Genomic DNA, 42,387 nt, shown 5'->3' with positions numbered 1-42,387 from the left:
GGGACCTTCGGCGGGAACCCGGGGGACCTTCGGCGGGAACCCGGGGGACCTTCGGCGGGAACCCGGGGGACCTTCGGCGGGAACCCGGGGGACCTTCGGCGGGAACCCGGGGACCTTCGGCCGGGAACCCGGGGACCTTCGGCGGGAACCCGGGGGACCTGCGGACGGGAACCCGGGGGGACCTTCGGACGGGAATCCGGGGACCTTTGGGACGGGTTTGGGACCGCGCACCGGGGCGCAGGGCTGGGGCGCAGGACCGGGGCGCCGGTGCCCCGGCAACCCACGATCCGCGACCCGGCACCCCGCGGACCCACGATCCGGGATCCACGCCGAACCCCGTCCGGGGACGCGGATTCACCCGCGCCGCGGAACGCAAATGTCGGAAACACGCGGCGTAAGCGTCCGTCCTCCAATCATTTGCCCGCAAACGGCCTGTTTTTTGCCTGCCACGCACCCTCCGGTGGGGCGGACGGGGGCACCAACGCAAGGGGAATGGCCGTGGACGGCTCGGACGGCAAGACCACCATCCTGGTGGTGGACGACAACAGCGACAACGTAGAGATCCTGCGCGCCTTTCTGGAGTCGCGCGGCTTTACGGTGGCCGAGGCGCGCGACGGGCGCGCCGCGCTGGCACGCATGGAAGAGGTGCGGCCGGACCTGGTGCTGCTGGACGTGATGATGCCCGGGATGGACGGCTGGGAAGTGTGCCGCGTCATCAAGCAGCACCCCCAGCTGGGCCACACCAAGGTGGTGATGGTGACGGCCAAGGGCGGCTTCGAGGACAAGATGGAAGGGCTGCGCTCCCGCGCCGACGACTACGTCGTCAAGCCGGTAGACTTCAAGGACCTCATGGAAAAGGTCAACCGCAACCTGGCAGCCCGGGGAAGCCAGGCGTGAGGATCGTTGGATACGCCGCCGACGAGGGGTTCCGCGCGCGGCTCGAGGGGGCCGCGGCCACGTCCGGCTCGGAGCTCACCCTGGTGCAGCCGGCGGAGGGCGGCTCCGCGGCCAACGACGACCAGTTCTTCGCGCTCCTGCGCACCCATCCCGACGCGGCGCTGCTGGAGATGCGTCCCGGGCTGCTGGAGCGCACCCGCGAAGAGGCGGTCGCGCGCGGCATCGCCGTGGTGGTGGCCTGCCGCAGCGACGACGAGGCGCGCCGGGCCATTCGCGAGGGCGCCGAGGAGTGGCTGCTGGTCGACGCCACCGAGACCGAGATCGCGTCGCGCATCGAGGGCGCCTGCGAGCGCCTGCGCCGCACCGCGAAGCCCAGCGCCGCCCGCGCCGCCGCCGACCACCTGCGCTACGAAGAGCTGCTGTATGACCGCTTCACCGGCTTTCCCACCCTGCCGGTGATGATCGAGCGCGGCCGCGAGATGCTGGACACGCGCGGCCGGCTTACGCTTCTGTACATCGAGTTCGTCCGGTATTCCAAGCTCGAAGAGATCTACGGCTGGGAAAAGCTGGACGAGGTGCTGCAGACCACGGCGTCGGCGGTGCGCGACTTCTACGCGCGCTACGACGGCGACAGCGCCATGATGGTCTCGCACACCGGCGACGACGACTTCATCTTCTTCGCCGACATCGCGCAGGAAGAGGCCGAGAAGCGCATCAACGAGATGACGGTGTCGCTGGAGACCGACGTGCGCGCCCGGCTGGAGACGGAGCACGGCGAGGACATCGCGGGATTGTTCGAGATCTACGTGGGCTCGGTCACGCTGTTCCGCAATCCCAAGATCCGCACCGAGCGCATCATCTACCGCGGCATCCGCGAGGCGGCGCAGGCGGCCCGCAGCGTGGAAAGCCGCGAGCGGGCGCGCAAGGTGGCGGACCTCAAGGACACGCTGCGCGAGGGCGCCGTCTACATCGTCTACCACCCCATCGTGGTGACGGAGACGCGCGAGGTGTTTGGCTACGAGGCGCTGGCCCGCGGCGTTCACCGCGCCCTCCGCTCACCCGAAGTGATGTTCGGGGTGGCCGAGGAGGCCAACCTGATCTGGGAGCTGTCGCGGCTGTGCCGGCGCAAGGCCATCGAGGGGATGGAGGAGCAGCTGAAGCCGGAGCACCTGCTGTTCATCAACATCGACCCGCACGACTTTCGCGACCCCACCTTTCGCTACCTTGACCTGGACGACCTGGGCGTGGACGAGCCCGGGCGCATCGTGCTCGAGATCACCGAGCGCACGGCCATCACCGACTATCCCACCTTCCAGGGGTACCTCAAGGAGTTCCGCGACCGCGGCTTCCGCTTCGCGGTGGACGACGCGGGAAGCGGGTACGCGGGGCTGGGGAGCATCGCCAACCTGGAGCCCGACTTCATCAAGCTCGACATCTCGCTCATCAGCGGGATCGACGCCAACTTCATGAAGCAGAACCTGGTGGAGACGATGGTGCAGTTCGCCAACGACCACAACATCAAGGTGATCGCGGAAGGCGTGGAGCGCGAGGAGGAGTGGGAGACGGTGAAGCGGCTGGGGGTGCACTTTACCCAGGGCTTCCTGTTCCACAACGTGGCCGCCCAGGCCGCGCAGACCAACGCGGCGCTCAAGGCCATGGCGGCGGAGTAGGGGGGCGCCGCGACGAATCCATCGCGAGCTGCCGGCGCCCCCTCCGGCTCGCTTAGGCTCGCCACCTCCCCCAAAACTGCTGGGGGAGGTTTTTCGTTCGGCTGATTTCCAGGATCGGCGGAGGGGATCACGCTGCGTCGGCGGGGTGCCCCTCCCCCGGCCCCTCCCCGTTCGTTCCTCACGGAGAGGGGAGAATTCGATGGCGCTGCGACGGGCTTCGGCGCGAGCGGCCGGCGGCCCCCCTCTCCTGGCCTCTCCCCCCTGAACTGCATGGGGGAGAGGAGAATTCGATCCCGCTTCGACAGCCGGTGGGTCGCGTCACCCTCCCCCGCCTGTTTGCGGGGGAGGGCCGGGGAGGGGGGCGGCACATCATCCCGCGCCAGCCCTGCCGAAGCGCCCCACCGCCAGCCCCACCCCAACCTCCCCCAGCAGTTTTGGGGGAGGTGGGCGAGTAATGCGAGCCCGGAGGGGGCGCCCGCCGTTCGCGCCCAGCCCTGCCGAAGCGCCACGCGGGCCGTGCTGGACTTCGGCGTCGCTCCCCACCGCCAGCCCCACCCCAACCTCCCCCAGCAGTTTTGGGGGAGGTGGGCGAGTGGTGCGAGCCCGGAGGGGGCGCCGCTGGTACGCCTCCTGCCTCCCCCACGGCCACACCCAAACCGCCGCGCCGGTGATCATCGACTGCCACACGCACCTGAACCGCTACACCCCCGACCTGCCGCCCACCCTGGCCCAGCGCCACGCGGCGCTGCGGGCGCAGATGGACGCGCACGGCATCGACCACGCCATGGTCCTTACCTCGTACACGGTAAACGACGACCGGCCGTCCATCGAGGACACGCTGGCGCAGGTGGCGGACGACCCGCGCCTGCACGTGGTGGCGGGGATCGACGTCACGCGGCTGGACGGGGCGCTGGTGGACGAGCTCCGCACGCTGCTGCAGGCGGGACGCATCCGCGGGCTCAAGCTGTATCCCGGCTACCAGCCGTTCGAGCTCAACAACCCGATGATGCACCCGGTCTACCGGCTGGCGGGGGAGTTCGGCGTGCCGGTGATGATCCACACCGGCGACACGTACGCCAACATGGCCCGCATCCGCTACTCGCACCCGCTGGCGGTGGACGACCTTGCGGTGGACTTTCGCGACACCACCTTCGTCATCTGCCACCTGGGCAACCCGTGGATGCCCGACGCCATGCAGGTCATCTACAAGAACGAGAACGTGCTGGGCGACATCTGCGGCCTTACCCTGGGCGAGTTCCAGCCGCGCTACGAGCGGCTGGCGCTGCGGATGGTGAACGACGTCATCGCCTTCATCAACGACCCCACCCGGCTGATGTTCGGAACCGACTGGCCCATCAGCGACGTGGCGAGCTACCTGAAGTTCGTGGAAAAGCTGGAGATGACGGACGAGGAGCGCGAAGGGCTGCTGTGGCGCAACGCCGCGCGGGTGTTCGGGTTGCCGGCGGGGGAGGGCGGGGCGTGATGGAGGAGGCGGAGCTGCGGGTGGTGATGGTGGAGGACGAGCGCACGCCGCTGGCCACCGAGGCGCTGGAGCTGATCTCCACGGCCATCGGCGACGTGCAGCCGGTGAACGACCTGCTTTCGGAGGTGGAGGAGCGGCGGACGGGAATGCCCAGCGGCGGCGACTACCACCTGCTGGCGATGGTGGACGCGGACGGACGCGCGGCGGCCGCGGCGGCGGGGATCTACCTGGAGGGGGTGAACGCGGGGTTCGTCACCTACCTGGCGGTGCGGCCGGACCTGCGCGGCAAGCTGCTGGGGCGCGGCCTGCGCGGGCACCTGCTGGAAAGCATCCGCGCCGAGGCGCAGCGCAAGAACGGCGCGGACCCGGCGTGGCTGGTGGGCGAGGTGCACAGCGGCTCGCCCTGGCTGCAGACGCTGGTGGGCGCCGGCAAGGTGATCCCGTTCGACCTGCCCTACTTTCACCCGTGGATGTCGCGCCGCAGCGAGGGGCGCTACGTGCTGTACCGCGAGCCCATCGCCGACGCGCGCGCGGAGCTGCCGGCCCACGAGGTGGTGCGGCTGGTGTACGCCATCTGGCGCCGCGCCTACCGCATCCGCTTTCCCCTGCAGAGCGAGACGTTCTGCTACATGCTCGAGCGGCTGAGGGCGACCGGCACCATCGGCGTGCACCCGGACTTCAGGGCGCTCGCCGTGGAGTAGCGGCTTCTGCATCTCCCCGAAAACCAGAAGACGGGTCTCATGCCGAATCCGGGAAAACAACACCTTGATGGGTACAGAGGAACAGAGTCAGACAGAGGAGCCAAGCTGATATTTCAACTCGCTTTCTCTGTCTGACTCTGTTCCTCTGTACGATCATTCTTTTCAGGATTCGGTATCACGCAGAGGAAATGAAGGACGCAGAGTCGTCTTCTCCGCTTCCTCCGCTTCTCTGCGTGATCATCGTCTTTGGGCGGAGCCGGGATCAGACGGCGGATTCACCCACTCACCCGCTCACCCGCTCACCCCAGCGCGCCGCCGATCTCCGTCCGCCGCGGCTCCAGCCAGGCGGGAAGCTGCAGCACCGTACCCAGCCGCGACGGGTCCTCGTCCACCGAAAAGCCGGGGCCGTCGGTGGCGATCTCCAGCAGCAGGCCGTCCGGCGCCTTGAAGTACAGGCTGCGGAAGTAGGTGCGGTCCATCACCTGGCTCACGGCGACGTCCAGCGACCGCAGGTGGTCCAGCCACGCGCGCTGCTCGTCCGCGTCCTTCGCGCGGAAGGCCACGTGGTGCGTCTGCCCCACGCCGCCGCGCGACGGGTTCCACTCCGGCGGCCAGCCGAACAGCGTGAACGAGCTGTGCGGCGCGACCGTCTGCCCGTCGTACCCGGCCCAGAAGTAGTGCAGCGTGGTGCCGTCGTCGCGGTTGGTGGTCTGCTTTACCAGCCGCAGCCCCAGCGCCGCCTCGTAGAACTCGCCCGCGCGCACCAGGTCGTCGGTGATGCCGCTGACGTGGTGGATGCCGTCCAGCGCCATGTCGGGGGTGATGACGGGCACCGGCTCCGGGTGGTTCAGCGCGGCGATGGCGGCCTCGTCGCGGTGGCCGCGCACGATGCGCTGCGGCGGCAGCACCAGCTGGCGTCCCAGCGCGTCCGCGGGCTCGTCGATGGCGTAGCCGGGCCCCGCCGTGGCGATCTCCATGATCTGCCCGTCGGGGTCGCGAAAGTACAGGCTGGTGAAGTAGCCGCGGTCGTACGGGCCGCTGGTGTGGACGCCGTGGTCCGTCAGCCGCCGCTTCCACTTGAGCAGCGCCTCCTCCGTCTCCACCCCCAGCGCCGTGTGATGGATGCCGCCGATCCCCGGCCGGCCCCGCGGCGCGCGCGGCCACTCGAAGAAGGTCAGCAGCGTCCCCGGCCGCCCCTCGGCGTCGCCAAAGTACAGGTGGTACGCGCCCGGATCATCGTAATCCACCGTCTGCTTCACGAGCCCGAGGCCCAGGATATCGCGGTAGAACGCCAGCGTCCGCCGCGCATCCGCCGAGACCATGGTGACGTGGTGAAGGCCCTGCGTCGTGAGCTGCATCCCGCCCTCCCTTTCTTCATCCGATTTGAAAACGCCCCTCCCCGCTCGTGCGGAGAGGGGCGCCCTGCCGTCCGATCCGAGAAGGTCAGGCCGCCTTCACGGCCTGCACTTCGAGCGTGATCTTGATGTCGTTGCCCACCACCACGCCGCCGGTCTCCAGCGCCTGGTTCCAGGTGAGCCCGAACTCGCGCCGGTCGATCTTGGTCGTGGCGCTGAACGCGGCGCGCTGGCCGCCCCACGGGTCGCCCCCGCGGCCCTCGTCGCTGGTGTGCAGCACCACCTCACGGGTCACGTCGCGGATGGTCAGGTTGCCGTACACGTCGAAGTGGTCGCCGTCACGCTCGATGCGCGTGCTGGTGAACTTGATGGACGGGAACGTCTCGACGTCGAAGAAGTCGGCGGAGCGCAGGTGCGCGTCGCGCTGCTCCTGGCGCGTGTCGATGCTGGTGACGTCGATCTCGGCCTCTACCGTCGACGCGGCCGGGTTGGCCTCGTCCAGCACGATGGTGCCCGTCACGGCGCCAAAGCGGCCGCGCACGGTGCTGATCATCAGGTGCTTGAGCGAGAACTCGACCGACGTGTGCGCCGGGTCGATGGTCCAGGTGGTGGTGCCGGTGGTGGTCTCGGTGATGCTCATGGTCCGTTCTCCGTTCATCGGTTTTCGGCTGGCCCGTCCCTCGTGTTGCGGCCGGCATGGGCCGGAATCGCCGCCGCAGTTGCTACACCTCAGAGATTCACAGTTCTAAGATAAATATCCACAAGAAAGCTTCACCCGCCGCCCTTCGCGTCCGTCTCGGCCGCGTGCCTGCCCAGCGTGCGCAGCAGGCGGATGGCGGCATCCTTTTCCTGCTCGTCCAGCCCCGCCAGCGCGTTGCGCATGGCCTGGGCGTGGGCGGGAAAGATCTCGCCGATCAGCGCATCGCCCGCCGGCGTGAGGGCGGCGTAGTAGGCGCGCCGGTCGCGGTCGCAGCGCCGCCGCTCCACCAGCCCCCTGGCCGCCAGCCGGTCCACCAGGTAGGTGACGCCGCCGCTGGTGACCAGGATCTTCTTCTGCACCTCGCCCAGAAGCAGCGGGCCCTTGTGGTGCAGCGCCTCGAGCACGCCGAACTCCGCGGGGGTGAGCCCGTGGCGGGCGATGTCGGCCTGGGAGTGCGCGGCCACGGCGGCGTGCGCCCGCGACAGCACCACCCACAGCTTCAGCGCCCGTTCCGTCTGCTCCGCATCGTGCACATCGCTCATCGTCTCCCCCGCTCGTCATTTACTACAGCACTAAGATAACTGTCTCCGCCAACCCCGTCAACCCTCCGCATCCATCCGATCGAAGGACGACGGCGGGTTGGGGTACAGAGGAACAGAGCAGACAGGGGAAAAAGCGGGAAGGCCGTCCCTCGTCTTTCTCTGTTCCTCTGTTCCTCTGTACCCCAACAGTTCCTTGATCTGCCGTCGCGCAAAGGCTGGATGGGCGCTAGAATGCCGCCGCAACCATAACCGGATCCGCACGACAGGAACGACGATGACGACGCAGCCCATCCTTCACCACACCCGCGTAATCGCAAAGGACGCCGAGCCAAAGCTGTGGCTGCTGATGCTGCACGGCATCTACGGCAGCGGCCGCAACTGGGGCACCATTGCGCGGCGGCTGGTAGAAGCGCGGCCGGAGTGGGGCGTGCTGCTGGTGGACCTGCGCAACCACGGCCAGTCGCACGGCTTTGGCGGCCCGCACACGCTGATGGCCAGCGCCGCGGACGTGGACCGGCTGGTGGCGCACCTGGACTTTCACGCCGCGGCCGTCATGGGCCACTCGTTCGGCGGCAAGGTGGCGCTGGTCTACGCGCGGCACCACGGCCAGGGGCTGCGGCAGGTGTGGGTGATGGACTCCACCCTGGCGGTGCGCGAGCCGGAGGGGAGCGCGTGGCGGATCATCGAGTCCATGCGCGCCCTGCCGCCCGAGTTCCCGTCGCGCGCGGAGGCGGTGGCCGCCATCCAGGGCGCGGGATACGAGGCGGGACTGGCGCAGTGGCTGGCCATCAACCTGGAGCCGGTGGAGGGGCGCTACCGCTGGCGCATCGACTGGGACGTGATGGAAGAGATGCTGCGCGACTACTTTCGCACCGACCTGTGGGAAACGCTGGTGAGCCCGCCCGGGGAGGCGGAGATCCACATCGTCAAGGCGACGGAAAGCAACGCGCTGGACGAGGAGGCCGAGCGGCGGGTGCAGATGGCGGGGACGGCCAACGGGCGCGTGTTCCTGCACCGGCTGGAGGGTGGCCACTGGATCAACACCGACAACCCCGAGGGCGTGCTGGAGCTGCTGCGCTCGCACCTGCCGTAGAGCCCCTTCCTTCCACCCTCCTTCCGCGCAGGGCGATCGGAGGAGGGTGGCCTCATCCATCCGTGCTCCGGCTGATCAAATCGCAGAGCGACTGCTTGTAACGGCGATTCTTTTGCGCCTTGCTGGGTTTACCATGCGCGCCTGGATGCCCCTTCCATGCGGAAGTGTTTGTATGTAGGTTTGCGGGTCTCGTTCGTCGTGCCCAGAACTTTCCGGCCCCCCCCCCCGACGGCCCCGGCTTCATCCACGACCTGCTTTCGCCGCGCGCTCCCTCTCCCTGCCGGCCCGCGCCGCGTCCTGCCTGGAGGCCCCCGATGGTGGGCGGCCCTCCTTCGCCTTTCCCTGGCGACCCCGGAGCGGGCCTTCCGTCCCGGCCCCTCCACCGCAATCTTTCAACAAGACGCAAGGCCGCAATGCCCCATCTTCAACCTTCCAGAAGCCGCATGCTCGCATCCATCGCCCTTGGTCTGGCGTGCATGGGCTGCGTGGACAGGTCCCCCACGCTTGCCACTCCCCCGCCCGGCATTCCCATGCTGGTGGGTACGGTGGAATGCACCGTGGACAAGCGCAGCGCCAGCGTGGTGTGCACCGAGCCCGCGCGCGCCGGGAACGGCGGGGCGTCGCTCGCGCTGCTGGGGGGCAGCGCCATCAAGATGCGCTCGGCCAACTTCGTCAGCGACACCATGGCCGAGATCTGGGCCATGGACGCCACCGCGCAGAACCTGCTGACGTACGCCATCGGCACCCCGGACGGGCAGGGCACCACCGGGCTGAAGGTGTTCTTCGAGACGGGTCCCACGGCCACCGCGTACGCCGCGCCGGGAGACACCGGCACCGTGACGGTGCGCAATCCCGACGGGTACCAGAACTTCACGGGGCCCAACCAGCCGTACCACCTGTACGACACCATCCTTCCGCCGCAGGGAATCACCGATCCCAAGCGCTGGGAGTACAACGTTCCCCGCGCCGTGCAGCGCTTCAGCTTCACGGTACGCATCTTTACGACGACGCCCCGCGAGCGCCGCGTGCCCATGCAGGCGCCGGAGGGCCGCCCCAGCTGGTTCTACGCACCCGCGAACAGCAGGCCGTGCACCGGCATGCTCACCGGGCCCTGCCTGACCAACGTGGTCACCATCCAGTTCACCCCTTCGGCCTCGCAGGAGGAGCGCCAATCCGCGATCGACCACATCGGCGGAACCGTGGTGGGGGGAACCACGGGAGCCTACCACGTGCAGATTGCGCAGGACACCACCCTGGCGCGCCTGCGGACGGCCATCACGAACCTTCGCAAGCTGCCGCAGACCGAGTATGCGGGCCCTTTCTCGACCGCGGCGGGCACGGTGGACTACCTGCACGCACACGACGGCGCCGGCTGGACCGACTGGCAGATGAACCCCGACTCGGCCGACGGGAGCAACTGGGCGCTGGAGCAGATCGCCGCGCCGCAGGCGTGGGGCTGCTCGGTCGGTGACACCACCACCCGCGTGGGAGTGGTGGACGACGGGTTCTTCGCGGTCCAGGACCTCAGCCGCCAGACGCGGACGGCGACGCGCGGCTATCCCAGCGCGGGATCCACCCTGAACGACCACGGCACGCGGGTGGCGACGGTCGCCGCGGGGTTCGGCAACGACTCGGCGCTCGTGTCGGGGGTGATGTGGCGCGCCAACCTGGTCCTGCGCGACGCCGCCGTGGACTCGCTGGGCGTGCGGCACATGGCGGTCGGGTTTCCGATCAACGAGCTGTGGCCGCAGATCCGGGCGGCCGGGCGAAACGGCGCACGGGTCATCAACCTGTCGCTGGGCTTTCGCTGGCCCAGCAACCCGGCGACGGAAACGGATTCGCTGGTCAGGCTGGGCAACGAGGCCCTGGTGGCCAGCTGGTACCGTGGCTTCAAGCTCAGCATGGACTCGCTCGCCGCCGAGGGGTTCCGGCCGCTGATCGTCTTTTCGGCGGGCAACCAGGGCGACATCGGCCTGGACGCGCGCTGGAACGTTGCCCGCGTGGCGGTCGACAGCGTGGACCACACCGGCCGGCCCTACAACATCATGATCGTGGGCGCGAGCACGCGCGCCCAGACGCTGGCCCCGTTCACCAACCGGGGCACCCTGGTGAACATCGCGGCGCCGGGGGCAAGCGTGGCGGTGGTGCACGGCAACTCGGTGGTGGACAGCGTGTCCCTGGGCCGGACTGCGCCGCACTCCCCGCTGACGGGGACGGGCACGTCGTTCGCCGCGCCCCACGTTTCCGGGGTGGCGGGGCTGCTGTTTGCGTTCGATCCCCGCCTGACGGCCGACACGGTGAAGCAGCTGCTGCTGGAAGGCGCACGCCGCGGCGGGCGCACCGCGGGGGGCATTCCGATCCTGAACGCGCACGAAAGCCTGGTGATGGCGGCGCGCAGGGCCGGCGCGCCGCTGTGCGGAAACCGGCTGTGGATGACCCTGGGAACGCTGTACGCGCAGCGCGACACCGCCTCGCCGGCGGGCGAGCCCCTGTTCACGCTGCCCACCACGCCCAACAGCACGCTGTACTCGTTCAACGCGCTGCACGGCGGCAAGCTGGTGAACGCGTGGGGAGGCACCGGCGACGTGATGCGGCAGTGGACGCCCACGGGGTGGGCGGACGCGGCGCTGCCCCCCGAGTCGTACCCGCCGGGAAGCAATGCGTCGCTGTTCTCGCGCTTTCGCTGGTCGCACGACGGGGACACCACGCTGACCATTCTTTCGGTGCGCACGTCGCCGACGGTGACGTTTACGCTGCGGCTGGACGACAACGTGGCGGGAACGCGGCGAACGCTGGGCAACCTTCCCGTCGCCGTGTACAACCAGGGGACCAGCGTGTGCCTGCGGGAGCTGTTCAAGGTGCCCGATGCCACGCACGAGTACCTGACGACGACGGACAACGACTCGCTGCGCCAGGCGTACACGGAGTTCCGGCAGCGGATCGCGGCGCATCCGTGCCAGAGCACCGGCGACGGCGACAGCTTCAGGTACGCCACGGCGCGGGGCGTGTACTCGCCGCGTGGAGACCGCGCCTACGTGTTCGTGACGGAGCGCGCGGGGACCACCACGCCGGGTGCGTGGACCAACTGCATCACGCACGAACGGCTGTGGTACGGGAACAACTACTACAACGCCGAGGTCGAAGGCCGGTGCCGGGGCTCGCAGACGGTGAACGAATCGGCGGGAACCCGGATCTACCGCGTAAGCATTCCCTCCGGCGCCATCACGCTCGTCGGCTGGGGCGAGACGCAGGCGGAGCTGCTGAACCCGGCGCTGCGCGAGAACGGCCTGGAGTGGGTGGTGGATCGCCAGCTGGCGACCAGCCGCTCGCAGACCTCGTGGGCGCCCGGCGCGGACTTCCCCACGCTGACCGACCAGCCCCAGGTGCGCACCTGCACGGCGCAGTACCGCACCGTGGCCGACGGAACCGTGCTGCTGGCGCCGCCCGGGGCGGCGTGCCAGCGTGACGGCGGCGAAGGCGGGTTCAGCGCCGTGCGGAGCCAGACGGCCCGCAGGTAGCGGCGGCGCGCCCGGCGCGGAGCCAGCGAAGGACGCGGAGAGTGCCGGAAGGCCTCCGCGTCCTTTTCTTTTCTCCCTGCGTCCGCTGCGTGACGCGAAAGCTGGAGACGAACAACGATTCATACCGAATCCCGCAGTTCATTGTGCACCCGAACTTCTACTGCCGTCTCACGGAAGGCACGGAGAGCACGGAGGAGAAACCTGTCCTCTTGTCTTCCCCGTGTCCTCGGTGTGACGCCGAATCCGGGAAAACAACAACTGCATGCGTACAGAGGAACAGAGTCAGACAGAGGACGAAGATGATATTTCAACTCGCTTCTCTGTCTGACTCTGTTCCTCTGTACGATCATTCTTTTTCAGGATCTAGTGGCCTGTGGTGAATGAAGTTCGTAAAAAGATTCGTTCTCACACAGAGGCCCCAGAGGCCACAGCGGCACGAGAAAGCTCGGTCTGCTGGCTTTGCGTGAGGCTTGTTCTTTCGTGGGGCGTGCTGGAACTGCTGCGCTCGCACTTGCCGTAGGGCGTAGGGGTCAGGGTGGGGGATCGGTGTCAGGATAATAGGGGACAGGTTACAGGGGACAGCCAGCCCGCGACGTGGCAGGCACTCGACTGTACCGCGGAGTCCTCCAGCCCGCGAAGGCGGACTTCGTGTGGTCGTTGCAGCGAATTCATGCGCCGTGCAGGTCACAAACACGGCGTGCGCGGCGTTGCACTGCGGCGTCCGGGCAGAAACGCCCGTGTGCGCGTGGCAAGAGTTTTGACAGACCCTTCGCGCGGCTTTGCAGTCCCGTACATCAGACCGGGAGAATCACCGTTGTCCATCCATTCGATCAAGCGCGCGGCCCTGCTGGCCGCGCTGGTCCTGGGCGCGTGCGCCCCCAACGGCGAGCCGATCATCGCGCCGCTGCCGCAGGGGGCCGCGCTCGACACCGCCGGGCGGCCGTACCTGCGCCCCGTGGTGGCCGAAGAGGGGTACGCGGCCGCCCTCGCCGGCGGCACCCGCAGCCCGACGGGCGCCCCGGGCTCCCGCTACTGGCAGCAGCGTGTGCGCTACTCCATCCAGGCCACCCTGGACCCCGAGTCGCGCCGTGTCACCGGCACCGAGCGCATCGTCTACCACAACCGCTCGCCCAACGAGCTGCGGCAGGTGGTGTTCAACCTTTATCAGAACCTGTTCACCGAAGAGTTCACCGGGCGCAACAGCCCGCTGAACACGGGCGGGCTGACGCTTACGCGCTTCGTCTACAACGGCGCCGCGGTGGGGCCGCTGACGCAGCAGCAGTTCGAGGCCAACCAGCGCGAGAACCGCCCGTCCGTGGGCTACCGCACCACGGGCACCCTGTCGCGCGTGCTGCTGCCCACCCCCATCGCCGTGGGGGACAGCGCGGTGTTCGAGGTGGACTGGAACTTCCGCGTTCCGCCCGGCACGCAGGCGCCGCGCACCGGTTTCGAGGACGCGCTGGGCGGGCGGGTGTTCCAGGTGGCCCAGTGGTATCCGCAGATCGCCGTGTACGACGACGTCACGGGGCTGGATGCCACCCCGTACAGCGGCCAGGGCGAGTTCTACCTGGAGTACGGCGACTTCGACGTGGCCCTCACCCTTCCCGCCGGGTGGACGGTGGGCGCCACCGGCAGCCTGGTGAACGCGGACGAGATCCTGCGCCCCGAAGTGCGCCAGCGGCTGGCGTCGGCGGCGGGGAGCGACGAGACGGTCGCCGTGCTCCCCAGCGGCGAGCTGGGGACGGGGGCGACGACGGGCGGCACCAGCGGCAGCGTGACCTGGCGCTTCGCCGCGCGGGACGTGCGCGACTTTGCCTTCGCCACCAGCAACCGCTACGTGTGGGACGCGCGCCGCGCGCAGATCCCCGCGGCCAGCGGCGCCGGCACGCAGACGGTGATGGTGCACTCGCTGTACCGCCCCGGCGCGCCCAACTGGACCGAGTCGGCCATGTTCGGCGAGCACGCGACGGAGTTCCACAGCCGCTCGGTGGTTCCGTACGCGTACCCGCAAATCACCGTCAGCGAGGGGCCCATCTACGGGATGGAGTACCCCATGCTGGTCTTCATCGGCCGGCCCGCGCCGCGGCTGGAGCTGTACCAGGTGATCTCGCACGAGATCGCGCACGAGTGGTTTCCCATGATGGTGGGGCAGGACGAGGCGGCGTTCGCGTGGATGGACGAGGGCTTTACCACCTACAACGAAAGCCGGTCGGTGGAGGACCTGTTTCCCGACTTCGATCCGTGGGACGAGCCGCGCGCGGGGTACCTGAGCATCGCGGGGAACAAGGGCGAGGTGCCGCTGACGCGCAACATCGACCTGGTGTTCGGCGACCCGTCCACCGTGTCGGCCTACTACAAGCCGGGAACGCTGCTGCGCTCGCTGCAGCGCATCGTGGGCGACAGCGTGATGTCGCGGATCCTGCGGACGTACGCGAACGAGTGGATGTTCAAGCACCCGTACCCGCTGGACTTCTTCAACACGGCCGAGCGGGTGTCGGGGCGCGACCTGGACTGGTTCTTCTATCCGTTCTGGTACCGCACCGTCACGATGGACCAGTCCATCGGCGGCGTGGCGCCCACGGCGGGCGGCGTGCAGGTGACGGTGCGCGACGTGGGCCAGGTGCCGGCGCCCACGGACATCGTGGTCACCACCACGGCCGGCCAGCGCGTGACGCACACCATCCCCATCGAGCGGTGGCTGAGCCCGTCCACGCGCTCGGTCACGGTGACGGTGCCCGTGACCGGCCCCGTGGCCCGCGTGGAGCTGGACCCGGAAGAGTGGTTCCCCGACGCCAACCGGCGGAACAACGTCTGGACGCCTTGAGGAGAGTGCGTGAGTGCGGAAGTGCGGAAGTGCGTGAGTGCGGAAGCACGAACGTCCGGCTGAGGGGATGATGAACGGGGCGGCCTTCCACGGTGGGGGGCCGCCCCGTTCGTCGTGTAGAGCCCGTAAGAGATGGGCCTGACAGGGAATAGGTAATAGGTAATAGGGAATAGCCTGCAACTGCAGGGCCGGATGCCGCTAGTGCTGACCCAAGGTTCCGTGAGCAAGGGCGCAGCAGGTACGGAGTCAACGGAGTTTTCTCGTGCCGTTTCCTCCTCGCTTGCGATCCGAACGCTGATCCGTAGTGAGCGGAGGCATGGCGCGGTGGTCGACGAGGCACGAGCCGGCGTGGGATTTCGGGAACGGGAGAGGGGTGGAATGCGGCAGGGGGCCATGAGAATTTTTTGGGGAGGGATGCAGATCGCCCGATGATGTCCGCGGCGCGCGGGAACAAGGGGTGCGCACCACCTGATGCGCGATCTTGAGAACCATCCGCTCGCTCCACGATTGGAGGTGAGCGGGAGGCTCCCCGGCAGAAAACACGAAAGCCGGCCCCGCGGATGGGAGCCGGCTTCGTGTAAGCCGATCGGGCGAGGGCCCGCGGATCAGCTGCGCGTGCGGGCGGTGCGGGGCGCGGCGGGGGTGCCCTGCCGGGGCGCGGGCGCGCGCTGGGCCACGGTCGCCGCGGTGCTGTCGATGTCCGCGCCGATCACGCGGCGCACGCCCATCCACGCGCGCACCAGGTTGGACTGCGGCCGGTCCAGGTTGCTTTCGGTGATCTGGCCGCGGCCGCTGCTGGCGTGCACGTACCGCCCGTCGCCCACGTAGACGCCGATATGCGTAACCCGCCCGCCGCGGCCAAAGGTAAGCAGGTCGCCGGGACGGAGCAGCGAGCGGTCGCGGGGGACTTCCTGGCCCACACGGGCCTGCTGGGCGGCGGTGCGGGGAAGGTTCACGCCAAAGGCGCGGGCCAGGTACTGCGTGAACCCGCTGCAGTCGAAGCCGCGGGTGGGGCTGGTGCCGCCGAACACGTAGCGGCGGCCGATCTGCTGGCGGGCAAAGGCGACGACGGAGTCGCGGCGGGCCTCGATGCCGAAGCGCGGTGCGTCGATGCGGCGGACGGGCGTGCCCTCCTGCGCGGCGGCGGCGGCCGGGATCAGGAAAACGGAAAACAATAGCGCACGCAGCGCGGGGCCGTGGGTCCGGGACATTCGTTCTCGGGGTTTCGGGTCCGCGTTCCCGGCGCCGGGAACCAGCTTGCCGGGTGGCGTCCCTCCCCCATGCAAGGGGAAAACAGGACGACCGCGGCGGCGCCGGACGGATGCAGCAGCACTGCTGTTGGATGGGGCGGCAACCTAGGCCCGCGTCCGGACCCCGTCAACACCTTCGGTCTGGACGAATCCGTATCCCGTTGCGCCGCATCCGCTTGGGATTCCATCTTCGGGCGCCGCGCGGGTGCGGATTGGACAGCGTACCCGCCGCGCCGCATCTTCATCCCCGCATCCACCGCACGCACGCTCCTTTCGCCCCCGTCCGGCCCATGATCCACCGAATCGCGCTCTCCCTGCTGCTCGCCGCGGCCACCCTTCTTCCCGCGCCCACGCTCGCGCAGGCGCGCCCCGCGGCGGCGGACACGGCGGGGCTGCGCCGGTCCATCGAGCAGATGACGCGCGGCTACGAGGGCGTGGTGGGCGTCAGCGTGCGCAGCCTGGCGACGGGGGAGGGGCTGTCGATTCGCGGGGACGAGACGTTCCCCACGGCGTCGCTCATCAAGGTGGCGGTGCTGGTGGCGCTGCTGGACGAGGTGCGAAAGGGGACGATCCGGCTGGACGACCCGCTGACGATGATCGCGCGGGACCGGGTGGGCGGCAGCGGCGTGCTGCAGCACCTGCACTCGGGGCTGGAGCTGACGGTGGAGGACGCGGCGCGGCTGATGATCGTCATCAGCGACAACACCGCCACCAACCTGCTGCTGGACAAGGTGCCCATGCGCACCGTGTGGGCCAAGATGGACTCGCTGGGGCTGCCCCACACGCGCATCCATTCCAAGACCTTCCTGCGCTCCACCTCGGTGGCGATGGACAGCTCGGTGAAGTACGGGCTGGGCGTCACCACGCCCGACGAGACGGTGCGGCTGTTCGCGCTGCTGCACGAGGGGCGCGCCGTGTCGCCGGCGCTGGACTCGCTGGCGATCTCGATCCTGCGCGGCAACGAGGACTGGAACAAGCTGGTGCGGTGGCTCCCCGACGGCGCCACGGCCGCGCACAAGAGCGGCGACGTGGACCAGTCGCGCAACGACTGCGGCATCCTGTACGGCCCCGACGCGCCCGTCGCCGTCTGCGTAATGACGCGCGAGAACCGCGACACCTCGTACGCCACCGACAACCCCGCCAACCGCCTGATCGCGCGCATCGGCGCCGAGGTCTACCGCGTCTTCAACCCCTCCGCCCCGCCCCCGCCCGTCCCGCGCTGACCCGAGGAACGTTTCCGTCCGCCGGGTCTGGCGCTGCCGCGCATCCCCCAGGCAGGTGCCGGTGCCGCCCTATGCCTCGGGCTCGGGCGGTCGCAGGTCATGGAGCCAGGGCGGCGCGCCCGCACCGAACGCCGCGTGCAGCGCGGCGATCCTCTCCAGCAGCTCGGCCCGCGCACTCGCACGTTCAGCCTCGGGGATCCCCGCCAGCAGGATGTCGAGCGCCGCCGAATATCCTTCGTCGGCCACCCGGCTCTCCTCGATCTCCTTTTCGCGCAGGTACCACAACGCGAGCAGGCGCCTTACCCGTGGGTGGGGCGTGGTGTCGGCGGAGATGAAGTTGTGGAGAGTCGTTCGCCCGAGTCCCACTTCCGCCGCGACCTGGCGCACCGAGCTCAGCTCGGCCCGGTCCCGGGCGAACTCTCGTAACGTGTGTACGGGAATCGACCTGTGATCCATCACCCCCCGCCCCCTTTCCGGCGACGCAGCCCGGGGCCCGATTGCCCCGGGCGCACCCTGTTGCCCGAACGACCCACATGCCCCTATTGTGGATGTCGTCTACTTTGTCTATACTTCGGTTGTTCTACGGAATTTTACAATCAGGACACGATGTAGACAAGTGTGACAAAGCAGATAAAGTTGACAAAACGGGACAGCGTTCACTAGGATTACAGGCGTCTGGTACTTGGCCCGTCGAAGGTGCATGCCCGCGGGTCTGCGGAGAGCTTAGAAAGGGACACAGGAGAGATGACGCTTCCCGTCAACCCCAACGATACCGAAGCCACTCCTGACCCGGGCGGCAACTCCGCGGCGGGGATCGTGAAGGCGGCGGTAAGCCCGCTGGCCGCGATCCTGACCGCATGGGGCAAGATGCCCCGCGTGCGAACGTTGCTGGAATACCTCGCGCGGAAGATCGTGGGCTGGACCATCGTCTGTAGCGTCGGACTTTACGCCGGAGGCAGGCTGGGAACTGTCGCGGTGTACGGCGCGGTGGGAGGCTTGCTACTGGAAACAGGCGTGGCGGCGTGGAACGAGCGTCGACGCCTTCAGGCAGAGTCCGGGAAAGACGCGGGACCGAAGAGATCCGTCCGGCGAGGCGGCGGGAAGGTGCTCATGGGTACGCCCGACGTGGGATCTGGCGAACCGGACGCGTAAAGAATGCGGAATCGGCCCGGTAGCCTGCCGGACCGATTCGCTGCCTCCCCTGATCTGTGTTCGTTGTAGTTGGGGCTTCGTCAGAAGCGATTTGCGAGACGGCACCGGCGCGACCGCGGCCTTGTCGCTCTTCGCGGGTCAGGCCTTGTCCGGCGCCGCTTCCGACAACCTGCCGATGTATTGCCGATAAACTTCCGACAACCCGTACCGGCGCCCCCGGTTCGAGGGATCCAGCACCACCAGGAAGCCGTCGGCGACCCACTGCGCGAGGTGGTTCCGGACCGCGCGGTCGGAGACGGGGAGAATCTTCAGCACGTCGCCGGCCGTGATGGAATCCGCCTTCGTGAACAGCGCGAGCACCCGTCGCGCGCGTGCATCCAGTTCGCGAACCGGATCCGGCTCGGCGGGAACCCGCCGCCCCAAGGCGCGGATCGCTTCTTCTCCGGCAATCGAGAACACCCGCGCAACCGCGCCCGTGAAGTACTCTACCCAGGGGGTGAGGTCCACGTGCTCGCGCCCCTCGTAATCGTTGTGATGCTCGTGGGTGCTCAGCTGGTCGTAGTACGTTTCGATGTCGCGCGCGTGGTACTCTTCCAGCGAGTAGAAGCCGCGGAGCCCCAGTCCCCCGCGATGGAGAATGAGGGTCGCGAGCAGGCGCGCGGTTCGCCCGTTGCCGTCCATGAAGGGATGGATGGTGACGAGCTGGTAATGCGCCAGGCCCGCGACGACCGCCGAGGGAGCCTGGGCCTTCTCCGACTCTCGTATCCACTCGACCAGCTCGGCCATCAGCCCGGGTACGTCCCTGGCTTCCGGGGGCAGGTAGACGATCCTGCCGGAAGCGGAATCCTTTACGACGTTCTGCTGGGTCCGGTACTCGGATGGCCTTCGCCTGGGACCCTTCTCGACGATCGCGTGGAGCTTCCGGATCATCTCCTCCGTGAGCGGTGCCCCGGTCCGGGCCCACTCTTCCACCTGGATCATCGCGTGCCAGTAGTGGTCTACCTCCCGGACGTCCCGCTGGCGCCCGGCGAACTGAACGCGACGGCCACGCACGACCTGCTCCGCCTCGGCCAGGGTGAGGCGGTTGCCCTCGATCCGGGTGGAGAAGTGGGTGGAGCGCAGCCGGGCGCGGAACCGGATCTCCTCCTCGATAACGGGCGACCACGCGTGCTGCTCGACCGCGGCACGCGCTGCCGCGATCTCCGTAAGCGCCTGGACGATGCGGTCGTTGTAGTTCCAGCGCGGGCGCCACGCAGATCCGCTCATCATGCCTGCCGTGAGAGACTGGAGTCGTCGGTCATCCGTAGAATGATACTTCCGATAACCTGCCGATGAAATGCCGATAAACTTCCGATAACTGGCTGGGGCGCGGACGTCGACGGAGAAAAACAGAATCGGCCCGGCGATGCGCCGGGCCGATTCTGCTTCGTTCTGCAATCAGCCGAACAGGTCCAGCTCGTCGGCTGCCTTCTTCCTGCCGCGCTTTCCCGTGTCCGCGGGGGGCGGAGGCTCCGGCTCGGGCGGGGGCGGCGCGGCGGCTTTCGAGGCTCTGCCGCGCTTCGGGGCCGGTGCCGGTTCGGGAAGAGGCGCGGGGGCCGGCGCAGGTGCTTCCGCGGCGGGGGCCTTCCGCTGGCGCTTGGCCGCGGGCGCGGGCTCGGCGGCGGGGGCCGGCTCCGGCGGCGGCGCGGCGGGTGCGGCGGGCTTGCGGCCACGCTTTGGCGCGGCTGCGGGGGCGGGCGGCGGCGCGGGTGCAGGCGGAGGCGCAGGCGCTGCCGCCACGGGCTCGCGCGCGGGCTTGCGATTGCGCTTGGGAGCGGTGATCGGCTCTTCGATGATGGCGTCGTCGTCGTCCTCGCCGGATTGGGCGGTGTCGGCGAACAGGCCGGGGTCCTCGGCGGCGGCGATCTCCGCGGCGGGCGGTGCGGCGCCGTCCGCATCACCCGCGGCGTCATCCGCAGGGGAGAGTGCCGCGCCGCCACCGCCGCCGCCGTTTCCATCGTCATCGCCGCCGGATCCGCCGCTGCGGCCGGCCGATCCACCGCCTCCATCGTCATCGCCACCCGCCGATCCGCCATCACCATTGGCCGATCCGCCGTTGTCATCATCGCGGACGTCGCCATCCGCAGATCCACCGTCACCATCAGCGGATCCGCCCGCGCCATCAGCCGATCCCGCGTCCGCATCCACCGAGGCGTCGCCGCCGTCCAGGGCCGGGTCCGCAAGCAGTTCGTCGGCGGTGGTGACGGGGGTGGCGGCATCGCGCTCGGCGAGGGCGGTGACGGCGTCGATGCGCTCCGTCTTCGCCAGCTCCAGCACGGGCTCGGGACGGGACTCGCGGGGGAGCACGGGGATGTCGGCGCGGCGGATGCGCATCATCCCCCCCGCCGTGATCGCGGCCAGGTCCATGGCGCCCATCTGCATCAGCGCCACCAGGTCGCCGAACTCCTTGCCGCCCGGCGCCAGCACGGTGCCCTTGCCGTCGCGCTTCTGCAGCGGCAGGTCGTCCATCAAAAAGCGCTTGGCCTGCCCGCGCGCGGTCACCGCCACCAGCGCCGCGTCGGGCTTGCCGGCGGCCAGGCCGGTAAGCCGCTCCTTTGCGTCCAGCTTCATCCCGCGCACACCCTGGGTGGCGCGGCCCATCAGCGGAATGTCGCCCTCGCCAAAGCGGATGGCGCGCCCGCCGGACGCCGCCAGCACCACCTCCGACTCGCCGTCGGTGATGGCCACGAAGGCCAGCCGGTCGCCCGCGCGCAGCGAGATGGCCTCCACGCCGCCGGCGCGCGGCCGGGTGAACTGGTCCAGCGAGGTGCGCTTGACGGTGCCGCCGGCCGTGGCGAACAGCACCGCGCGCGACTCCCTGAACTCGTCCACCAGGTGCACGGACGCGATCTCGGCGTTCCTGGGCAGCTCCATCAGCTGGTGCAGGCGCTTGCCGCGGGTGCCCAGCCCCGGGTCGGGCAGGTCGCGCACCGACACGCCGTACGCGCGGCCGTCGGCGGTAAACGCCATCAGCCAGTCCTCGGTGCTGGCCACCAGCACGCGCTCCAGGTAGTCCGCCTCGTACTCCGCGCCGATCAGCGTGCCGCCGCGCCCCACGGTGCGCTGGTACACCTGCATGGGCACCTGCTTTACGAAGCCCTCGCGCGTGACCGTGACCACCACCTGCTCGGCGGCCAGCAGGTCCTCGATCCGCACCGCTTTTTCGTTCTCGAAGATGGTGGTGCGCCGCGGGTCGCCGTACTTCTCGGCCAGCTCCGCCAGCTCGCGGCGGATGACGGCCACCTGCTGCTCCGGCGAGGCCAGCAGCGCCTCCAGCTCCGCCATCCGCGCCGCCAGCTCCGCCAGCCGGTCGCGCAGCTCCCTGGCCTCCAGTTGCGTCAGCCGCGAGAGGCGCATGTTCAGGATGGCCTCGGACTGGCGCTCGGTAAGCTTGAGCTCCTTCTCCAGCTTGCGCGCCGCCGTCTCGCGGTTGCGGGAGCCGCGGATGATGGCGATCACCTGGTCGATCTTCCGCAGGGCGGCGATCAGCCCCTCCAGCACGTGCGCCTCGTCGCGCGCCCGGTCCAGCTCCCAGCGGCTGCGGCGGACGACGACCTGGAGCCGGTGGTCGCGGTAGCGCTCCAGGATCGTCTTCAATCCCAGCTCGCGCGGCACGCCGTTGTCCAGCGCCAGGGCGATCACGCCGAAGGTGGTCTGCAGCGCGGTCCACTTGAAGAGCCCGGTGAGCACCTTGGCCGCGTCGGCGCCGCGCTTGAGCTCGATGACCACGCGGATGCCGTCGCGGTCGCTCTCGTCGCGCAGGTCGGCGACGTCGGTCAGCTTGCCGGCGCGGGTGAGCTCGGCGATCTGCTCGATGATGCGCGACTTGTTGGTGCCGTACGGGATCTCGGTAACGACCAGCTGCTCCTTGCCGCTGCGCCGCGACTCCTTGTAGACGCGCGCCCGCATCACCACCCGGCCGCGCCCCCTGGCGTACGCGTCGCGGATGCCCTGCGTGCCCACGATGATGCCGCCCGTGGGAAAGTCGGGCCCCGGGACGTGCTCCATCAGCTGCTCGACGGTGCACTCGGGGTTGTCGAGCAGCAGGATGGCGGCGCGGACCACCTCGGCCAGGTTGTGGGGCGGCACGTTGGTGCTCATCCCCACCGCGATGCCGCTGGAGCCGTTGACGAGAAGGTTGGGGACGCGGGCGGGGAGCACGCGCGGCTCCGTGAGCCGGTCGTCGTAGTTGGGGGCGAAGTCGACGGTGTCCTTGTCGATGTCGGCCAGCAGCTCGGTGGCGATGGCCGCCAGCCGCGCCTCGGTGTAGCGGTACGCCGCCGCCGCGTCGCCGTCGATGGAGCCGAAGTTTCCCTGCCCGTCCACCAGCGGGTAGCGCAGGGAGAACTCCTGCACCATGCGCACGAGGGCGTCGTACACCGACTGGTCACCGTGCGGGTGGTACTTGCCCAGCACGTCGCCCACCACCGTCGCGCTCTTCTTGTACGGACGCGTGGGGACCAGCCCGGCCTCCTGCATGGCGTACAGGATGCGGCGGTGCACCGGCTTCAGCCCGTCGCGCACGTCCGGCAGGGCGCGCTGCACGATGACGCTCATCGAATAGTCGATGAACGACTCGCGCATCTCGGTTTCGATGAGCCGCGGGACGATGCGGTCGCGCTGCGTGGAGGTGAGGATGGCCATCAACCGCAGGGAATAGGGAACAGGGAATAGGGAATAGCGGGCGCGGCGTGGGCAGGCTCCCGCGGATACACCGCATTCCCGGTCCGGTTCGGAAAATCTTCGGAATCTTGCATGCAGCGGGTTCGGCCCGCAACCTGCCCTGCGGCGGGGCCGTCCGTCAACCGTCCCCCATCCCCTCGATCCCGACGAACGCGGAGAACGCCGTGCCGGATACGCTGCCGCCCGCGCTGGTCATCGAGCGCGTGGTGCTGCTGGGCTACATGACGTCGGGAAAGAGCACCGTGGGGCAGGCGCTGGCCCGGCGGCTGGGCTGGGAGTTCCTGGACTTCGACGTGGAGATAGAACACCGCGAGGGGCGCACCGTCAAGGAGGTGATCGCCGCCGCGGGCGAAGAGGGGTTCCGGGGGATGGAGGCCGCGCTGACGGCCGAGGTGGCGGCGCGGCCGGGGCTGGTGCTGGCGCCCGGGGGCGGATGGATCACGCGGCCGGAGCTGCTGGACGTGCTGGGCTCGCGCACGCTTTCCGTCTGGCTGCGCGTGTCGGTGGACGAGACGGTGCGGCGGCTGCGGTCCGACACCATCGACCGCCCCTTTCGCGACCACCCCGACCCGCGCGGGATGATCGCGCAGATGCTGGCCGAGCGCGAGCCGCTGTACCGCCTGGCCGACGTCTCGGTGCCGGCGGAGGGCCGCTCGGCGGAGGACATCGCCTTCGAGATCGAGACCATCATCCGCACCCGCCGCGAGGTGCTGCTGCCGTTTACGCCCGGGGATGAGCCGCCGCCGCCGGAGCCGCCGCGGGAGCGTCGCCGGAGTGAAGGGGTGAAGGGGTGAACGGGTGAACGGGTGAACGGGTGAAGGGGTGAACGGGTGGGAGCGCGTCAGCGTCGCCGCCCGCAGGTCATGGGCAGATCGTCCGGGTGCGTGGAAACGCCCCACTCCCACGGAGAGTGGGAAGTGCCCAGGGGGACGATGGTCCCGGTGCAGCGGGAGCGCACCGTGCGAACGGGCCTGCCGTCCTCGTCGGTGAGCGTTTCGGTGAGGCGGAACGAGCACCGGTCCGCGTATTGTGATACCTGGGTGCAGACGAGGCGCTCCACCCGCAGCACGAGTCCCGGTGGCTCCTGACCGCAGCGCAGGAGCCGGAACGGGCACTCGTCCGGATGCCCGTACCGCAGCGTCTGGCGAAGCGCGCGCTCCGCCTCCTCCACGGATGGCGATACGCCGAGCGGGCGCCAAGGGTCCAGCCGTTCGTCGCGCGTCCAGGTCACCTCGGGGGCCCCGCCGGCGCTGGCCCTGCTCGCGACGCACCCGCTCGTTCCCACAGTAGCCAGGGTCGCGCAGATCACCAGCAGTCGCAGCGAGCTCATCGAAGGATCCTCCGTTCAAGGACACGTGCGGCATCAACCTTCCGTGCGCTGAAGATTCCCGGAAGAAGCGGGCCTGAGCGGCTGAAGCCGCCGGAAAATCCCGCAAACTGCGCGGGGCTTCAACAACCCGGACGGTCGCGAAACACTCGTCCGCGAAGGCGGACGTTCGCGTTTTCCAGCCGCGAATTCATTCGCCCGGCAGGCTCCAGCCCGCCTCCATCCACCGCCGCCGCACATCACGATGACCGCACCTGACCCGGCCTTCAGCTACGATGCCATCGCGGACGCGTACGCGGAGGGGATCGACAGCCGGCCGTACAACGCGCTGTACGAGCGCCCGGCCATGCTGTCGCTGCTGCCGGAGGTGGATGGCGCGCGGGTGCTGGATGCGGGGTGCGGGGCCGGCTGGTACGCGCAGCAGCTGATCGCGCGCGGCGCGCGGGTCACGGCCATCGACGGGAGCGCGGAGATGGTCAGCCACGCCCGCCAGCGCATGGGCGGCGCCGCGGACGTGCGCGTGGCGGACCTGGGCCAGCCGCTGGCGTTTGCGGAGGACGTCAGCTACGACGGCGTCCTGAGCGCGCTGGTCGTGCACTATGTACGCGACCTCCGTCCGGTGTTCTCGGAGTTCCGCCGCGTCCTGAAGCCGGGTGGATGGCTGCTGTTCTCCACGCACCATCCGGCGGCCGAGGCGGCGCGGATGCAGCCCGCGCGCTACCTGGACGTGGAGGCGGTCGAGGAGGAGTGGGACTGGGTGGGCACCGTCCGCTTTTTCCGCCGCCCGATCTCCGACATCGTCAACTCGCTGGCGGACGCGGGGTTCGGCATCGAGCGGATGGTGGAGCCGGTGCCCACGGACGCCTTTCGCCAGCTGAAGCCGGACGCGTACGAGCAGCAGCTGCGCCAGCCGAACTTCCTGCTCGTCCTGGCGCGCCCCTGGATCCGCTGACGGTTTGGCGTCGAGCGATCAGCCGCCCCACTCGTCCAGGATGTCCTCGAACTCGCCGACCATGGTGGGATGGTTGTGGCGCGTGGCGGCGGCGATGCCCATGCGGTACGCCTCTCGCGCCTCGTCGTCGCGGCCCAGGACGCGCAGCGCCGAGCCCAGCCGCCCCCACGCGTTCCCCTCGTCGTCGGCGATGGCCAGGTAGTCGCGCAGGGCCCCCACCGCGTCCTCCCACCGCTCCGCCTTTTCGTACTCCAGCGCCAGTCCAAAGCGCGGACGCGCATCGTCCGGGTGCGCCGCCGCCATCTTTCGCAGTGCCTCGATCCGCTCTTCCGACACGTCATCCTCCCGGTGATGTGATCCGCCCCGTCTGTGCGGTCCCCGCGCCTCCGGAAAAAACGGACCGGATGCCGGAGGAGGGGGAATAGATCATCCAACCCATTGGGATGCCGCCCCTCCCCCCGTCTGTCATTCCGAAGGAGGCGCCACACGGAACCGGCCCTATCCGGATGCCATGGCGCCGACTGAGGAATCTACTTTCGGCGTGCTGGTGGCCCGTCGGCGAGCCCCGGCGCCGCGGCCCGTGAGTGTGGAGCGCCGGAGCAGGCCTCCAGGTTCGGAAAGTAGATTCCTCGGTCGCGCACAGGCGCCGAAGCAGTGGGCGGGTGCCGGGTGTGCGCTCCCTCGGAATGACAGAGGGGTGCGTCGAGGGCGAGTTTGCTGGATTGAACGAGGTCCCAATCTGTCATTCCGAAGGAGGCGCCACACGAAACCGTCCGTATCTGGAAGCCGGGGCGCCGACTGAGGAGTCTACTTTCGGCGTGCTCGTGGCCCGTCGGCGAGCCCCGGCGTCGCGGCCCGCGGGTGTGGAGCGCCGGAGCAAACCTCCAGGTTCGGAGAGTAGATTCCTCGGTCGCGCACAGGCGCCGAAGCGTGGGCGGGTGCCGGGTGGGCGCTCCCTCGGAATGACAGAGGGGTGCGTCGAGGGCGAGTTTGCTGGATTGAACGAGGTCCGGGTCTGTCATTCCGAAGGAGGCGCCACACGGAACCATCCTTATCTGGAAGCCGGGGCGCCGACTGAGGAATCTACTTTCGGCGTGCTGGTGGCCCGTCGGCGAGCCCCGGCGCCGCGGCCCGCGGGTGCGGAGCGCCGAAGCAAACCTCCAGGTTCGGAGAGTAGATTCCTCGGTCGCGCACAGGCGCCGAAGCGTGGGCGGGTGCCGGGTGTGCGCTCCCTCGGAATGACAGATGGGTGCGTCGGGGGCGAGTTTGCTGGATTGGACGGGGTCCCGGTCTGTCATTCCGAAGGAGGCGCCACACGGAACCGGTCCTATCCGGATGCCATGGCGCCGACTGAGGAATCTACTTTCGGCGTGCTGGTGGTCCGTCGGCGAGCCCCGGCGCCGCGGCCCGTGAGTGTGGAGCGCCGGAGCAGGCCTCCAGGTTCGGAAAGTAGATTCCTCGGTCGCGCACAGGCGCCGAAGCGTGGGCGGGTGCCGGGTGGGCGCTTCCTCGGAATGACAGACGGGTGCGTCGGGGGCGAGTTTGCTGGATTGGATCGGCACCCGGCGAAACGATTCCGCCGAAGTGACTTGGGTGCGTTGTCAGGGAGCGGCGGGGGCGGTAGATTGTGGCCCCCGCATCCACCGAGTCCACGTTGGGAAGGCCGAGCGCGTGCTGCGTCCGCGAGAGCACATCCTGGGCAACCTGGAGACCCTGTACCGCGAGGCGTTTGCCCGCGCGCAGGCCTCCGGCGACCACGCCGAGCAGGCGCGGCTGGACTTCGAGTTCCGGCGGGACCAGCTGTACCTGGAGTCGGTGCTGGACGTGCGCGACCTGCTGCGCCCGCCCCCGCCGCCTCCCGAAACCCGGCCCGAGGACAAGTCGGTCATTGCACAGATCAGCGAGCTCCGCAGCCTCACCCGCCTTCCGTTCGGCCGCTGAGCGGCCGCGCCCGGCGCGCACCCAGCCCACCGCCCGCGGCCGCTCGCCGCTGGCGGTGGTGTTCGTTACCGTGTTCCTGGACCTGGTGGGGTTCGGGATCGTGATCCCCCTGCTGCCCCTGTACGCACAGCGGTTTGGCGCGGGGCCGGTGGCGGCCGCGTGGCTGCTGTCCATCTACTCCCTGATGCAGTTCCTGTTCGCCCCCTGGTGGGGCCGCCTGTCGGACCGGGTGGGGCGACGGCCGGTGCTGCTGGTGGGCATCGCGGGCGCGGCGCTCTCGTACTTGGCGTTCGGGATGGCGGGGTCGCTCACCTGGCTGTTCGTGGCGCGCGCCGCCAACGGCCTGATGGGCGCCAACATCGGCGTGGCGCAGGCGTACATCGCCGACGTCACGCCGCCGGAAGACCGCGCCAAGGGGATGGGGATGATCGGCGCGGCCTTCGGGCTGGGCTTCATCTTCGGCCCGGCCATCGGCGGATTCCTCTCCCGCTGGGGCCCCGCCGCGCCCTTTTTGGGCGCCGCCGCCCTGGCCGCGGCCAACTTCGTCCTGGCCTGGTACCGCCTCCCCGAATCGCTTCCCGCGGAGGTGCGCGGCGCGCTGCCCCCGCGCCACGCCGGCCTGCGCGCGCGCCTGGCCACGCTGGCCGATGCGCCCGGGCGGCTGCGCGGCCTGTACGCCACCACCTTCGCCGTGACCATGGGGATCGCGGGGATGGAAGCCACGCTGGCGCTGTGGGCCGGCCGCCGCTGGGGGCTGGGCTTCGAATCCGTGGGATACGGGTTCGCGATGGTGGGGCTGGTGGCCGCCGCCGCGCAGGGGCTGATGGTGGGGCCGCTGGTCAAGCGCATCGGCGAGCGGCGCTCCGGGCTGCTGGGGCTGGCGCTGGTGGCGGCGGGGATGGTGCTCATCCCCCTGGCGCCTTCGCTGCCGCTGGTGGTCCTGGCCGCCGCCGTCTTCGCGCTGGGGCAGGCCGCCACCACGCCCTCGGTGATGGCGATGATCTCGCACCAGGGCGGCGTGGCGGACCAGGGGCGCATCCTGGCCGCGTCGCAGTCGCTTTCCGCGCTGGCCCGCGTGCTGGGGCCGTGGATGGCGGGCGCGGCGTTCGCCTACGTGGGCATCGCCGCGCCGTACGCCGGCGGGGCCGCGCTGGCGGGGATCGCGCTGCTGATCCTGGCCCTGAGCGTCCGCGAGATCCGGGTGGTGCGATGACGACGATGATCCGCCCTCCCGCACTCCGCCCCGGCACCCGCGTGGCGCTGGTCGCCGCCGCCGGCCCCATGCCCGAAGGCGGCGTGGACCGCGCCATCGACCGGGTGGAATCCCTCGGCTGGGAGGCGGTGCCGGGCGACTACTGCCGCTGCCGGCACGGCTACCTGGCGGGGACGGACGTGGAGCGCGCGGCGGACTTCAACCGCGCGCTCCGCGATCCCTCCATCGGCGCCGTCTGGTTCCTGCGCGGCGGGTACGGCACCATGCGCATCCTGGACGAGATCGACTGGCGCGCGCTGGCCGAGAATCCGAAAGCACTCATCGGCTTCAGCGACAACACCGCCGTGCACCTGGCGGCGCAGCGCGCGGGCGTCGTGGGCTTCCACGGCCCGCATCCGCACGCCCCCGAGTTCCCCCGCTTCGCCCGCGACGAGCTGCTGCGCGTGCTGACGGTGGCGGAGCCCGCGGGCGTGCTGCCGCTGGCGCCGGACGGTCCGCCGCGCGCGGAAACGCTGGCGGGCGGCGTGGCCGAGGGGCCGCTGCTGGGCGGCAACCTGTCGCTCCTTTCCGCCACCCTCGGAACGCCGTACGCCATCCGGCCGGAGGGCGCCATCCTCTTCCTGGAGGAAGTCGGCGAGCACCCGTACCGCCTGGACCGGCTGCTCTCGCACCTCAAGCTGGCGGGCGTGCTCTCCGCCGTCGCGGGGATCGCCGTCGGCGGGATCACCGAGACGCCGGTGATCGAGGGGATCCCAAGCGGGATGGAGGTGATCCGCGACCGGCTGGGCGATCTGGGGATTCCCGTCGCCACGGGCTTTCCCTTCGGCCACATCGACGACAACTGGACGCTGCCGATGGGCGTGCGCGCGCGGCTGGACGCGGACGCCGGCACGCTGGCCCTGCTGGAGCCGGCGGTGGCGTGATGGGGCCGATGGATGGGGATGACCTGACGCACGTCCGCGTGGGGCTGGAGGAGGGCGCGGACGGCGCGGTGATGGCGTACGCGCTGAACCTTCCCGGCTGCGCCGCGGCCGGCGGATCGCCGGAATCCGCCATCGCCGCCTTCGAGCGCACGCTGGCCGGCTGGTTTCGCTTTCTTGCCGCCGCCGGCGAGCCCGTCCCCCCGCGCGACGCGGAGATCGAGGTCGCGGTGGACGAGTGGTTGCGCACCGACGCCCGCATCGCCGCCGGCGAGACCGTCGCCCTCTTCGCCGAGGACCTGCGCGCGCTCTCCCAGGCAGACGCCGAGGCCGGGGTGCGGCGCCTGGGCGACCTGCGTAGCCGGTTGCTCGCGCGCGTCCGCCGCCGCCCCGAGGCGCTGCTGGATGCCGAGACGCCCGGCGGGATGACGGCGCGCCAGGTGCTGGAGGAACTGGCGCGCGCGCAGTGGTGGACGCTCAGCCGCCTGGGCGCCACGCCGATGGCGGAAGTGCCCGAAAAGACGCTGGCGCGCCTGGACACCGCCATGGCGCTCGTCGTGGACCGGCTGACCACGCTGCCCGACGACGCGCGCGCCCAGCACCTTGAGCTGGACGGCGAGGAGTGGACCGCCCGCAAGGTCCTCCGCCGCCTCCTCTGGCTGGAGTGGACCCTCGGCGGCGCCGCGCTCACCGCCCTCACCGCCGTAGACGCTCCCGCGTAGCCGTCGTAGCTGCGGAAGCACCTATTGGGATCGCACCCCCCCTGCCGAATTAGGATTAGGCAGAGACTGTCATTCCGAGGCCCGGCCGCACTGCCGCCGGACGAATACCCCGCAGGTTGCAGGGCCGAGGAATCTACCGTCGGCCCGCGCGAGGCCGGACGCGGCAGCCCGCGCCATCGTCGCGGCGGCGAAACGGCCAGACAGGGCAAGTCCGGGGCGCCGCGACATGTCACGAGGAAACGGAAAGTAGATTCCTCGGTCGCGCGCCGGGTTCTGTGATGGGACAAGGTGCCGGGTGGGCGCTCCCTCGGAATGACAGATTGGGGTAGGCCAGGGGGGCATTCGGGAAGGCGCCGCACTGGATTCCCGCGAACGGTGGAGTCAGGGCGCCGACCGAAGGACCTCGCCGGCAGAACCGGGGGCTGGCCCCGCGGCATGGAGCCGGCCCCGCCTCGCCGGAGAGCAGGTCCTTCGGTCGCGCGCAGGCGGTTGTGTGGAATCGGGTTACACGTGGTGCGCTCCCTCAGGAAGTCAGTGCGCGAGGGTGCGACATCACCCTCTACGTCCTCCCCTACGTCCTCCTCTACGTCCTCGCCGCCTGCGGTTCCCGCGGCAACGCGAGCGGCAGCAGCAGCGCGGCGGTCAACGCCAGCGCGGCGCCCATGGCGAAGGCCCAGCGCGGGTCGAACGCCTGCCAGACGATGCCGAAGATCACGCTCGCCGGAAGCGCGGCGATGCCGATGGCGGCGTGGTACGCGCCGAACGCGCTGCCGCGCAGCCCCGCCGGCGCCAGCCCCGCCACCAGCGCCTTCTCCGGCCCCTCCGTGAGCCCGAAGAACAGGCCGTAGACCAGGAACAGCGCCCACACCTGCCACGCCGCCTCCACGAACGCGAACCCCGCGTACACCGCGGCGTAGACCAGCCACCCGGCCACGATGGCGCGCCGTGCGCCCACGCGGTCGCTCCACCGCCCGCCCAGCACGCTCCACACCGCCTTGCTCACGTGCAGCGCGCCCCACAGCAGCGGAATGGCGGCCGTGGGCACGCCGACGTCGTGCGCGCGCAGCAGCAGAAAGGCGTCCGACGCGTTGCCCAGCGTGAACAGCACCAGCACGCCCAGGTAGCGCGGCAGCACAGGCCCCAGCTCGCGCAGTCGCGGTAGCGGCGGGGCGGGGGCGCCGGTGGGGCGCGCGGCGGGGGCGGTTTCGCGCACCTTGCCCGCGACCACCGCCACCGTCAGCAGCCCGGGGATCAGGGCCAGCGCGAACACCGTCCGCAGGTCGCCGTCCAGCGCCAGCAGCAGCGCCGACGCGATCAGCGGCCCCGCCACCGCGCCGCTGTGGTCCGCCGCGCGATGGAGCCCGAACGCGGCGCCGCGCCGGTCCTCGGGAACGGACTCGGCCAGCAGCGCGTCGCGGGGGGCGGTGCGAATGCCCTTGCCCACGCGGTCCAGCAGCCGCACGGCCAGCACGTGCCATCCCACGGCCGCCACGGAGATCAGCGGCCGGCCCAGCGCGGCGATGCCGTAGCCCAGCACCGTGGGCAGCTTGCGGCGGCCGCTGCGGTCCGCCACCCAGCCGCTGGCCAGCTTCAGCAGGCTCGACGCGCTCTCCGCCGCGCCCTCCACGATCCCCACGAACGCCGCGCCCGCGCCCAGCGTGCCGGCCAGGAACAGCGGCAGCAGGGGGTAGATCATCTCGCTGGCCGCGTCGTTCAGGAACGACGCGGCGCTCAGCCACAGCACGTTGCCGCGCATCAGCCCCGGCGCGCGCGTCTTTGGCCCGGTCAGAGCGGCCCCCGTGTGCTGGCGTTCATCCGTCCCCGGAAACTTGTGGCTCCCGGCATCCGTTCCCTACGTTGCCGGTATGCGCATCATCCCACCAGAACGTGTGAGAGGCAAGATGGCGGTACTTCGCAGGTGGATCGTCGCGGCCGCGATCCTGGTCGCCGCGCCGCTGCAGGCACAGGCGGCGGACTCGGCGCAGCTGGAGCCGGGCCGGCGCTACGTGCAGTGGCTGTACGAAGGGCAGACGGACAGCCTGTGGGCGCGCTTTTCCCCCGAGATGCGCGCGGCCATCCCCACGGCCGAGGCGCTGGCGACCATGAACGAGCAGATCAAGGCGCAGGTGGGCACCGAGACCGAGGTGCTGCAGGAGCGGATCATGGATCCCTCGCCGGAGCCGGGGATGACGGTGTACGTGCGCTCGGCCCGCTTCTCCGCGGCGCCCATGACCATCGACGTGATGGTGGTCACGGATGCGGCGGGGACGATCCAGGGGCTGTCGATTCGCCCGCAGCGCCAGCCGGACCCGAGTTGAGGGTGAAGGGGTGAACGGGTGAACGGGTGAAGGGGTGAAGGGGTGAAGGGGTGAAGGGGTGAACGGCGGGATTCTCGCGACCCGCGGGGCCCTCTCCCCCGACCGGCCTTTCGCTCGTTCCTCGCGACGGCGGTCGACCCCTCCCCCGGGGTTGGGGGAGGGGTCGCCGCGAGCCGCGAGGAACGAGCGGCGAAGTCGGCGGGGGAGAGGGCCCCCGCGGAAACGCGCCACCCTTCACCCCTTCACCCCTTCACCCCCTCACCCCTTCACCCCTTCACCCCTTCACCCCTTCACCCCTTCACCCCTTCACCCCTTCACCCGCTCACCAAAGACAAAGCCCCGCCGCGAACAGATCGCGGCGGGGCTCCGTAGTGTGTCGTCTCGTCTCGAGGCGTGGCTCAGTCCGCCAGCAGCAGCGCGACCAGCACGCCCAGCGCGATGGCGGCCACAAGGTACCAGAAGCTCTGGTTCATCATCTGGCTCTCGCCGTTGCGCTCGGCCTCGAGGGCCGCGACGCGCTGCTGGATCTGCTCCCGGCTTACGAAGATGGAGGGCGCGGCGGCCTCCTGCTGCACGTCCTGCTGCGCGGTGACGACCTGCTGCACGAGAGGCTGATCGCCCGCCGGCGACTCCACCTGCTGCGCGGCGGCGGGGGCGGCGGCCAGCAGCGCGGCGGCCGCCAGTACCAGGAGCTTCTTCATCTGCACCTCCAAAACCGGGTTGGTGAGCACGTCCATCCTCGATGGATGGACGGCGGCGCCCCGGTGCAAGCTTCGTGCGTGTCAGTCCGCAGGCGGGCCGTCCGCCGCCTGCGCCAGCTCGCGCACCACCCGCAGCAGCCGCGGCCGGTCGCCCTCGAAATGGTGCCCGCCCTTCAGCTCCACCACCCGCATGGGTGCCGTCGCCATCGCGGGGCAGGCGGCCTTGTCGTCGCCCCGCCCCCACACGCAGACCACGGGGAGCCCCGCCAGCTTCTCCACCTCGGGCCGCGTGGCGAAGCGCGGTGCGCTGCTGGTGCGCCACCACTGCTCGATGCGGAACTCGAACACCGCGTCGTGCGCCAGCGCCAGCAGCGCCACCCCGCCAATGCGCGCCCGCGTGTCGTCCGGCAGCCGGTTGACCAGGAACGGCAGCACGTCCGCGCCCATCGAATACCCCACCAGCACCACCTTCTCCTTCCCCCACCGCTCCCCGTACTGGCGGATCACGCCGTCCAGGTCGCGCGCGGCCTGCTCCGGCGTCTTGGGGCTCCAGTAGTAGCGCAGCGAGTGCCAGATGACGGAGGGAATGCCGTGCGCCGCCAGGTCCGCCGCGACCCGCTTGCCCGTCCCCCCGGTGGGCCCGTCGCCGGTCAGCACCACGGCGAAGACGCGGCCGGTGTCACGCGCCGCCGGCAGCTCGCGAATCGGCAGCGACCGCATCCGTCCATCCTTTACGCCCGGGGTCTCGGGAATGCGGACGCGGCTGCACCCCGTGCACGCACCCGCCGCCAGCAGCACCAGCATCCATCCCGCGATACGGACGATCAACCGCCCCTGCCGCGGCGAAAGATGCCGCGGTACCCGCCCGCGATGAGCGCCGACACGTCCGCGGTGATGATGGGAAGCGCCAGGCCGCCGGGGTACGCCAGGTAGCGCGGCTCCCACGAGGGGTGGAACTTGTCCTTGTAGGTGCGCAGCCCCTGGAAGTTGTACAGCGACTCGCCGCGCTGGAACAGAAAGCTGCCGATGCGGGTCCACACCGGCGCCACGGGCGAGGGCTCCAGCCCCGAGAGCGGCGCCATCCCCAGGTTGAACCGGGCGTACCCCTCCGCGCGCCCCCACAGCATCAGGTTCAGCAGCAGCGCCTCCATCACGTTGCGCGGCGCGTCCGGCAGGTAGCGCATCAGATCCACCGAAAGCTCCGCGTTCCGCGGCCCCGGCCACACCGTGGCGAACGCGACGATGCGCCCCTCCTCTTCCACCAGCGCCACGGGAAAGCGCCGCACGTAGTCCTCGGCGAAGAAGCCCAGGGAAAAGCTCTTTTCCGAGGTGCGCTTTTCCAGCAGCCACGCGTCCGACACCTCCCGCAGCCGCGGCAGCAGCGCCGGCACCTCGTCCACCGGGGCCACGCGAAAGGTCATCCCGCTGCGGCCAAAGCGGTTCAGCACCAGGCGGAACGGCTTGTTCTCGGCGCCGTCCAGCGAAAAGGAGTGCAGGTCCACGCACGCCTCCTCGCCCAGCTTGGCGAACGCCAGCCCGAAGTCCGCGTACTGGTGCAGCTTCTCCTTCCCCACCTGGTAAAAGACGGGGACGCCGCCGTAGTCGTCGCACCGCTCGAAGAAGCGGCGGATGAGTCCCGTCACCGCGCGCGGATCGCCCACGGGGTCGCCCATGGCCACCCAGGTGCGGCCGTGCACCGCGTACATCAAAAACGCGTCGCGCTCTTCGCTGAACAGCAGCGTCTTGTCGCGCAGGTGGACCAGGTACGGCACCGTCGAGGTCTGCCCGGCGATCAGCCCCTCCGCCACGGCGATCTCTTCGTCCGTGGGCGGCATCAGCGTGGGCGGGGCGGGGCGCAGCAGGCGAAGGACGCCGAAGGCCAGCATCAGCACCACAGCCAGCATGGTGGCCCGCAGCGCGCGGGGGGCGTCCTGCCGCAGCGCGAACCGCCACCACAGCTCGTCGCTGTACTCCACGTGCTTGAAGGCAAAAAAGCCCAGCCACACCGCCGCGCCCACCACCGCCACCACGCCGAACGTCCACCCGGGGGAGAAGCGCGCGGCCCAGAAGTCGGCCTTGCGGTCGAACGCCGGCCGGCTGGCGACCAGCGCGGCGAGCAGCGCCGCCAGCAGCGCCGCCTCCTCGTAGTCCGCGCCCTTCAGCAGCGACACGGCGATCCCCAGCGACAGCCAGGTGGCGGCCACGATGAACGCCATGTCCAGCCGCCGCGCCACGCCGTGCGAAACGATCAGCAGCCCCACCCCCGCCACGCTGCCGATCAGGTACCCCGCCTCGACCAGCACCAGGGGCACGTTGCGGTCGATCCACGCCAGCCGGTGCGCCTCGGTGGGGGTGGCGCCGGAGACCAGCAGCAGCGCACCGGCCATGAAGATGAACATCGCCAGCACGCGCGGGGCGATCTGCAGCGACATCGTGCCGAACCAGCTCCCCCAGCGCGCGAAGTGGTGCCGGCGCAGGCGCACCTCGTCGATCACCAGGATGGCCAGCGCGGCGGCCAGCGGCAGCACATAGTAGATCAGCCGGTACAGGAAGAGCGACGAGAAGATCTGCCCGGGCGTAAGGTATCCGTCCAGCAGCACCACCATCGTGCCCTCGAACACCCCCACACCGCCGGGGACGTGGCTCACCAGCCCCAGCAGTTGCGCGGCCAGGAACGCGCTCAGGAACTCCCAGAAGGTCAGCTCCGTGCGCGGCAGCAGCGCGTACAGAACCCCGGCGGCGAGCGCCCAGTCCAGCGTGGAGAGCGCGTACTGCCACGCCACGATGCGCAGCCGGGGGACGGGGATGGTCCACCGCCCCATCCGCACCGGCGCCGGGCGCACCGCGGCCACCACCCCGTACGCCAGCGCGCTCCCCAGCAGCGCCCAGCCGCCCACGGCCAGGGTGGTGGGGCCCACCAGCTTCCGCAGCCCCGGGTGCGGGTCCACCGCCATGCTCCACCCGGCCAGCACCAGGAACCCCAGCCAGAAGGTGCCCGAGTAGAAGACCACGATGCGCGAGATCTCCTGCGCGCTCAGCCCCCACCGCGAGTAGAAGCGGTAGCGCACGGAGGTGCCGGAGATGATGGCGAACCCCACGTTGTTGGCGACCGCGTACCCGATGAACGACGTGGCCGCCACCTTCCAGTCCGTCAGCCGCCGGCCCACGTAGCGAAAGGCCAGCAGGTCGAAGCAGCAGAGGATGGCGTAGTTGGCCGCGGTGTAGAGGATGGAGAGGAGCACGGCCGAGGGCGGCAGCCCGCGCACGGACTGCTGGACCTCCTGGTAGCTCACTTTTTCAAGCTCGCCGCGCAGCACCAGCACGGCCGCCACGAACAGGGCCACGCCGATGGCGGGCGACACCCAGCGCAGCGCCCAGTGCATGGGCGCGCGGGGCGTTACCTGGGGCTCGGCGGATTCGGCGGGTGCGGCGGGAACGGTCAAGTTTTTCGGCGAATGGCTGTTGGGGGCCGCCAATGTAGGTGCGGCGCCCCGCTGGGAACAGGACGGAGCCGTCGTATCGGAAGTTCCGCGCCGGGCGGGTGGGGGGGGCGGGGTGAACGGGTGTGATGGTGTGATGGTGTGGGCCGCCGGAGTGTTGCGTGGCCTGCGGTGCACGAGCGGGTGAAGCCCCGCCGGGCGAGCTCTGCGAGCCCAGGGCGGGGCTTATGGCCGTACTAGCCCCGGGCTTTAGCCAGGGGCGGCAGGGTGGGGGTGATTGGTCGTGGGTTGGCGGGTGAATGCAACGGATATGAAGTGCGGGGTGGCTGGCGCCACCCCGCGTCTTGTTCATACGTTGCCGGGCGTCACCATCAGCACGCGCCCACCTCGGCCTGCACGCGCGTGGTCTGGCTGCCGTCCGGGTAAACGGCGGTGATGTCGTAGTAGTACTCCGACGAAGACGTCGTGTACATCCCGCTGCTCCAGATGCAGCTGGCGCTCCCCGTGAAGGTTCGCCCGCCGCTGTCTGTGATGCTGGTGCCGTACGCGTACCCCAGCCAGTCGCCGCTCTGGGACACGGTGTAGATGTTGGAGGCCACGTCCTCGTAGATGTCCAGCGCAACGAAGTCTACCGAGTAGTACTGCGCGTTCGCCAGCGATCCCCATGAGATGGTGGGGACGTTCGAGGGGTAGGAGACGGACACCACCGGGTACGGCAGCGGGATGGCCGCGAAGAGCAGCCGGTTGGGCGAACCCGTGCCGGCGTTGGAGACGTAGCCCGTGGACGCGATGCCGGTGATGTGGGAGGCCACGGTCGCCGGCGTCGCCGTCGGGTAGTACTGCAGGTACCGCGCGGCCGCACCCGCCACGTGCGGGCTGGCCATGGAGGTGCCGCTCATGACGCCTGTGTCCGTGGTGCTGCCGATGGAGTCGGAGACGATCCCGGTCCCTGGGGCGAACAGGTCCAGGCAGCTGCCGAAATTGGAGGACTGAAAGCTGTTCCACACGGCGCGCGCGTCATTGGACGACGTGGCGCCCACCGTGATCGCCGCCGGCACGCGCGCGGGAGTAATGTTGCACGCGTTGATGCCGTCGTTCCCTGCCGAGACCACCACCGAAACCCCGGCGCTGATCATCGCGTTGGTGGCGGTATCGACCGTGGCGCTGGTTCCGGCGCTCAGGGAGGCGTTCACCACCGCGGGCAGAACGCGGTTCGCAGTGACCCAGTTCATCGCGCTCACGATCTGCGACGCCGAAAGGCCGCCGGAGCAGCTGGCCACGCGCACCGCAACGAGCGACACGCCCTTTGCCACACCGTACGTGGCGCCGCCGATGGTCCCCGCCACGTGCGTGCCGTGGCCATGGCAGTCGATGCCGTTCTGCCCGTCGTTCACGAAGTCCGCGCCCACCGAGGCGCGCCCGCCAAAGTCCGTGTGGCTGGTCAGGATCCCGCTGTCGATGACGTACGCACGCACGCCGGCGCCGTCCGATTCGTACGTGAAGGTGCCGTTCACCGGCCGCGCGCGCTGGTCGATGCGGTCCAGTCCCCAGGGCGCGCTGTACTGCGTGCCGTCGAGCTGGAATTGCTGGTCCTCTTCGATGTACCTCACCTTGGGATGGTGCTGCAGCGCCCGTACCTGCCCCTGGTTCAGCTCGGCCGCGAACCCGTGGAGGGCCGCGGTCCAGGCAAAGCGGGGATTGGCGCCTACGGATGCAGCCACGGACCGGGGCTCAGTTCCTTTCTCCAGGATCACGAGGTACGATCCTGCGATGCCGTGTCCCGGTGCCGCCGACATCAGTGGGGCGGCCTCCCGCGGGGCGCCGGCGGTGAGGGGTTCCGGCGTCTGCTGGTCGCAGGCTGCGACCAGCACCAGCAGTGCAGCCAATGCAAAGGATCTGGGGGTGTGCATGGAGCTTTTTCCTGGGGAGTGGATGGTGCGGGACCGCGATGCAGGCGTGCGCCGGGTCCCGGTGCTGCAGGAGAGCATGTAGCAGGGTGTCCGCGCTCTCCGGTGCCTGCAGCATAACATGGTTTAATGTGAAATAAAAGGTCGGGATATGTATTTATTGTAACAAGTGCCGATTGGCGCGCTGATCCTCTCTGCTACACTCGTCTTCCACCTCCTGCCGGACACGCGAAGCCTCGTCCAAACATCGCTGCCCTCACTTCGGACCGCGCCGCGACACTCCCGCTCCGGCGGACCTTCGAGGATGCGTGAGCCCCGGTTCGCACCCGGGGCCCGCCCCGGTCTGGTTCGGGCGCACCATTCTGGTGCAGCGAAGGCACTTGCGGTGTTTCGTCTGCTCGTGGGATAAGATGAAGAATCGCAAGCAGTTAGGAAGAATCGGCCAATTGGGCCCCGCGCTTGCTAAAATCTTCCCCACCTCCCGCGGACCGCCACGCCATGCTCGCCCCCAAGCCGGGAGCCTGCGTGGGGCCGCACCGTCCTCCACAACCGAGGAGAGATCGTCATGCGTCGCAGCTTCCCCCTCACGGCACTCGTCGCCGCAATGAGCCTGGCCGCCTGCCAGGACGGCCCCGTCGCCACCCCCGGCGACGCGTCCATGGCCGCGAACGGCAACGCGCCCATCTACATCGTCACCTTCAAGGACGGCGTGGACGTGAACGCGGCGGCCAATGACCTGGCGCGTGGCAACGGCTTCGCCCTTCGCTCGGTGCGCCAGCACGCCGCCCGGGGCTTCTCGGCGGCGATCCCGGAGGCGCGCATGTCGCGCATCCTGGCCGACCCGCGGGTGGAGATCGTGGAGAAGGACGGCCCGGTTTCGCTCATCGCCCCCGTGGAAGGCTACGCACGGCCCGGCGGCGGCGGTGGCGGCGGCACGCAGACCACGCCGTGGGGGATCACGCGCATCGGCGGCGCCGGTGACGGCACGGGCCGCACGGCGTGGATCATCGACTCGGGCATCGACCTGGCCCACACCGACCTGAACACCAGCCGCAACTGCCACGCGGCCTTTGGCTTCAACACGCCGGCGGACGGCAACGGCCACGGCACGCACGTGGCGGGCACCGTCGCCGCCAAGAACAACAGCCAGGACGTCGTGGGCGTCGCCGCCAACGCGTACGTCTGCGCGGTCCGCGTGCTGGGCAACAGCGGCAGCGGCAGCTGGGAAGGCGTGATCAACGGCATCAACTACGTGGCGGCCAACGGCGGAAGCGGCGACGTGGCCAACATGAGCCTGGGCGGCAGCGGCACCAACGCCACGCTCGAGAAGGCCGTGAGCGACGCCGCCGGGCGCGGCATCAAGTTCGTGATCGCCGCCGGCAACGAAGGCCAGCACGCCAACAACTCCACGCCCGCGCGCGTGAACGGCTCCAACATCTACACCATCTCGGCCATCGCCAGCAACGGCTGCATGGCGTCGTGGTCCAACTACGGCAACCCGCCGGTCGACTACGCCGCGCCGGGCGTGAGCATCCTTTCCACCCGCAAGGGCGGCGGCACCACCACCATGAGCGGAACGTCGATGGCGGCGCCGCACGTGGCCGGCATCCTTCTGCTGGGCGGCGTTCGCGGCGACGGCAACGCCACCTGCGACCCCGACGGCAACCCGGACCCGATCGCCCACCGCTAACCGCGGCGGCCCCGGTCCGCGAGCAATCGCGGACCGGCGGATCGGAGGACTGGATGATGAAGGCCGGAGCTCCCGCACGGGGCTCCGGCCTTTCTTCGCGGGGGCGCCCCGCACCGCCACGGGCTAAAGCCCGCGGCTAGAAATGCCATAAGCCCCGTCTCGGCTCGCTACGCTCGCCGAACGGGGCTTCAACCACTCGCGCAGGCAATGCCCGGCGTGCGCCGGATGCATCGATGTGCGCGAAAACGACTGCCGCACCCTGCCTCCCGGAGCGCCGCGTGGCACGCCGGCACGAGCAGGTGAAGCCCCGCACGGACGCGCGAGCGGCCGGGGCGGGGCTTATGGCCGTTCCAGCCGCGGGCTTTAGCCCGTGGCGGCGGCCCGTGGCGGGGGGCGAGCGCGCGATGTCGGCGTGCGCCTCAATCCGCCGCGGGCGCGGCGGCGGGCGTTGCGGTTGCCGGGGTGCCGCCGCGGGCCGCGCCGCGGTCGATGCCGAAGGTGAGGAACAGGCTCGCCAGCACCAGCGCCGCGCTGGTCCAGAAGGGAAATCCGGTGCCCAGCGCGTCGAACATCCACCCCGCCAGCAGCGGCGCCATCACGCGTGCCGCGCCGCCAAAGCTCTGCTGCACCCCCATTACCACCCCGCGCTCCCGCGGGTCGATCACCTTGGAGAGCAGCGCCGTCACGCAGGGAAAGGTGAACGCCGTCCCCAGCGGCACCGTGGTGATGACGACCGCCAGGGCCACGTAGCGAAACTCCAGCGCAAAGCGGTCCGCCATCCCCAGCGACAGCGGCGCCGGCGCGCGCCAGACCACCGCCGCCACCGCCAGCGCCGCGATGGTGCCCACCATCGCCAGCATCCGCCCCCGCTCCTGCTTTTCCATGGGCCGGGTGACGCGCAGCAGCAGGGCCAGCAGCCCCAGCGCCACCGCGGCGGCCGCGATCCGCGCATCCACCCGCGTGCTCCACGCCCCGCCGGGCAGGTCGACCGTGGTTCCGCCGCCCACGCGCCAGGTAAAGGGCATCATCATCAGCCCCACCCCCAGCAGCGTCTGCCCCAACTGCGCCAGCCGCACCTCGCCTAGCGCGTCCACCAGCCGCCCCAGCACCAGCGCCCGCACCAGCACCGACACGCTCCCCGTCCACATGAAGACGTAGCCGATGGTCTGCGCCGTCACGCTGAAGCGCGCCGCCAGGAACAGCGCCAGCGTGCTGGTGAACCCGGCGAACGCCCCCATGGCGATGGAATAGATCCAGATGAGCCGCGGGGCCGGGTCGCCGGGCCGCGAAAGTACCCGCCCAAAGACGTCGCGCCCGCGAGACGGGGGCGCCGAGCCGGCCTGGCGCCCGGTGTGGACGTTGGTTTCGTGCAGGAACGCCCAGGCGAACGCCATGTTGATGACGCACAGCCCCGCCGCCAGCAGCCCGGGCGCCGCGCGGCCCATCTGCATACTGGTGGAGCCGATCACCGGGCCGATCGCCACGCCCGCGTTGGTGGCGGCGGAGAGCCAGCCCAGGCTCTTGGCGCGGTCCTTGGGCTCCGTCGAGTCGGCGATGTAGGCCTGCAGCACGCCAACGGTGCCGCCGCCCGCGCCCTGCACCAGCCGCGACAGCAGCAGGATCCACAAATTTCCGGCGAACGCGAACACCACGTACGACACCGCCGCCGCGCCCAGGCCAATGAGCAGGGCGGGGCGGCGGCCGTGGCGGTCGGAGACGCGCCCCCACAGCGGGGCGCTCAGCAGCTGCGCCAGGGAAAAGGCGGAAACCAGCACGCCCACCCACAGCCCGCCGCCGCCCATGTCCTTGGCGTAGAACGGCAGCAGGGGGATGACCATCAGCACGCCCACCATGTCCACGAAAGCCGTGATCAGCAGGACGGTGAGCTTGCCCAGACGGACCTCGTGTTCCGGTGCGGGTGGTGGTGTTTTGCGCGCCAGAGAACGTACCGGAGCGCGTGGGGAGCGTCAATGTGGTGAACGGGTGAGCGGGTGAAGGGGTGAAGGGGTGAACGGGTGAACGGGTGAACGGGTGAACGGGTGAACGGGTGAACGGGTGAACGGGTGAACGGGTGAACGGGTGAACGGGTGAACGGCGGCGGAAGCGCTTGTCCTGCCGAATCCCGA

At 70.2% G+C, this 42,387-nt stretch carries 32 protein-coding genes; 17 read left to right on the top strand and 15 right to left on the bottom strand.

Features of this window, described 5'->3' with window-relative positions; translation table 11 throughout:
• The first annotated feature begins 498 nt into the window (after positions 1-498).
• The 4 genes from VGC13_RS14970 to VGC13_RS14955 all read left to right on the top strand — a co-directional run bounded on the left by VGC13_RS14970 (position 499) and on the right by VGC13_RS14955 (position 4,751).
• On the top strand, positions 499-897 hold the full coding sequence (locus VGC13_RS14970) for a response regulator transcription factor (protein ID WP_331126068.1): 399 nt from the start codon (positions 499-501) through the stop codon (positions 895-897).
• Entirely contained in the window at positions 894-2,567 is a 1,674-nt protein-coding gene (locus VGC13_RS14965; RefSeq protein WP_331126067.1) for an EAL domain-containing protein, read from the top strand. Before VGC13_RS14970 ends, VGC13_RS14965 begins: the two co-directional genes overlap by 4 nt.
• A 667-nt stretch (positions 2,568-3,234) precedes the next feature.
• Complete coding sequence (locus VGC13_RS14960) at positions 3,235-4,050, top strand: amidohydrolase family protein (RefSeq protein WP_331126066.1); 816 nt, start codon at positions 3,235-3,237, stop codon at positions 4,048-4,050.
• Positions 4,047-4,751, top strand: coding sequence for a hypothetical protein (locus tag VGC13_RS14955; RefSeq protein WP_331126065.1), 705 nt, complete (start codon positions 4,047-4,049; stop codon positions 4,749-4,751). Before VGC13_RS14960 ends, VGC13_RS14955 begins: the two co-directional genes overlap by 4 nt.
• Before the next feature lie 299 nt (positions 4,752-5,050).
• Here VGC13_RS14955 and VGC13_RS14950 read toward each other — a convergent pair whose 3' ends face one another.
• From VGC13_RS14950 to VGC13_RS14940, 3 genes are all read right to left on the bottom strand, one after another.
• Positions 5,051-6,109 (bottom strand): VOC family protein, encoded by a 1,059-nt coding sequence (locus tag VGC13_RS14950; protein ID WP_331126064.1) that lies wholly within the window; start codon positions 6,107-6,109, stop codon positions 5,051-5,053.
• Positions 6,110-6,194: 85 nt separating this feature from the next.
• The gene (locus tag VGC13_RS14945) at positions 6,195-6,746 is read right to left on the bottom strand and encodes a YceI family protein (RefSeq protein ID WP_331126063.1); all 552 of its coding nucleotides are present in this window, start codon (positions 6,744-6,746) and stop codon (positions 6,195-6,197) included.
• A gap of 131 nt (positions 6,747-6,877) precedes the next feature.
• Positions 6,878-7,348: a MarR family winged helix-turn-helix transcriptional regulator gene (locus VGC13_RS14940; protein ID WP_331126062.1), complete on the bottom strand. Its 471-nt coding sequence runs from the start codon at positions 7,346-7,348 to the stop codon at positions 6,878-6,880.
• Positions 7,349-7,622: 274 nt separating this feature from the next.
• On the opposite strand from VGC13_RS14940, the gene VGC13_RS14935 reads away from it, so the two are divergent.
• From VGC13_RS14935 to VGC13_RS14925, 3 genes are all read left to right on the top strand, one after another.
• The gene (locus tag VGC13_RS14935) at positions 7,623-8,441 is read left to right on the top strand and encodes an alpha/beta hydrolase (protein ID WP_331126061.1); all 819 of its coding nucleotides are present in this window, start codon (positions 7,623-7,625) and stop codon (positions 8,439-8,441) included.
• A gap of 443 nt (positions 8,442-8,884) precedes the next feature.
• On the top strand, positions 8,885-11,959 hold the full coding sequence (locus VGC13_RS14930) for a S8 family peptidase (protein ID WP_331126060.1): 3,075 nt from the start codon (positions 8,885-8,887) through the stop codon (positions 11,957-11,959).
• Positions 11,960-12,773: 814 nt separating this feature from the next.
• Positions 12,774-14,783: a M1 family metallopeptidase gene (locus VGC13_RS14925; RefSeq protein WP_331126059.1), complete on the top strand. Its 2,010-nt coding sequence runs from the start codon at positions 12,774-12,776 to the stop codon at positions 14,781-14,783.
• Positions 14,784-15,388: 605 nt separating this feature from the next.
• Here VGC13_RS14925 and VGC13_RS14920 read toward each other — a convergent pair.
• Positions 15,389-15,994 carry a C40 family peptidase gene (locus tag VGC13_RS14920; protein ID WP_331126058.1) on the bottom strand — a complete coding sequence of 202 codons (606 nt, stop codon included), beginning with the start codon at positions 15,992-15,994 and terminating at the stop codon, positions 15,389-15,391.
• 329 nt (positions 15,995-16,323) lie between these two features.
• On the opposite strand from VGC13_RS14920, the gene VGC13_RS14915 reads away from it, so the two are divergent.
• On the top strand, positions 16,324-17,256 hold the full coding sequence (locus tag VGC13_RS14915; RefSeq protein ID WP_331126057.1) for a serine hydrolase: 933 nt from the start codon (positions 16,324-16,326) through the stop codon (positions 17,254-17,256).
• 69 nt (positions 17,257-17,325) lie between these two features.
• Here the strand turns inward: VGC13_RS14915 and VGC13_RS14910 are convergent, their stop codons facing one another.
• A complete protein-coding gene (locus VGC13_RS14910; protein WP_331126056.1) occupies positions 17,326-17,712 on the bottom strand; it encodes a hypothetical protein in 387 nt (128 codons plus the stop codon).
• Positions 17,713-18,000: 288 nt separating this feature from the next.
• Here VGC13_RS14910 and VGC13_RS14905 point away from each other — a divergent pair, with 288 nt between their 5' ends.
• Positions 18,001-18,408 carry a hypothetical protein gene (locus tag VGC13_RS14905; protein ID WP_331126055.1) on the top strand — a complete coding sequence of 136 codons (408 nt, stop codon included), beginning with the start codon at positions 18,001-18,003 and terminating at the stop codon, positions 18,406-18,408.
• Positions 18,409-18,546: 138 nt separating this feature from the next.
• Here the strand turns inward: VGC13_RS14905 and VGC13_RS14900 are convergent, their stop codons facing one another.
• The gene (locus VGC13_RS14900) at positions 18,547-19,845 is read right to left on the bottom strand and encodes a Fic family protein (protein WP_331126054.1); all 1,299 of its coding nucleotides are present in this window, start codon (positions 19,843-19,845) and stop codon (positions 18,547-18,549) included.
• Positions 19,846-23,091, bottom strand: a complete 3,246-nt coding sequence (gene gyrA / locus VGC13_RS14895; RefSeq protein ID WP_331126053.1) for a DNA gyrase subunit A — start codon at positions 23,089-23,091, stop codon at positions 19,846-19,848.
• Positions 23,092-23,294: 203 nt separating this feature from the next.
• On the opposite strand from gyrA, the gene VGC13_RS14890 reads away from it, so the two are divergent.
• The gene (locus VGC13_RS14890) at positions 23,295-23,924 is read left to right on the top strand and encodes a shikimate kinase (protein WP_331126052.1); all 630 of its coding nucleotides are present in this window, start codon (positions 23,295-23,297) and stop codon (positions 23,922-23,924) included.
• A gap of 47 nt (positions 23,925-23,971) precedes the next feature.
• Here the strand turns inward: VGC13_RS14890 and VGC13_RS14885 are convergent, their stop codons facing one another.
• Positions 23,972-24,460: a hypothetical protein gene (locus tag VGC13_RS14885; protein WP_331126051.1), complete on the bottom strand. Its 489-nt coding sequence runs from the start codon at positions 24,458-24,460 to the stop codon at positions 23,972-23,974.
• Between the two features lie 241 nt (positions 24,461-24,701).
• Here VGC13_RS14885 and VGC13_RS14880 point away from each other — a divergent pair, with 241 nt between their 5' ends.
• Positions 24,702-25,409, top strand: a complete 708-nt coding sequence (locus VGC13_RS14880) for a class I SAM-dependent methyltransferase (RefSeq protein WP_331126050.1) — start codon at positions 24,702-24,704, stop codon at positions 25,407-25,409.
• 18 nt (positions 25,410-25,427) lie between these two features.
• Here the strand turns inward: VGC13_RS14880 and VGC13_RS14875 are convergent, their stop codons facing one another.
• Positions 25,428-25,745, bottom strand: a complete 318-nt coding sequence (locus VGC13_RS14875) for a tetratricopeptide repeat protein (protein ID WP_331126049.1) — start codon at positions 25,743-25,745, stop codon at positions 25,428-25,430.
• Positions 25,746-27,080: 1,335 nt separating this feature from the next.
• On the opposite strand from VGC13_RS14875, the gene VGC13_RS14870 reads away from it, so the two are divergent.
• The 4 genes from VGC13_RS14870 to VGC13_RS14855 are packed head-to-tail and all read left to right on the top strand — an operon-like array spanning position 27,081 to position 30,205.
• The gene (locus tag VGC13_RS14870) at positions 27,081-27,350 is read left to right on the top strand and encodes a hypothetical protein (RefSeq protein ID WP_331126048.1); all 270 of its coding nucleotides are present in this window, start codon (positions 27,081-27,083) and stop codon (positions 27,348-27,350) included.
• A gap of 55 nt (positions 27,351-27,405) precedes the next feature.
• Complete coding sequence (locus VGC13_RS14865) at positions 27,406-28,563, top strand: MFS transporter (RefSeq protein WP_414682996.1); 1,158 nt, start codon at positions 27,406-27,408, stop codon at positions 28,561-28,563.
• A complete protein-coding gene (locus VGC13_RS14860; RefSeq protein WP_331126046.1) occupies positions 28,560-29,486 on the top strand; it encodes an LD-carboxypeptidase in 927 nt (308 codons plus the stop codon). Before VGC13_RS14865 ends, VGC13_RS14860 begins: the two co-directional genes overlap by 4 nt.
• Positions 29,486-30,205 carry a hypothetical protein gene (locus VGC13_RS14855; RefSeq protein WP_331126045.1) on the top strand — a complete coding sequence of 240 codons (720 nt, stop codon included), beginning with the start codon at positions 29,486-29,488 and terminating at the stop codon, positions 30,203-30,205. Before VGC13_RS14860 ends, VGC13_RS14855 begins: the two co-directional genes overlap by 1 nt.
• Before the next feature lie 583 nt (positions 30,206-30,788).
• Here the strand turns inward: VGC13_RS14855 and VGC13_RS14850 are convergent.
• Positions 30,789-31,961 carry an MFS transporter gene (locus tag VGC13_RS14850; RefSeq protein WP_331126044.1) on the bottom strand — a complete coding sequence of 391 codons (1,173 nt, stop codon included), beginning with the start codon at positions 31,959-31,961 and terminating at the stop codon, positions 30,789-30,791.
• A gap of 145 nt (positions 31,962-32,106) precedes the next feature.
• On the opposite strand from VGC13_RS14850, the gene VGC13_RS14845 reads away from it, so the two are divergent.
• On the top strand, positions 32,107-32,523 hold the full coding sequence (locus VGC13_RS14845; RefSeq protein ID WP_331126043.1) for a hypothetical protein: 417 nt from the start codon (positions 32,107-32,109) through the stop codon (positions 32,521-32,523).
• Between the two features lie 398 nt (positions 32,524-32,921).
• Here the strand turns inward: VGC13_RS14845 and VGC13_RS14840 are convergent, their stop codons facing one another.
• The 4 genes from VGC13_RS14840 to VGC13_RS14825 all read right to left on the bottom strand — a co-directional run bounded on the left by VGC13_RS14840 (position 32,922) and on the right by VGC13_RS14825 (position 38,385).
• Positions 32,922-33,224, bottom strand: coding sequence for a hypothetical protein (locus tag VGC13_RS14840; protein ID WP_331126042.1), 303 nt, complete (start codon positions 33,222-33,224; stop codon positions 32,922-32,924).
• A gap of 81 nt (positions 33,225-33,305) precedes the next feature.
• Positions 33,306-34,052 (bottom strand): AcvB/VirJ family lysyl-phosphatidylglycerol hydrolase, encoded by a 747-nt coding sequence (locus VGC13_RS14835; RefSeq protein WP_331126041.1) that lies wholly within the window; start codon positions 34,050-34,052, stop codon positions 33,306-33,308.
• Positions 34,049-36,667 carry a bifunctional lysylphosphatidylglycerol flippase/synthetase MprF gene (gene mprF, locus VGC13_RS14830; protein WP_331126040.1) on the bottom strand — a complete coding sequence of 873 codons (2,619 nt, stop codon included), beginning with the start codon at positions 36,665-36,667 and terminating at the stop codon, positions 34,049-34,051. Before mprF ends, VGC13_RS14835 begins: the two co-directional genes overlap by 4 nt.
• A gap of 368 nt (positions 36,668-37,035) precedes the next feature.
• Positions 37,036-38,385 (bottom strand): S8 family peptidase, encoded by a 1,350-nt coding sequence (locus VGC13_RS14825; RefSeq protein ID WP_331126039.1) that lies wholly within the window; start codon positions 38,383-38,385, stop codon positions 37,036-37,038.
• A gap of 751 nt (positions 38,386-39,136) precedes the next feature.
• Here VGC13_RS14825 and VGC13_RS14820 point away from each other — a divergent pair.
• Positions 39,137-40,261, top strand: coding sequence for a S8 family serine peptidase (locus tag VGC13_RS14820; protein WP_331126038.1), 1,125 nt, complete (start codon positions 39,137-39,139; stop codon positions 40,259-40,261).
• Between the two features lie 419 nt (positions 40,262-40,680).
• Here the strand turns inward: VGC13_RS14820 and VGC13_RS14815 are convergent, their stop codons facing one another.
• Positions 40,681-42,138, bottom strand: a complete 1,458-nt coding sequence (locus VGC13_RS14815) for an MFS transporter (RefSeq protein ID WP_331126069.1) — start codon at positions 42,136-42,138, stop codon at positions 40,681-40,683.
• Positions 42,139-42,387 lie beyond the last annotated feature (249 nt).

The sequence above is a fragment of the Longimicrobium sp. genome, assembly GCF_036399255.1.
In the GTDB taxonomy this organism is placed as follows: Bacteria; Gemmatimonadota; Gemmatimonadetes; order Longimicrobiales; family Longimicrobiaceae; genus Longimicrobium.
The sequence above is the reverse complement of the archived record's forward strand: the minus strand, read 5'-3'. Positions and strand labels throughout refer to the sequence as shown.

Coding starts and splice junctions, on each gene's coding strand:
- VGC13_RS14820 (WP_331126038.1), top strand. CDS start 39,137: ATGCGTCGCAGCTTCCCCCTCACGGCACTCGTCGCCGCAATGAGCCTG.
- VGC13_RS14845 (WP_331126043.1), top strand. CDS start 32,107: ATGGCGGTACTTCGCAGGTGGATCGTCGCGGCCGCGATCCTGGTCGCC.
- VGC13_RS14910 (WP_331126056.1), bottom strand. CDS start 17,712: ATGGATCACAGGTCGATTCCCGTACACACGTTACGAGAGTTCGCCCGG.
- VGC13_RS14880 (WP_331126050.1), top strand. CDS start 24,702: ATGACCGCACCTGACCCGGCCTTCAGCTACGATGCCATCGCGGACGCG.
- VGC13_RS14840 (WP_331126042.1), bottom strand. CDS start 33,224: ATGAAGAAGCTCCTGGTACTGGCGGCCGCCGCGCTGCTGGCCGCCGCC.
- VGC13_RS14950 (WP_331126064.1), bottom strand. CDS start 6,109: ATGCAGCTCACGACGCAGGGCCTTCACCACGTCACCATGGTCTCGGCG.
- VGC13_RS14855 (WP_331126045.1), top strand. CDS start 29,486: ATGGGGCCGATGGATGGGGATGACCTGACGCACGTCCGCGTGGGGCTG.
- VGC13_RS14920 (WP_331126058.1), bottom strand. CDS start 15,994: ATGTCCCGGACCCACGGCCCCGCGCTGCGTGCGCTATTGTTTTCCGTT.
- VGC13_RS14935 (WP_331126061.1), top strand. CDS start 7,623: ATGACGACGCAGCCCATCCTTCACCACACCCGCGTAATCGCAAAGGAC.
- VGC13_RS14860 (WP_331126046.1), top strand. CDS start 28,560: ATGACGACGATGATCCGCCCTCCCGCACTCCGCCCCGGCACCCGCGTG.
- VGC13_RS14915 (WP_331126057.1), top strand. CDS start 16,324: ATGATCCACCGAATCGCGCTCTCCCTGCTGCTCGCCGCGGCCACCCTT.
- gyrA (WP_331126053.1), bottom strand. CDS start 23,091: ATGGCCATCCTCACCTCCACGCAGCGCGACCGCATCGTCCCGCGGCTC.
- VGC13_RS14885 (WP_331126051.1), bottom strand. CDS start 24,460: ATGAGCTCGCTGCGACTGCTGGTGATCTGCGCGACCCTGGCTACTGTG.
- VGC13_RS14945 (WP_331126063.1), bottom strand. CDS start 6,746: ATGAGCATCACCGAGACCACCACCGGCACCACCACCTGGACCATCGAC.
- VGC13_RS14930 (WP_331126060.1), top strand. CDS start 8,885: ATGCTCGCATCCATCGCCCTTGGTCTGGCGTGCATGGGCTGCGTGGAC.
- VGC13_RS14940 (WP_331126062.1), bottom strand. CDS start 7,348: ATGAGCGATGTGCACGATGCGGAGCAGACGGAACGGGCGCTGAAGCTG.
- VGC13_RS14850 (WP_331126044.1), bottom strand. CDS start 31,961: ATGCGCGGCAACGTGCTGTGGCTGAGCGCCGCGTCGTTCCTGAACGAC.
- VGC13_RS14905 (WP_331126055.1), top strand. CDS start 18,001: ATGACGCTTCCCGTCAACCCCAACGATACCGAAGCCACTCCTGACCCG.